Source organism: Citrobacter youngae (assembly GCF_003818115.1).
Taxonomy (GTDB): domain Bacteria; phylum Pseudomonadota; class Gammaproteobacteria; order Enterobacterales; family Enterobacteriaceae; genus Citrobacter; species Citrobacter youngae.
Map to the genome: position 1 here is coordinate 1 of NZ_RPOI01000002.1, position 56,761 is coordinate 56,761.

The window sequence follows — 56,761 nt, forward strand, 5'->3', positions numbered from 1 at the left end:
CTGATGGCCTTGTGCTTATCAGGCAACGCTATTCTGTTGGCCGGATGCGGCGTTGCGCCGCCATCCGGCATCGGATGTTCATTACGCCGTCCGGCGTACAAACTCTTTCACTTTAAAGCCCAGCACGACGAGCGCAGCAAAGTAAGCTGCAATACCTACCACCACGACGGCCATCAGACGCAACAAACGCCATAACATCGTACCTTGAGACCAGTCCGGCATCATGTAAAGCATCCCTACCAGCGCGGCCGACATCACCAGCACAGAAATAACCAGTCGCATCAGGAACCAGGCCCAACCCGGTTGGGGAGTAAAGATTTTCTGCTTACGCAACTGCCAGTACAGCAATGACGCGTTCAGACACGCTGCCAGACCAATCGACAGCGACAGCCCGGCATGCTTCAGCGGCCCGATAAACGCCAGGTTCATTACCTGGGTCATAATCAGCGTTACAATGGCAATCTTTACCGGCGTTTTAATATCCTGGCGCGAATAGAAACCTGGAGCCAACACTTTCACCACGATCAAGCCAATCAAACCAACCGAGTACGCCACCAGCGCACGCTGGGTCATGGCAGCATCAAAGGCGGTAAATTTACCGTACTGGAACAGAGAAACCGTCAGCGGTTTAGCCAGAATACCCAACGCTACGGCGCTCGGTAATGCCAGCAGAAAACACAAACGCAGGCCCCAGTCCATCAAACGGCAATACTCGTCATGATTACCGCTGGAAAAGCTTTTGGACAGCGATGGCAGCAGGATAGTCCCCAATGCTACGCCGAGTACGCCAGACGGAAACTCCATCAGGCGGTCGGCATAGTACATCCATGAAACCGAGCCGGAAGCCAGAAACGAGGCGAAAATCGTATTGATGATGAGAGAAATCTGGCTGACAGAGACCCCAAGGATCGCCGGGCCCATTTGCTTCACGACGCGCATCGCCCCGGCATCGTGGAAGTTCACGCGCGGCAGCACCAGCATGCCAATTTTCTTCAAATGTGGAAGCTGATAAACCAATTGCAGCACACCGCCCACGGTGACAGCCCACGCCAGCGCCAGCACCGGCGGATGGAAATAAGGCGCGGCAAACAACGCGAAGCCGATCATACTGATATTCAGAAACGTGGGCGCAAACGCCGGAATGGAAAAGCGGTTCCAGGTGTTCAGGATTGCCCCCACCAGCGAAGCCAATGAGATCAGCAGAATATAAGGAAAGGTAATTCGCAGCAGTTGGGTGGTCAGTGTGAACTTATCTGCAGTATCGGCAAACCCTGGCGCGGTGACCATTATCACCCACGGCGCAGCAAGCATCCCGGCCACCGTGACGACGGCCAGCGCCAGCGTCAACAGCCCGGAAACATAGGCGACAAACACGCGGGTGGCGTCTTCGCCCTGCTTACTTTTGTATTCGGCAAGAATCGGTACAAACGCCTGAGAGAACGCTCCCTCAGCAAAAATGCGGCGCAGCAGGTTAGGAAGTTTGAATGCCACAAAAAAGGCATCTGTCGCCATCCCTGCGCCAAAGATTCTGGCGACAATCGCATCACGCGCAAAACCCAGCACACGTGAGAACATCGTCATCGAGCTGACGGCTGCCAGCGATTTTAATAAATTCATCTATGTTGTATTCCAGACTCTGAGGCAGAACCCCGCATAATCAGCCCATTTACCGGATAAGACATAAGCGCCGATATCCGATAATTTCGCAGTGCCTGCTGGCAACGCCTTTGCGTCTTATCAAGCCAACAAACCAGTCAAGGGCTGAAAAGAGGTGTTATTTTTGAGTTGGCATATAGTACCTGGATTACATTGAATTACTACCGCCAGATGTTACAGGGGGTTATTCTGCCATCGCCTCCCGCCACAGCATTTCGACAACGCGCTGGGCCTGTAGCGCCTGTTCGCCTGCCGTCTGCGGAACCGTCTGATTTTGCACGCACTCAATAAAATGGCGTGCGCATCCGGCAAAACCACGCTGTTCTAGGGTGGTTTGCCAGCCTGCTACCGGCTTGTGCACTACGCCTTGCCCACGTTCCTCGCGCCATTCACGCATATCCGTAACGTCAATCAGGCCACCGTCCGTCACCGCCTGCACGCTCTCGCGTTGGCTACCAGCACGGCGGTGCATACTGGTGGTTATCTGTAGCTGATCGGCAGAAAAATGATGTTCAGCATAAAGCATTTCACCGATGTCATTTGTTAACAGCGTGCCACCATTAAGTTGAACCTTTCCTCCTGCCAGCCACAGCGCGGTGTCTATCACGTGCAGATAATCATCCAGCAGCGTAAAACGCAGATCGTGCGGCCCGACGCTGTTCGTACGGTGCTTGTCCATACGGACTGACGCCGCATTGCCCAACTGCACCTGTAGATCCTGATACAGCGGCGCAAAGCGACGATTAAATCCAACCATTAGCGTCAGTTTTTTCCGCGCCGCCAGCTCCACCAGTTGTTCAGCTTCGCGCAGATTTTCTGCCAGCGGCTTGTCCACACAAACATGAACGCCGGCATTCAGCAACTCACTCACTACGGCGTAGTGAGTGGCGGTACTGGAATGAACGAAAACGGCATCGCAGGTTGCCGCTAAATTCTGTACGGAATCAACGTATGGCATTCGCCAGGTCTCACAAATACGTTGCGCTTTTTCCCGCGAGGGAGACCATGCGCCCTGCAGCGTCCAGTCCGCAGATGCGCCCAACACTGGCAACCATGCCTTTTGCGCGATGCCCCCTAACCCGACCACGCCAATACGCAATTTTCCCACGTTAGTCTCCCAGGTGTGCCAATAACGAATCGAGCCGCTGTTTCAACTCTGCCACTTCGGTTTCCAGCGCTTCAACACGCGCCTGCAAATCTCCAGACGCCGCCTGCGGTTCATCTGCCGCAGCGAGTGACTCATCAACCTCGCCACAAAACAGGTGCATATAACGACTTTCTCGTTTCCCAGGTTCACGCGCCAGGCGGACCACATAAGGGCCATCTTCCCGGGTAGCCAGTTTCTCCAGCGTCGACTCCACTTCCGCCATATCGCTGAACTCATACATGCGGGATGCGCGGCTACGTAATTCACCCGGTGTTTGAGCGCCACGGAGTAACAGCGTGGTGATCAATGCCACTTCACCCGCGCTAAGCTTAAGATTGCCAAACTCTGAATTACAGAACCGCTGTTCGTATTTGGTCACGCGATTACCAAAGCCGCTAACCGTACGCAGAAAATGCCTTTTTACCAGGTTATCAAGCTGATCCTGCACGTCGGCTTCCGATAGATTCATCACCGGTTCACGGTTGGTTTTTTGATTACACGCGGTCACCACACCATTCACGGAAAGGGGATATTGTTCCGGTGTAGTAACCTGTTTTTCTAATAAGCAGCCAATCACACGGGCTTCGGTGGCGGTTAATTCGTATTTCATCGTCTTCTCCATTATTCAGGCCGTGCGCCTGAAACTTAGCGACCGGGGGTCCATTCTGATGTTGTCAACGCCGTCAGCACATGATCGCGCCACTGTCCATCAATCAGCAGATAGTCTTTTGCATACCCTTCTTTCTCAAAGCCGAGTCGCGCCAGCAAATCGCCGCTACGCTTATTGTGTGGCATGTAATTCGCCATAATGCGGTGAATATGTTGCGTCCGCTGCACATAACGAATAGCGGCGGTCAGGGCTTCGTACATCAGCCCCTGCCCTTGCCACTTCTGCGCAATGGAATAACCGAGATAACAGGCGTGGAAAGATCCACGCACCACGTTCGAGAAGTTCGCAACGCCGATAATTTCTTTTTCGTCAGGATCGAGCAACGCGAAATACCAGGCTGTGCCTTGTTTATGGAATTCAGAGATCATGCTCAGACGCGCCTGCCAGCCAGAGGGGTAGCAGTGGCTTTCATCGCGGATAGGTTCCCAGGGCTTTAAGAAATGACGATTCTCTGCGTAATAATCTGCCAGACGCCAGGCATCACGCTCATGCACCAAACGCACGACCAGGCGGTCCGTGGTTAAGCGCACTTTTGGCACGTTACTGCGATAGCCAAACATTCTATACCTACTCCTTCCCGTAACGTCTTCAATACGCAATTCGCATTACTATACCTGTGCAAATACACCGTGTGAAAAGAGCAAAATGCCATTTTTTGAATTATTCACACATTTTGATGAAAACTATCTATCAAGACTGACTTTTGATAAAAAAATATTGTCCCGCCAAGGGTGGGAAAAGCACAAACGACACCGCAGAATAGAAGGTGCTTATCTTTTAAACTCTCCACCGAGTGACGAGTTTTTTCCCTGGAGGGGAAATGTCGCAAGTCTCGCAGGCAAGGAACCTGGGTAAATATTTCCTGCTCATCGATAATATGCTGGTCGTGCTGGGTTTCTTTGTCGTTTTCCCACTGATCTCTATCCGTTTCGTCGACCAAATGGGCTGGGCCGCCGTGATGGTCGGTATCGCACTTGGATTGCGCCAATTTATCCAGCAAGGTCTGGGGATTTTTGGCGGCGCAATTGCTGACCGCTTTGGTGCCAAACCGATGATTGTGACCGGTATGCTGATGCGTGCCGCCGGGTTCGCCACGATGGGGATTGCACACGAACCCTGGCTATTGTGGTTCTCCTGTTTCCTCTCCGGTTTAGGTGGTACGTTATTCGACCCGCCCCGCTCGGCGCTGGTGGTCAAACTGATCCGCCCAGAAAAGCGCGGGCGTTTTTTTTCTATTCTGATGATGCAGGACAGTGCCGGTGCCGTGGTCGGCGCATTGCTCGGCAGTTGGCTGTTACAGTACGATTTCCGTCTGGTTTGCGCCGTAGGCGCGATTTTGTTCGTTCTGTGCGCCGCGTTTAACGCCTGGCTACTTCCGGCATGGAAGCTATCTACCGTGAAGATTCCCGTGCGCGAAGGCATGAGCCATGTGATGCATGACAAACGCTTTGTCACCTATGTCCTGACGCTGGCGGGGTATTACATGCTGGCGGTACAGGTTATGTTGATGCTGCCGATTATGGTTAATGATATCGCCGGTTCGCCGGCCGCCGTGAAGTGGATGTATGCCATCGAAGCGTGTCTCTCTTTAACGCTGCTCTACCCTATCGCCCGCTGGAGTGAAAAACGTTTTCGTCTTGAACATCGGCTGATGGCAGGCCTGCTGATCATGTCTCTTAGCATGATGCCCATCGGTCTGGTCGGGAATTTACAGCAGCTTTTCACCCTGATTTGCACCTTCTATATCGGTTCTATCATCGCCGAACCGGCGCGCGAGACGTTGAGCGCGTCGTTGGCAAATGCGCGCGCACGGGGCAGTTACATGGGCTTTAGCCGCCTCGGATTAGCCATCGGCGGTGCCATCGGTTATATCGGTGGCGGCTGGCTGTTTGACATGGGTAAAGCACTGTCACAGCCAGAACTCCCGTGGATGATGCTCGGCATTATCGGCTTTATCACCTTCCTCGCGCTGGGTTGGCAGTTTAGCCATAAACGCCCGTCACGCGGCATGCTGGAACCTGATGCCTGATAGCTGACCAGACGTCCCGGACTCAATTTCAGTTTTTTCTGCTGGTGCCCGGGCCGCTGGTGCTGGATGCTGCTTTGTGTCACGATTACGCCACAAGTATCATGTTGAGGAACCCCATGAAAAAGATTTTTTTTGCTGCTGCACTGATTGTCAGCGGCCTGTTGGTTGGTTGTAATCAACTCACACAATACACGGTTAGCGAGCAAGAGATTAATCAGGCACTGGCTAAGCATAACGACTTCTCGAAAGATATTGGTCTGCCTGGCGTTGCTGAAGCCCACATCGTACTGACCAATCTCGCCAGCCAGATTGGTCGCGAAGAACCGAATAAAGTGACTCTGACAGGCGACGCCAATCTGGATATGAATTCCCTTTTTGGTAGCCAGAAAGCGACCATGAAGTTGAAGTTAAAAGCATTGCCAGTCTTCAATAAAGAAAAAGGCGCGATTTATCTGCAAGAAATGGAAGTGGTCGATGCGACCGTCACACCAGAGAAAATGCAATCTGTACTGCAAACTCTGATGCCCTACTTAAATCAGTCGCTGCGGAATTACTTTAACCAGCAACCGGCCTACATTCTGCGTGAAGACAGCAGCAAAGGCGAAGCATTGGCGAAAAAACTGGCGAAAGGGATTGAGGTTAAACCGGGTGAAATCATTATCCCGTTCACCGATTAATAAACAACAGGGCGCTAATGCGCCCTTTTTTTTCGTGCAAACGAAAACGTTTCCGCTTATCCTTTGTTTCCGGCAAAAAAGACTATCCTCAGCCGGAGCATATTAATGACTGCACCATCCCAGGTTTTAAAGATCCGCCGCCCAGACGACTGGCACCTTCACCTTCGCGATGGCGACATGTTGAAAACTGTCGTGCCTTATACCAGTGAAACTTATGGTCGCGCGATCGTTATGCCAAACCTCGCTCCGCCGGTCACGACAGTTGATGCGGCCATTGCGTACCGTCAGCGCATTCTGGACGCTGTACCCGCCGGACATAGCTTTACTCCGTTAATGACCTGCTACTTAACGGACACGCTGGATCCTAATGAACTTGAGCGTGGATTCAATGAAGGCGTCTTCACCGCCGCGAAACTTTATCCCGCTAATGCAACAACCAACTCGACACAGGGTGTAACCTCGGTCGATGCCATTATGCCGGTACTGGAGCGCATGGAAAAATTGGGGATGCCACTGTTGGTGCACGGTGAAGTGACGCACGCTGATATCGACATTTTCGATCGCGAAGCACGTTTCATCGAAACGGTGATGGATCCCTTACGTCAGCGTTTAACCGCGCTAAAAGTGGTGTTTGAACATATCACGACCAAAGATGCCGCCGAATACGTGCGCGATGGCAACGAGCTTCTTGCAGCAACCATCACACCGCAGCATTTAATGTTTAACCGCAACCATATGCTGGTCGGTGGAATTCGTCCGCATCTGTACTGCCTGCCAATACTCAAACGTAACGTTCACCAGCAGGCGCTGCGTGAACTGGTTGCCAGCGGATTCAATCGCGCATTCCTGGGTACCGACTCCGCACCGCATGCGCGTCATCGTAAAGAGTCCAGTTGCGGCTGTGCGGGCTGCTTTAATGCGCCAACCGCGCTGGGCAGCTATGCCACTGTGTTCGAAGAGATGAACGCCCTGGACCATTTCGAAGCCTTCTGCTCACTCAATGGCCCACAGTTCTATGGTTTGCCGGTGAATGAGACCTTTATTGAGCTGGAACGCGTGGAGCACCTGGTCCCGGAGAACATTGCGTTGGAAAACGATACGTTGGTGCCTTTCCTTGGCGGTGAAACGGTACGCTGGTCAGTAAAACGCTAAAAAAGTGTAGCCTCCTGTTGTCAACTGGCGCAGTTAACTGTATAAATAACCAGTATAAACAACAGGGGGCTATTATGCGTATTGAAGTCACTATTGCCAAAACTTCACCTTTACCAGCCGGTGCTATCGACGCGCTGGCAGATGAACTCTCCCGCCGTATTCATCATCATTTTCCGGATAACGAAGGTAACGTTACCGTTCGTTATGCCGGTACCAACAACTTGTCGGTTATTGGCGCAACAAAAGAGGACAAAGAACGCATCAGCGAAATCCTACAGGAAACCTGGGAAAGCGCGGATGACTGGTTCATCAACGAATAAAAAATGATATGCAGTGATGTTTGTTTGCCGGGTCGCCCCGGCTTTTTTATGCGTGCATCCTTTAAATCAATCTTGCATTCACCACGCTAGCAGATAATTTATATTAAACACATTGATTATCTTTTAATCAAAACACCAAAATAATTGCACAACATGCTAAAAAAAAATGAATGACATGTTGTTTTATTAATCATATAACACTGAAAACAAAAAATTTATGCGCCGCCCTCTTTAAATTTTCAATGAATACCCTTATTTATTGATATACTGAAGTTGCTTCAGAAAAAAACGCATTGAACCTCGAAAACCGTTGTCTAGTAACACGAATTAGGGGGCATGATGGAAAAGAATAATGAAGTCATTCAGACTCATCCGCTTGTAGGATGGGACATCAGCACTGTTGATAGCTACGATGCGCTGATGCTGCGTTTGCACTACCAGACCCCGAATCGTCCGGACCCGGATGGGACTGAGGTCGGTCAAACGCTCTGGTTAACCACTGATGTTGCCAGGCAATTTATTTCGATATTAGAAGCCGGAATCGCTAAAATTGAATCTGGCGATTACCAGGTAAATGAGTATCAGCGACATTAAACCTGATACATCACACCATCAAAAGGCACCTTCATGGTGCCTTTCTTATTTGCAGGTTGAATATTCCGGGTCAGTTATTTACTCTGCTATACCTGTCATACTTCAAGTTGCATATGCGTTGGCTTTATTACTCGGCCCATCCCTGGGATTCGCTGCGTCGCCGCGTGATTCGGCCTTACGGCCTCACCCCTTCGGGGGCGCTGTTCAAAACGGCCCGGGCGTTTGGTCCTGCAACTCGAATTATTTAAGGTATACTATCGCGATTGCAGAGAGAAGCGGATGAAATACGACTTAATCATTATTGGCAGCGGTTCCGTGGGCGCCGCAGCCGGATACTACGCCACTCGCGCCGGTCTCAACGTTCTGATGATCGATGCGCATATGCCACCGCATCAACAGGGCAGCCACCACGGCGATACACGATTAATTCGTCATGCGTATGGCGAAGGTGAAAAATACGTTCCGCTGGTGCTACGTGCGCAAACATTGTGGGATGAACTTTCCGCACAAAATGAAGAGCCTGTTTTTGTTCGCTCTGGCGTTATCAACCTGGGTCCTGCAGATTCGACCTTTTTAGCGACCGTGGCGCAAAGTGCCAAACAGTGGCAACTCAATGTCGAACAGCTGGATGCAGCAGCCATCATGACTCGCTGGCCAGAAATTCGCGTGCCTGAAAACTATATCGGGCTGTTTGAAGCCGAATCCGGTTTTTTGCGCAGTGAGCTAGCCATTAAAACCTGGATTCGCCTGGCTGAAGAGGCAGGTTGTGCGCAGTTGTTTAAATGCCCCGTCACGGCAATTCATCACCACGATGATGGCGTAACGGTTGCAACAGCCGATGGTGACTACCACGCGAAAAAAGTTGTCGTCAGCGCCGGCACCTGGGTCAAGGCATTATTGCCTGAACTGCCGATACAGCCGGTGCGTAAGGTATTCGCATGGTATCAGGCTGACGGGCGCTACAGTGTCAAAAACAAATTCCCGGCATTTACCGGCGAACTGCCTAATGGCGATCAATACTACGGTTTTCCGGCTGAAAATGACGAGTTAAAAATTGGCAGGCATAACGGCGGACAGGTCATTCATTCACCTGAAGAACGTAAACCGTTTGCCGCTGTCGCCAGCGATGGTTCGGAAGCCTTCCCATTCCTGCGCGCTATTTTGCCTGGCATCGGCTGTTGTCTGCATGGTGCATCCTGTACTTACGATAACTCGCCAGATGAAGACTTCATTATCGATACGCTGCCAGACCATGACAACACGCTGGTGATTACCGGACTCAGCGGACACGGTTTTAAGTTTGCTTCCGTACTGGGCGAAATTGCGGCTGAGTTTGCCCAGGGTAAACCGTCAGCCTTTGACCTGACGCCATTCAGGCTGTCCCGTTTTAAGCGATAATTGATCAATGGCCTCGTTGGTGAGGCCATTTTAAATGACAGGAATAACATTGATGCGCCGCATCTTTAACTATCTGGTTAATAATATTCGCGAGCATTTCATGCTCTACATTATTTTATGGTCGCTGCTGGCGATTATGGACGTCATATATATTATGTTCTTCTAATCTATATGCGCTGACATTAATTGACAAAAACTGATAATTTCTTAATTTCATTGCAATAAACTGAATAACATAATTTTCATCCTTCCTTGTTTTCAAGCCCTTCTCAATGGCCACTCACACTAACGATTTGATGATTGCGCCTTTAATCAATCAATTTTATTGAAATAAAAACAAATATCATCACCATTGTTATTTATTAGTTGCATTAATGTCTTTTACGCGCCATTTTCATTCACTTCTGAAATATCTAACGGTGTATTTATGCAATTCAATAATAGTCCACAGCGCTATGGCGTGGTGTCTGCCGCATTACACTGGCTGGTCGCTATTGCCGTCTATGGCATGTTTGCTCTGGGTTTATGGATGGTAACACTCAGTTATTACGATGGTTGGTATCACCAGGCGCCTGAACTGCATAAAAGTATCGGTGTGTTGCTGATGATGGGACTGGTTGTCCGCATTGTCTGGCGGGTTGTTTCCCCTCCCCCTGCCGCACTGAAAAGCTATTCCCGTTTAACCCGTATTGCGGCGGCATTGGGCCACCTCACGCTGTATACCCTGCTTTTTTCTATTGGCATCAGCGGCTATCTGATCTCTACCGCAGACGGTAAAGCAATAAGCGTATTTGGTTGGTTCGATGTTCCCGCCACGTTTGCCAACGCAGGCGTGCAAGCTGACATCGCCGGTAGCGTGCACCTGTGGCTCGCGTGGGCCGTGGTGGTTTTATCACTTCTGCATGGGTTAATGGCCCTGAAACATCACTTTATCGATAACGACGATACCCTTAATCGCATGTTGGGAAAATCGTCATCTGACTATGGAGCTTAAAATGAAAAAAAACCTGCTGGGACTCACACTCGCCTCTTTATTATTCACGACCGGCTCTGCTATCGCAGCGGATTACAAAATTGACAAAGAGGGACAGCATGCCTTTGTTAATTTCCGCATTCAGCATCTGGGATACAGCTGGCTGTACGGCACATTTAAAGACTTCGACGGCACATTTACCTTTGACGAGAAAAATCCGGCTGCCGATAAAGTCAATGTCACCATCAACACCAACAGCGTTGATACCAATCATGCCGAACGTGACAAACACCTGCGTAGTGCAGAATTCCTCAATGTGAGCAAGTTCCCGCAGGCCACCTTTACGTCCACCAGCGTGAAGAAAGAGGGCAACGATTTAGATATCACCGGTAACCTGACCCTGAACGGCGTCACCAAACCGGTAACACTGGATGCAAAGTTGATGGGTCAAGGGGGCGATCCATGGGGTGGCACACGCGCCGGTTTTGAAGCTCAAGGGAAAATAAAGCTGAAGGATTTCAACATTACCACCGATCTCGGTCCCGCTTCGCAGGAAGTCGAATTAATTATCTCGGTGGAAGGCGTACAGCAGAAATAACATCCTATTGATGCCGGATGAGGCTTTTGCCGCCATCCGGCATCGTGTTATTGCGCAGGATCGGGAATACCGAGCTTAGTATTTAAACGACCACGCGATTTATTAAAGATCTTATTGCCATTCTCACGCCCCGCGCGACGGCGGCGCTGCTCTTCTTCCGGCAGTTCGCTCTCTTCACAACACAGTTCACTACAGCAGCCTTTATACTTTTGCGCACAGGCTGGACACTGTATAAACAGCAGATGGCAGCCATCGTTTTTGCAATTGGTATGGCTGTCACATGCGGTACCGCACTGATGACAATGCGAAATCACATCGTCAGAGATCCTCTCTCCCATGCGTTCATCGAAAACAAAATTTTTGCCGATAAAACGCACAGGCAGCCCCTGCTCACGCGCTTTGCGGGCATACTCAATAATGCCGCCCTCAATGTGCCAGACTTTGCTAAACCCGTTATGTTTCATCCAGGCACTGGCTTTCTCACAACGAATCCCCCCGGTACAATACATAACGATTTTTTTATCCTTATGCTCCTGCATCATTTCTACCGCTTTCGGCAGCTGATCGCGGAAGGTGTCTGCCGGGATCTCCAGCGCGTTTTCGAAGTGACCCACTTCATATTCATAGTGGTTGCGCATATCAATAAACACCGCATCCGGATCGTCCAGCATGGCATTCACTTCAGCTGCCTTCAGATAATCACCCACGTTGCTGGCGTCAAAATCAGGATCATCAATGCCATCCGCAACAATTCGCTCACGGACCTTCATGCGCAGAACCCAGAAAGATTTGCCGTCATCATCTAATGCAATATTGAGACGCAACCCGGATAATGCAGGATCAAATGCGTATAACTGTTGGCGAAACGCATCAACGTTACTTTGCGGTACACTGATTTGTGCGTTAATGCCTTCCCGTGCAAGATATACGCGGCCAAACACATTCAGTGTAGTGAACAGTTGATACAGTGCATCACGCGTTTGCTGAGGATCAGCGATGGTGAAATATTTATAGAATGAAATCGTCGTGCGCGGCTCAGATTCCGCCAGCATTTTAGCTTTGAGCGCGTCATTCGAAATGCGGTTGTGTAACACTGGCATGGTGTACGTATCCTGCAATCAGTAAAAATGAAAATCGGCCGGCATGATAAAGCAAACTTCGCCAATTTACATCCACACATTTTACGCTACATTTCATACTTCACGATAAAAACGCAACAACAATTGATGGTTTAATCACCACTCTCCCGTCGTAAATTTTAGATACGCGCAAAAAAATGCGACAATACAGGGAATTGGTCGTTAGAAGACAGGATAGACATGACGAATTTACCCAAGTTTTCGGCTGCGCTACTGCATCCGCGTTATTGGTTAACCTGGCTGGGTATTGGCATCCTTTGGTTAATCGTACAGTTACCCTACCCAGTGCTCTATAAATTGGGATGCGCATTAGGCCGTCTGGCATTACGCTTGATGAAACGTCGGGCAAAGATTGTTTCCCGCAATCTGGAACTGTGCTTCCCGCAAATGAGCGAGCAGGAACGCCAGCAGATGATGGTAAAAAACTTTGAGTCTGTCGGTATGGGCGTAATGGAAACCGGCATGGCCTGGTTTTGGTCCGACAGGCGAATATCACGCTGGACTGAAGTTATCGGAATGGAGCATATCCGGGACGTTCAGGCACAAAAGCGTGGGATCCTGTTAGTTGGTCTGCACTTTTTGACCCTCGAGTTGGGTGCACGCCAGTTTGGCTTACAAGAGCCGGGAATTGGTGTGTATCGTCCTAACGACAATCCTCTGCTCGACTGGCTACAAACCTGGGGGCGTATGCGCTCCAATAAATCAATGCTCGATCGTAAAGACCTGAAAGGGATGATTAAAGCGTTGAAGAAAGGTGAAGTGGTCTGGTACGCGCCGGATCACGACTATGGCCCTCGCGCCAGTGTATTTGTGCCTTTGTTCGCCGTTGAACAGGCTGCGACGACGTCCGGAACCTGGATGCTGTCCCGAATGTCGAATGCCTGCCTGGTGCCATTTGTTCCCCGTCGCAAACCTGACGGCAAGGGGTATCAATTGATCATGCTGCCACCGGAGTGTTCACCACCGCTGGACAATGCTGAAACAACGGCGGCCTGGATGAATAAAATCGTTGAAAAATGCATTATGATGGCCCCCGAGCAATACATGTGGTTACATCGCCGCTTCAAGACACGCCCTGAAGGTTCCCCGTCTCTGTACTGAGTCTTTGTTGCAGTCCTGTGGCTGCAACACCTTCTCTCCCCTTTTAGGTTTAACTGCTATCCGCATTGCAGCAACTATCAACCAGGCGCATAATTAGCCTGCTTATTTATATTTACTCGATAGCGCAAACAGCGCATCACACTGCGGATCGCTATGTCACCCTCTGATGTCCCCATAAACTGGAAACGCAACCTTACCGTTGCCTGGCTGGGCTGTTTTTTAACCGGCGCAGCATTTAGCCTGGTCATGCCATTTTTACCCCTTTACGTCGAGAGTCTTGGCGTGACGGATCACAGTGCCCTGAATATGTGGTCAGGGCTGGTATTCAGTATCACCTTCCTGTTTTCAGCGATTGCCTCACCTTTCTGGGGCGGACTGGCCGATCGTAAAGGCCGGAAAATCATGCTCTTACGCTCAGCACTGGGCATGTCCATCGTCATGCTGCTGATGGGGCTGGCGCAAAATATCTGGCAATTCTTGATCCTGCGCGCCCTGCTGGGTTTGCTCGGTGGATTTATTCCTAATGCCAACGCACTGATCGCAACCCAGGTGCCACGCAATAAAAGCGGCTGGGCGTTGGGGACACTTTCCACCGGCGGCGTCAGCGGTGCTTTACTTGGGCCACTGGCGGGCGGGTTACTCGCCGATCAGTATGGTCTGCGCCCTGTATTTTTCATCACAGCCCTGGTGCTGTTGATCTGTTTTATTCTGACACTCTTTTTTATCCGTGAACGCTTCCAGCCAGTGAGCAAGAAAGAGATGCTGCACGTTCGCGAAGTCGTGACGTCGTTAAAGAATCCAAAGCTGGTGCTGAGCTTGTTTGTCACTACCCTGATAATTCAGGTTGCAACCGGCTCCATTGCGCCAATCCTGACGCTGTATGTACGGGAGCTTGCAGGTAATGTCAGCAATATCGCGTTTATCAGTGGGATGATTGCCTCTGTACCCGGTGTTGCGGCCTTAATCAGTGCACCAAAGCTCGGCAAATTGGGTGACAGGATTGGTCCGGAGAAGATCCTGATCGTTGCATTGGTTATCTCCGTACTGCTGCTGATCCCAATGTCATTCGTCCAGACGCCCTGGCAGCTGGGCGTGCTGCGCTTTTTACTGGGTGCCGCTGATGGCGCATTGCTGCCTGCCGTACAGACCTTGCTGGTGTATAACTCAACCAACCAAATCGCCGGGCGTATCTTTAGCTACAACCAGTCGTTTCGTGATATAGGCAACGTTACTGGGCCGTTAATGGGAGCTGCTATATCGGCAAATTATGGCTTCCGTGCCGTCTTCTGCGTCACCGCTGGTGTTGTGTTATTCAACGCAATCTACTCATGGAACAGTCTGCGCCGCCGCCGGGGATCTCAGGTCCTGGGATGATTTTGTGTATTCATTCTCAACGGTCCCCCTAACATATCAATTGGTTTAATATGGGGGATACGCAGAGTGAACTCAATAACGCTTAATATTATTCTAGCTGTTATAGTAAACCACTTTATTTCTCCCTGAGTTTTTCGCATCATACAGCGCAGCATCGGCATATGATACGACTTTGTCAGCAGAATAATCATCAGATTTACTACAATATACACCGATGCTGATTGTCATTTTCTCTTTCAGGCCATATATATTGGGCTCCGCTGTTTCAGTCTCAACATTTTTTCTTATTCTTTCCGCAACAAACATTGCTTCAGCTTTATCTTTACACTTAATCAGGAGCCCAAACTCTTCCCCACCAATTCTCGCAAAAATGTCTGAGTCCCTGATCGATTTATTGACAATATCAACAATGCTCTTTATAACGTGATCGCCTTCCTGATGGCCATAAGAATCATTGATGCGTTTGAATTTATCTATATCCAGTATCATTATACAAATAGCACCTTTTACTAAAGATGATTTTAGTGCCTTATAGAATAATTTTCGGTTATATATCTTAGTCATCGCATCTTTTATTGCTGAATCCGCCTCTCTCTTAAGAATAATGAACGTGTTGTACATTAATATAGATATGATACTTAAGGTGCTGATAACTTCGATTCCCCTACTGACATACCAAATATACATACTATATTCATCCAGACTCAACAGCAGAACATTCGTCAGGATTGCAGAGCAACACAGTAACGCGATGCTTTTCCATAAGATACCATGCATTTTTGTTTTCACTGACAGATACAACAAAACCATTCCCCATGAAATAATCAGTGAATATATGTAGCCAATATGCCAGTGCACCGTTTTATTGTCAGTTTTGTGACTGGTAATTTCAATCGTAACATCAGCGTTATAACTTGATAAGTTATGCGAAAGGAATGCAATTGCCAGCATAATCAACAATGCTATAATTATGTAGCATGGTTCTCTTTCTTTAGTCTCAATAACTGTGGAAGCCGCTTTATAAGCTTTCAATGATACAAAAAGTAATGCGATAAAACTAACTTGCCTAAAATAATAGAAGATAGCGATATCATTTGTGCGTTTTTCTATCAAAACGCTATCATTAATTAAATTCTGAACGATATATATAGTTTCTATAAGATAGATATTATTACTAAGGAATGCCATTCCTAATATCATTAGGTATGTTAGATCTTTCCTGCAAAGGTATTGAAAAAGCATAAAAAGAAAAACAATGCCGTACAGAAAAAATAACCCAACGATGATTATTAAATATGTTGTTTGAGGTACACTCTGCACTTCTAACTGATACTGAGAAAGACACACACCAGCAATAAAATAGCTGACTAAGCAAGTAATGTAAAAGTTCATCAACCTGCTATTGTTTGAATTACTATTATCCATAACAGCCCTGGCAAGAATCCTATTTTGCATTTTATATATTAAGCCATTATCTTTTGCAAATTAATAATTTATAATTCTTTCAATAATGACAATCTTATTTATAACGCATGTTATTATTCATTGAATGTTATGGATGTTTTCTTATACTTTGTTATACATTAACATATTTATCACATATATAATGATTAACAATATCATTTATGGATATCTAACTTAAACAAATATCGATACTTTAAGACGTAATACTCACGCGCGTCACTTTTTGCCTTACTCTTTAATTTCAATTAGTTATAATAAAAACCTTATATAAATTATATTGTTTCATCCGCTATAAAGTATGGCTTGCAGTCTATTCAATCACCCCCTTTAAACTATGACATCCTCACTCATGGTGCTCCTGCATAACCACTTGAGTTTAATACACTCCAACCGATTCTTAAAAACTTAAGGTTTGCTGTTCATGAAACGTATTGGCGGTAGGGTTCCCCCGTGTTTTTGTTGTTCCAGGAAGCACCACAACCGAGTGGTTATGGTAAGAAACACTCGATGCTTCAAGCCGTTGCATACCTGAAACTTCGCGATAAACGAATGCTTTGACAGTTCTCACCACACCACCTATATCTTTTTATTAAGCCAATCACCCATGCGATCAGGATGCGAATATGAATGCCTTGTACCCCACCCTTGAAGAAGCCATTGATGCAGCACGTGAAGAGTTTCTGGCTGATAATCCAGGTCTTGAATCTGACGAAGCCAGCGTCCAGCAGCTGAACGTACAAAAGTACGTGCTACAGGATGGCGATATCATGTGGCAAGCTGAGTTTTTTGCCGACGAAGATGATGGCGAAGGCGAATGTTTACCCATGCTGAGCGGTGAAGCGGCACAAAGCGTTTTTGATGGTGACTATGATGAGATTGATATTCGCCAGGAGTGGCAGGAGGAAAATACGCTCCACGAATGGGATGAGGGTGAATTTCAACTGGAGCCTCCCCTTGACACAGAGGAAGGCCAGACCGCAGCCGATGAATGGGATGAACGATAGTTACTCGTAAGGCCCATGGTGTATATCGAGCGGTAATAGCAACGTATCAAACACCAGCGAAAACGGCAGATCCAGGATGGTGACGTAACGCCACGCAGAGTCCCGGACATCCCATTGCACGCCTGGATAGTATTGATTTCCGTGTCCTTGTCCGGGGATCGTCCGGCTAATAATGCTGCCGCATCCGCTCAGAAGAAAGACCATCATTCCCACAGCCAGTATTCGCACTGGATACCTCATGACTTTTTATTCAGTATAAAAAAATACCGGCTCCAGGCCGGTATTTTTACGTTTCACACGCTTATTTTTTCCTGAGTGCCAGTGGGTTCAGGGAGATCCCCTGATAATAATTAACCCATGAAGAATACTTATCTGGTGAATTCCAGACGCGATAATGTAAACGCGCCATGGTCACCGGATCGCTCAACAGAACCAGGCGACGATCGCGATTCAGTTTCTCCGGCGTTTCATTCAGCGCCTGCTCGACATGGCGATCACGTGCGATTTCAAGCACGTTACTCGCACGATGGCGCGCGGTAGCCATTGCCGTTGCCAGCGCGTTAAACGACGGGTTAAACACAGCGTGCATGAAACCATCATCCAGCGAACGATTACGGTTCAACTCCAGATAGTTATCCGTGTCCACCAGCACCTTCGGCGGAGAATACTCTTCCGGGATCAGGAACAGTTTCCAGCGTTTGGTACGTAACCCAACCGTTGAACGACTGGAAATGACAGAAACAAACGGCGACAGGATTAGTGAAAAGACAATCGGAGCCAGCCAGAACAGGAAACGCAGATCCAGCCAGGCCATCCCTACTGCCCACACCAGGCCCAACAACAGCTGAGATCCGTGACGCATAAACGCCTCGCCCCACGGAGTGGAGTCGTCATCGCGTTGCGGCGAATTCCACACCACTTCCCATCCGAGGAAGGCACTCACCACGAAAACGGTATGGAACAGCATACGCACCGGCGCCAGCAGCACGGAGAACAGAACCTCCAGCAGCAGCGACAACGTGACGCGAATAAATCCACCGTACTCTTTCGTGCCTTTGCACCAGATAAGCAAAATACTCAGCAGCTTCGGCAGGAACAACAGCACCATCGTTGAGGCAAACAACGCGATAGCCAGCTCAGGGCGCCACTGCGGCCAGACCGGGAACAGCTGACGTGGTTGCAGGAAGTACTGCGGTTCCGTCAACGCATGGACCACCTGTAATGCGGTCGACAACGCGAGGAACATGAACCACAACGGTGCTGACAGATAGGACATCACACCGGTCAGGAACACCGCGCGATGAACCGGGTGCATCCCTTTAACCAGGAACAGACGGAAGTTCATCAGGTTACCGTGGCACCAGCGACGGTCACGCTTGAGCTCATCCAGCAGGTTCGGTGGCAGCTCTTCATATGAACCCGGTAGATCGTAGGCAATCCACACGCCCCAGCCCGCACGACGCATCAATGCCGCTTCCACGAAGTCATGGGAGAGGATCGATCCCGCAAACGAGCCTTCGCCCGGCAGCGGTGCAAGCGCACAGTGTTCAATGAACGGTTTCACACGAATAATCGCGTTATGACCCCAGTAGTGCGACTCACCCAACTGCCAGAAGTGAAGTCCGGCGGTAAACAGCGGGCCATAAACGCGGGTAGCAAACTGCTGGCAGCGCGCGTACAGGGTGTCCATACCAGACGCTTTCGGCGAAGACTGGATAATCCCGGCATTCGGGTTCGCTTCCATCAGGCGTACCAGACCGGTCAGACAGTCTCCGCTCATCACGGAATCAGCGTCCAGCACCACCATATAGCTGTACTGGTTGCCCCAGCGACGGCAGAAGTCATCAATGTTACCGCTTTTACGCTTCACACGACGACGACGACGACGGTAGAAAATCTGTCCTTCACCCTGCACTTCGGCAATCAGCTCCATCCACGCCTTTTGTTCCGCAACGCAGATATCAGGATTGTAGCTGTCACTCAGAATGTAAACATCGAAATGCTCCGCATTCCCCGTGGCTTTAACTGACTCCCACGTAGCGCGCAGGCCCGCGAATACGCGGTCAACGTCCTCGTTACAGATAGGCATGATTAGCGCAGTGCGGTGCTCGGGATTCAGCGGCTCATCCCCTACCGTTGAGGCAGAGATACTGTACTTGTCACGCCCAATCAGCAACTGCAGGAAGCCCATCAGCGCGGTCCAGAAACCGGCTGATACCCAACAAAAAAGCACGGCAAACAGAATGAGGATACCGGTCTGCAGCACATAAGGCAGCAACTGCATAAAGGAAACCCACAGGTTCTGCCCCATCATATCTGCTGGATTAATGAACGCCCATCCCTGATAAGGAAGGATCGTCTTCATATACCAGGTTGCTACGACCGTTTGCGCCAGCGTTAAGATCAACAGCGTATAACGGCGGATCGTGCCGACGGTACGCCATTTCTGCTCATTTTCTTGTTCTTCTTTCGTCAAACGAGAAAGATAACGCGGTGTGACATCGCGCCCGCGCAGGCGATCCCAAAAACGGCCAACCGGGTTAGTACGCCAGGGATCGGGAAACATTGAAGTACGTGTCGCTTTCGGCATTGCCTGCAGTTGGTCACGCCCTTCATCATCCTTTATCAACTGATCTTTGGCCAGAGAGTCTGGCCAGGCTTGCTCAAGGCGAGCTTTTACAGAACCCTGCGGTGAATCATCTTCGCGCGAGTAAGTACGGTGCTCGGCATCCAGCGCCTGATGAACGGCGCGGATGTCAGTTTTCGGCAGTGCCGCTTTTTCGATATCCGAAAGCGGCATTGCGTCAATATACTCAGTTGTCTTATTCATTGGCAGGTAACTGGTAGCTCCAGGTTTCACTCAACGGCTGATCGGCATTGGCCAACGCAGCACGCATTTCAGTGGTTTTCTTCGCATCTTTCACTTTCACGCGCAGCATCAAGCGCCACCCTTTCGTAACCGGGTTGTAACGCACGGTACTTTCCACGATTTCACCGTTGTCGCCAATACTGGTTTGCGCGGTAATCGGGGTGTCCTGCGGCAGCTTTTTCATCTCGGTGCCGGTGAAATCCACCACAAACGCGATAGTGCCGTCAGGCTGACGAATGAGATTAGATTGTTTGACATCCCCTGTGGAACGGCGAGTCTGCTGCACCCAGGCATTTTCTGGCGCATGAAGCTTATCTTCATCGCGCGTAAACGTCAGGGTGTACTTAAAGTTCATCTCTTTACCTGCTTCCGGCAGTTGATCCGGTGTCCAGTAGGCAACGATGTTATCGTTTGTTTCGTCGTTAGTGGGGATCTCAACTAATTCAATTTTGCCTTTACCCCAGTCGCCTTTTGGCGTGATCCAGGCACTTGGGCGCAGGTCATAACGGTCGTCGATATCTTCGAAACGGGAGAACTGACGTCCACGTTGCAACAGGCCGAATCCTTGCGGGTTTTCCATCGCAAAGCTGCTCACCGCGAGATGTTTCGGGTTATTCAGCGGACGCCAAATCCACTCGCCGTTACCAGCATGGATAGACAATCCGTTTGAGTCGTGCAGTTCCGGACGATAATTTGTCGTCGGAGATGGCTGGTTCGGTCCGAACAGGAACATACTGGTTAACGGAGCTACGCCCAGCTTGCCCACTTTATCGCGCAGATAGACTTTGGACTGAACATCCACAACCGTGTCACGGCCTGGAATAATCACAAAGCGATACGCCCCGGTTGCACGCGGGGAGTCCAGCAGGGCATAAATGGTTAAACGTTTGTCAGTCGGTTTTGGACGTTCGATCCAAAACTCACGGAAGCGGGGAAACTCTTCACCAGAAGGCAGTGCGGTATCTATCGCGAGACCGCGCGCAGACAGACCATAGACCTGGCCTGCGCCAAGTACGCGGAAATAGCTGGCGCCGAGCATGCTGACGATTTCATCGTTTTTGTCTTTGCTGTTGAGCGGATACAGTACCTTAAACCCGGCGAAACCGAGATCTTTTACCGTGTCTTTATCGTGCTGCACATCGCCAAAATTAAAATAATCCGGGCTGTATTTGATTTTTTTCACCGCAGTTGCGGTAACTTCGTTGATCTTGACCGGCGTGTCGAAGTACATACCCTGGTGGTAGAATTCGAGCTTAAATGGGGTCTTAAGATTGCTCCAGTATGCTTTGTCGCGATTAAACTGGATCTGCTGATAATCCGCATATTTCATGTCGCGGAAAACGGAGGGCAAGTTACTTTTTGGCGCCTCGTAGCCTTTATCGGCTAAGGATTGAGCTTGCTTTGCAACATCATCAATACTGAACGCCCAGCTCGATGATGTATACAGCGTTAACATTACTGCTGCACCCAACCAACGCATTTTCATCATTTGTAGTTTATGTTTCATAATTAGTAAGCACTTCCCCCTTTGTGTGCTTATATTGATCCGATCCATTTTAATGGATAATCGGGTATTCCGACAACTGAATCCCTGTATTGTTCGCGTGCTGGCTCATGGTTTAAGCAGGTTCGCCTGCCTGTTTTCACTTTGAGTGCTTATCCTGGAGACAGGTTGTTGGACTTCGTGTAGGGTTGCCTTCGAATGTAACCATAATTCGTCTTAGGGATAAGACGAAAAGTCTGAGAATACGTAACTGTCTATGAGCTCTGTATCTCCACCACGTGAATATTTTCTGGATTCCATCCGTGCCTGGCTGATGTTGTTGGGGATTCCCTTCCATATCTCGCTGATCTACTCCACACATACCTGGCATGTGAACAGCGCAGAACCGTCATGGATATTGACCCTCTTTAACGATTTCATACATGCATTTCGCATGCAGGTCTTCTTTGTTATTTCGGGTTACTTTTCATACATGCTGTTTTTGCGCTACCCCTTAAAGCGGTGGTGGAAAGTGCGTGTTGAACGCGTGGGGATCCCTATGCTGACCGCCATCCCGCTACTCACACTGCCGCAATTTATCATGCTGCAATATGTGAAAGGCAAAGCCGACAGTTGGCATACTCTCAGTGGGTACGATAAATACAACGCACTGGCATGGGAGCTGATTTCTCATCTGTGGTTTTTACTCGTCCTTGTCGTTTTAACAACCGTGAGTATGTGGGTGTTTAGCCAAATGAAACACTGGTTGACGAGCCCCGATGGCGTCAGCACGTCCACGATATCGATGACAAAACTGACGTTGATCTTTTTGTTGCTTGGCGTCGGATACGCCGCCGTCAGAAGAACAATTTTTATCGTCTACCCGTCTATTCTCAGCGATGGCATGTTTAATTTTATCGTCATGCAAACGCTGTTCTATGTGCCGTTCTTTATGCTCGGCGCGCTGGCGTTTATCAATCCGCAGTTGAAAGCACTGTTCACAACGCCCTCGCGCAGCTGCACGTTAGGCGCGGCATGCGCTTTTATGGCTTATCTGCTCAATCAACGCTATGGAAACGGCGATGCCTGGATGTATGAAACCGAATACGTGATAACAATGGTGATGGGACTGTGGATGGTTAACGTCGTTTTCTCGCTCGGCCACCGTTTATTGAATTTCCAGTCAGCCCGTGTCACCTACTTTGTCAATGCATCACTGTTTATCTATCTGGTGCATCATCCGTTAACGCTGTTTTTCGGCGCCTATATCACACCGCACATTACATCAAACCTGCTGGGTTTTCTCTGTGGGCTGCTATTTGTTGTCGGGATTGCGGTAATATTGTACGAAATCCACTTGCGGATACCGGTGCTGAAGTTCCTCTTTTCAGGGAAACCCATCGTTAAGCAGGATAAAAGCAAGGCCATTGCCGGATAGCAGGCCTGTCATTGCATGGTTCAGAGCAACCATTCAATCGGTAATACAGAGGCCAGCCTCACCAGAACCCGCTTCCAGAATCCTGTGGCGGGTTCTTTTTTCACTACCCGCTCACTGCCGCCAGGACAATCTACCCAGTTTATCCGACCCCAGCGGTCCAGGCGCAATTGCCAGGCCACATCACGCTGGCTTTGCATAAAGCGTTTATGAATCAATGACGCCAGCACTTCACTCTCAATCACAAATCCCATTTCCGTATTGAGCAACGTTGAGCGCGGATCAAAATTAAGCGAGCCGATGAAGACTTTGCGGCCATCAATGCTGAAGGTTTTCGCATGCAGACTAGAGCCTGAATTGCCGGTCAACCCGCGATCGTGTACCACCGTACCGCGATCGCGGGTTGGTTTTAGCTCATACAGTTCTACACCATAGCGCAGCAATTTTTTCCGCCAGCGCGCATATCCTGCATGCACAATTGCCACATCATTCGCGGCCAGCGAGTTAGTTAAAATAGCAATCTTTACCCCTTTTCGGACCAGGCGCAGGAGTTGTGCGACTCCGGCACGTGTCGGCACAAAGTAAGCGGAAATAATATCAATACGCTCAGTGGGTGAGCCCATGACGTCAAACAAACGCTGCGGTAATAGCGAGTGACGCGGCGCTTTCCCCTCTCCTTTTGCCGGATCGTCACTGAGCAGGCGCGTTTTAGCCCAAATCAGCGACAGTGAACCCTGGTCAAGATGCGTCATAAACTGGCTGGTCTCCAGTTTGTGCAAATAGCGTCGGGTAATATCGTCGTTATACCAGGATTCAGGTAGTTCAATACGTTGAGTCGTTTCTGGTTCAGACAACTCCAGGACTCTTTGTAACGTTGAAACTGACTGACATTGCCAGTATCGCTCAAAATCATCCGCGACCTCTTTCACCACTGGACCGATGGCCATCACGTCAAGATCGGAAAACAACGGTTCTTCACCCGCACCAAAATAGGCATCTCCGATATTACGCCCGCCGACCAGCGTCACTACACCGTCCGCGGTATAACTTTTATTGTGCATGCGGCGATTGAGCCGGGCGAAATCGGTTAAATACCCCAATGCGCGAAGGATGCGAAATGAAAAGGGATTAAACAGGCGGACTTCAATATTTGGATGGTTATCCAACAGACGCAGCGTGTCATCAAGGCCCGGAGTGTTGTTATCATCCAACAGCAAACGAACCCGTACCCCGCGTTTCGCCGCGGCCAGCAGAACAGAAAACAGCAGCAGCCCGGACATGTCGTTCTCCCAGATGTAATACTGCACATCCAGCGTTCGTTCCGCCATTTCTGTCAGCCGATAACGGGCTGCGAAAGCATCCAGACTGTCATCCAGTGCCAGAATGCCGCACTGGTCCGGATGGCTTGCGCACAATGGGGTAATGGCACGCTCAAGTCGCGTCATATCAGGCCGTGTTATCATCGCCTTGTTGGGTGAGTAATCTCTTGTATAACCTGGCATTTTCCTCATCAAAACACACGAAGTAGATTTGATCAGGTAGCGCACGGCGGGTGATAAATTTTTGCACCGTATTCACCGCAATCTCCGCCGCCGCTGCACGTGGATATCCGTAGGCTCCGGTGCTGATAGCCGGGAACGCAATGGATTGATAGCCATTGGCCAGTGCCAGTTGTAATGAATTGAGATAGGCCTCTTCAAGGCGTTCTGCTTCATGATGATCGCCGCCCTGCCAGACGGGCCCAACAGTGTGGATCACCGCTTTGGCGGGAAGATTTCCCGCCAGGGTGATAACCGCATGGCCGGTTGGGCATTCGCCCTGTTGCTGTAATACCTGTTTGCAGGCCTCCAACAGTGCAGGTCCAGCAACGCGATGAATCGCTCCATCAACGCCACCGCCGCCCAGCAACGAGGAGTTGGCCGCATTGACAATCACATCAACGGCGATTGTCGTAATGTCGCCCTGTAAAACATGAACACGCGATTGCATAAGTTCCCCCTGACAAAACACTCTCCGTTAAGTGTACAGCAGGGTTTTCTATGAAATCTCACTTTTTAACTATACAGGTGCATATCTACGCCAGAACGATTCATTTATATTCAATATTAAGAATTGCCAGATTTTTCTGTTCATTAAGGTACTGCATTCTCATACTGGCAATTTGCTGGAGGCTTTCAGGGGCCATCGTTATCTGTTGTGTGTTATAGCGACTACTCCGTAACTTGCCATCACGTATACATGACACTTCAATCTGCTGTTGTTGCGAGCTCACATCACAAGGCGATTCAACTATTGCGCCACGAAAATGGATAATCCCGCCAGGTGTGATTTGCTGCGCCGTTGCGGGGAAGATAAAAAAAGAAGTAACACATAAACTGGTACTTAAAATACGTTTTAATAAGGTGCTCATAAGGGTTCCTCAATGATAAACCATCCTTGAGGGATCGAAGTGATCCTTCACCGCTGCGATTAACGACCAAATAAAAACGTTTTCACGTCTCTATATTCATAGAACAGCACCGCTTTCCCAGCCACACCTTTAAAGCAAATACAGCAAAAAATCATGAGCGATTGCTTGAATCAGGCCACTGCTGGGACAGATGCAATGACTGCCCATCCGAAACGGTAACGACAATGTTGACCGTATCTTCAGGTGAAATATTAAAGCTCAGTTTTGTTAATTCAATCGGCCGATTAGCAGGGATCGACAGGCTTGTTTTCTGTTGCGTTTGGCTTTGCCCCCCCGACCCTTTACGTATGGCAAGAACTTGTACCTCGCACACGCAGGGTTGCGATAATGTCACCTGCGGAATAATGGTATACATCTCACCTTGCTGGGTTGTATTAAAGGTTATTTGATTTGAAAGCGCGGCAATGAGTAATAGCGTATGCATAATATGCTCCCGAAAAAAAACAGGGCTTTCGCCCTGTTTATTATCAGTTATAAAACTGAATTAGTGCTGGTTAGCTGTCGCATTGTTGCCATAACCAACCTGCTGAATCAGAACATTCGAGTCAGATGCAGTCTGATTAACCACCGCACCGTTACGACCACCGAACTGAGTTACACTGATGTCAGCATTTTTTGCATTCCACTGATTGATATCAGCGCTGTTCTGGAAGCCAGTCTGTTTCAGGCTAATGGTACTGTCATCAGCACCTTGCCCGACGGTAGCACCGTTACCATGTCCGTGTTGTGTGATGGTCACGTCTGATTTACGTGCATCACTTTGCAGCGCATTCGCAACGTTACTTGACCCATATTGGTAAATACTCAATGAAGAGTCCGGGCCATAATTACTACCGCCACCATGATGATTGCCGCCCCATTGCGGAACAACACCTGCCAGAGCACTGCCAGAAACTACGATTGCTGCGAATGCTGCCACTTTTAAAAGTTTCATGGTAAACCCCCATCGGATTGATTTAAACGTCGTTTACGGATTAGCGTTGAGTAACGCGAATTGCCATTTGCGACTGTCTCTGCACCACAACTGCTGTTTTTTGTGTACCGTACTGGGTAATATTTGCTTTATTACCAGAACCTTTCTGGATAATCATCGCTGTATTACCGTAAGAACTTTGTTTAATACTCGCATCATTGGAGCTGCCCGTTTGATCAATATATGCAAAATTATATGATCCTGTCTGATCTGTTCTCGCCCGGTTACCTGAACCTTCTTGCGAAATGACCGACAATAACTTGCTGCCCTCCTGGCGAGTATTTGCACTGTTAGCAGTGCCAACCTGACCAATAATGGCTGCCTGATTAAATGAAGACTTACTTAATTCATTTACCGCAAAGTTATATTCTGAATTAGCTAAATCATAACTGGTTGCGGATGCAATCCCAGGCACACCCAGTATTGTAAACATCATAAATAACAACTTGTTTTTCATGCTGTCACCCTGGACCTGGTCGTACATGAAGTTAAATTAATTACCACTCAAATTGTTGTTAACATGACTTACATTTGTTAACGCCACGTTACGATGAAGAGTATGTCCGTTGAAACATTTTAAATAACTCACCCGCGAGTGGTATTTTGATATCCAGATTCACCCCAAAGTACTAATTAACAGTGAATAACACCGCTACAGGTATAGGTTTTATTTTTATTTCTCAATCAGAAATGAATTTCTATGCAGTCACTGAAAAAGTGCATTTTCCGCGATTTCAGGGCTTCGCAGCACCGTGTCGTGATAGTCATCGATGCAAGTCGTGACAAAGGTCAGTTTTTTCCTCTTAAAATTGTCCAACGTAAAGTGGGACAAAGAATTTAGAATTCATTAGAAATCTAAAACTCGCTAATCATTAATTAAAACCTTATAAATCAATAAATTATTATAATTTGTATGATTTTTTAAATCTATGCAGTAACGGTAAAATGTACAACTTTCCTATCAAATCTAAACTCCAATAAAACCTAAAAATCACATTTTAATATATAATTTTACATCCTGTTACATGTTTAACACTTGCTTTAAGATTTGTAATAGCTAGATTGAAATCAGTTGAAGTCCATTTGTTTTAATATTTTCACCCCTTTGGGTCGATATTTTATTTCTACACAGCAGTGCAGCATCTGTCAGTACTTCTGGTGCCTCTATTTTAGTAGAGACAGCTGTCAGGTGTGCGACTAAAAAGTGGAGTTTCATCATGTTTAATGAAGTCCATAGCATTCATGGTCATACATTATTGTTGATCACGAAACCTTCTTTGCAGGCAACTGCATTATTACAACATTTAAAACAATCACTGGCGCTAACCGGAAAACTACATAATATTCAACGTTCTCTGGATGATATTTCCTCCAGCTGCATTGTTTTACTGGATATGATGGAGGCAGATAAAAAACTGATCCATTACTGGCAAGATAATTTGAGCAGAAAAAACAACAATATAAAGACGTTATTGTTGAATACCCCTGATGACTACCCTTATCGGGATATCGAAAACTGGCCACATATCAATGGCGTGTTTTACGCAACTGAAGACGAACAGCGTGTTGTTAGCGGCTTGCAGGGTGTCTTACGCGGTGAATGTTACTTCACGCAAAAGCTTGCCAGTTATCTGATCACGCATTCTGGAAATTATCGTTATAACAGCACGGAATCAGCGCTGCTGACACACCGTGAAAAAGAGATACTTAATAAATTGCGTATCGGCGCCTCAAATATTGAAATCGCTCGCTCACTATTTATCAGTGAAAATACGGTAAAAACACATCTTTATAATCTTTTCAAAAAGATAGCTGTCAAAAATCGTACGCAGGCGGTCTCATGGGCCAATGATAACCTCAGGCGATAAAGCCATGAAACGCTATTTGACCTGGATTGTGGCAGCAAATTTATTCTTTGCTGCCGGGAATTTGCACGCGGCTACAAGCGTAGAAGTGGAGGTTCCCGGACTGTTAACTGACCACACTGTCTCTTCAATCGGGCATGATTTTTATCGTGCATTTAGTGACAAGTGGGAAAGTGAGTACACAGGAAATTTAACTATCAATGAAAGACCCAGTGCGCGTTGGGGAAGTTGGATCACCATAACGGTCAATCAGGACGTTATCTTCCAGACTTTTTTATTCCCCACGAAAAGAGACTTCGACAAAATTGTCGTCTTCGCATTGGCACAAACTGAGGAAGCATTAAATCGCCGGCAAATAGATCAAACACTATTAAGCACGAGCGATTTAGCGCGCGATGAATTCTAAAACATGATTTTGTCCGGAGGCTTTCATGCGTGTCAAACATGCAGTGGTTTTGCTCATGCTAATTTCACCATTAAGTTGGGCCGGAAACATGACGTTCCAGTTCCGAAATCCAAACTTTGGTGGCAACCCGAATAACGGCGCTTTTTTGTTGAACAGCGCTCAGGCGCAGAACTCCTATAAAGATCCGAGCTATAGCGATTACGGAATTGAAACACCGTCAGCGCTGGATAACTTTACTCAGGCGATTCAGTCACAAATTCTCGGCGGCCTGCTCACCAACATTAATACCGGTAAGCCGGGAAGAATGGTGACCAATGATTTTATCATTGATATCGCTAACCGGGACGGGCAGCTGCAATTGAATGTTACCGACAGGAAATCGGGAAAAACATCAACGATCGAAGTGTCGGGTTTACAAACACAGTCAACCGATTTCTAAGCCATAGCCACGAAAGGAAAAAATCATGCAGCGCTTACTTATAATGGTTGCAGTATTTTTACTCAGCGGATGCTTAACGTCCCCACCGCAAGAAGCCGCTAAACCGACATTAATGCCTCGCGCCCAAAGTTACAAAGACTTGACGCATCTCCCGATGCCTACGGGTAAAATCTTTGTATCGGTTTACAATATCCAGGATGAAACTGGTCAGTTTAAACCTTATCCGGCAAGTAACTTCTCCACTGCCGTACCGCAAAGTGCCACGGCAATGCTGGTTACCGCACTGAAAGATTCGCGTTGGTTCGTCCCGCTGGAGCGTCAGGGATTACAGAACTTACTGAACGAACGAAAAATCATCCGTGCGGCACAGGAAAACGGCACGGTTGCCATTAACAACCGAATTCCGCTGCAATCATTAACCGCAGCTAACGTGATGGTGGAAGGTTCAATCATCGGCTATGAAAGCAACGTTAAATCAGGTGGTGTCGGCGCGCGTTATTTCGGTATTGGTGCCGATACGCAATATCAACTCGACCAGATAGCGGTAAACCTGCGCGTAGTTAACGTCAGTACCGGTGAGATCCTTTCTTCGGTCAATACCAGTAAAACCATCCTGTCTTATGAAGTGCAGGCAGGGGTATTCCGTTTCATTGACTACCAACGGCTTCTGGAAGGGGAAATTGGTTATACCTCTAACGAACCGGTCATGCTTTGCCTGATGTCAGCCATTGAAACTGGCGTTATCTTCCTGATAAATGACGGTATCGATCGCGGCTTGTGGGATTTGCAGGATAAGAAACAAGTTGATAACGACATTCTGGTCAAATACCGCCATATGTCGGTACCTCCAGAGTCCTGATACTAAAAAGAGAATAAAAAGCGTGAGAGGGCCCTCACGCTTTTTTTATTTACTGGTCAGCGTGGATGAAGCCGGGTTTTCGCGACGTGATGCCAGCCACAATCCGCTGTTTTTCATCGCATAGCCGAATACCAGACCTAGCGCCAGAGACGGCACAACCAGTTGCCAATCCCCTTGCCCTGCAAACGTTGCGCATGCGCCAATAAACGTGCCTGGCACAAATGAAAGCAGCCATTGCTTTGCCTGGATACACATCATAAATGCGACAATTCCCGTCATGACATAGCCAAGGATGTCCATATGTGGGGCAAGTGCACTACCATTAATAATCACCAACGCCCACACCACACCGCTTAGCAGCGTACACGCCGAGATCCACAGCCCTTTCAGTCCACCTTGTGGGCAGGCAAAATAGGCTGTACAGCCCAGGAAGCCAGCCCAACTGAGTAAACCAAGAGAAACGGCCACCCATCCCCAGAGTCCGGAGAGAATGCCCGTTGTGATTGCAATAGAGAGAAGTATGTTCATGCCGCGCATCTTAGCAGAAAAACGGCATGGTAATGAGATCGTGCACACAATTCATGCAATATGATGAATTGCGTTGCAGTATATAGTGACTTAAATCACATTTATTCGTCTGTATCTTCCTGTAATTCATCCCACATTGCACTAATTGCATCGCGCGTCAGTGGCGCCATAGTTCGCCAGAAAGCGGTATTCGCATGCGCCTCAACTTTACCAAGGAACGTGTCGCACCAGGGAAGCAGGTAGTCAACAAACAAGGTTTCCAGTGCTTCACTCTCATCTTCTGCGGACTGGTCTTCAAGCCAGGATGCCGCCAGCAACAAGGTACCAATATGATCGGCAGGTGTATCCGCCAGCGGCATTCCACGCGCAGACAGGAATGCACGAACATCCGCTTCCTTCGCCCCTTCTACCCAGGCGCTACGATAAGGCGGCACTGAACACTCTTTCCCGACAAACAGCGCGTTGTAATCTGCAGCAAGCTGGGGCATATCACAGCTTTTCTGCAAACGGGCCAACAGCTCATCCTGTTCCAGTGGCCAGTTAGCAGACAGTTTACCTTCGCTAATCAAGGTAAACAGGGGAACCAGTAAAGGGTCCTGCGGTTGGCGGTAAAACAGCGAGCCCAGTACACGGCACAGGATAGAAAACTCGTTCATTGATATATTCCAGTTAGTAACAATTAAAGTTCAGCAAATTCCGCGATAGGCTCCATGCCCCGCGATTCCAGAAACGACAGCAAGCGTTTTGGTGAAACGTTCAGAATTCGGTCTTCCGGGAAGCCCACATCATCCAGAATCTTACGGCATTCACCGAACTCTCCCAACGTGAATGCGGTATGGGAATCTGAACCCAGGGCCACCCAGCCACCTGCATCACGTACTGCCGCAGCCACAGCGCGACAGTTATCTTCACTGCCCTTACGCGAATGCAAAAACGAGGAATTATTGATTTCCAGCGCGACCTGATATTTTGCCGCCGCCTGTGCAATTGCGGTGATATCAACGGGATACTTTGGATTTCCTGGATGGCTGATAATATGCACATTGCCGCTCGCCATCGTGGCGATCATCGCCTGGGTATTCGTGTCTTTATCGTGAGGTGCAAAAACCGGCTCATGGAAGCCTGCAATAATCAGATCGAGTGAGTCAAACATCGGCCCTGAGCAGTCAATTTCACCTTCAATATTCTTAATATTCGCCTCAATGCCGCGCAGGATCCCTACGCCATCTACAACACGCGGCCAAATACGCATGTTAATAAAATGCCAGTGATGAGGCGCATCCGCCATGTCCGGTCCATGATCGGTAATGGCAAATAGCTTGATGCCTTTGCGATGAGCTTCAGCGATGTAATCACTTAAGGTGCTGTAGGCATGGGTGCTGGCAACGGTATGCATATGCAGGTCAACGGGATACATAACTCTCTCCTGTAGTCGTTTTCCGTCAAGGATAGCAGGTATCGCCGCCATTAATACCCTAAATAATTCGGGTTGTATTTAGTCGAAACCCGGCGCTGGCCGGGTTGACATTGATATCAGTAACCCCGAACGCGATCGACCTGACCGGTAACCGCTTTTCCACTTTCCAGGCTCAGGATTGTACGAGAAATATAATCCACCGCTTCCGCTGGGCGCGTTACCGCAGCAATGTGCGGCGTCATCGCCACACGCGGGTGTTTCCACAATGGGTTGTCTTCCGGTAGCGGTTCTCGGCTATAGACATCCAGCATCGCACCTTTCAGTTTTCCGCTATCCAACGATGCCAGAAGATCGTCTTCATTGAGATGAACACCACGCGCCAGGTTCAACACATAGGCTCCATCCTGTAATTGATTCAACAGTCCGGCATTAATAATGCCTACCGTTTCTGCCGTATTGGGCAGAAGATTAATCAGCACACGCGTCTGGCTTAAAAATGCACTCAATTCTTCGGTGCCCGCAAAACTTTCCACACCAGGCCAGGATTTACGGGTACGGCTCCAACAACGCAGTGGGAACCCCCATGCCTGCAGGCTCTCTGCCACTTTAGCCCCTAATACACCGGCCCCCATGATGCTGATGGTAAATTCATCACGGGTATACTCTTGCAACGGCTGCCACTTCGCCTGGGATTTTAATGCCTGATAGTCATCAAAGCGGCGGAACCAGTGCAACACCTGACTCACCGCATACTCCTGCATTTGCAGACCCATACCGGTATCTTCCAGACGGAAAAGTGGAATCGAGGTATCCAGCATCTCCGGGTGTGCTTTAAGCTTACTGAGGATGGAGTCCACTCCGGCTCCCAATGCAAAGACAGCTTTTAACTTTCGCCCTGCCAGCATTTCAACCGGAGGATGCCAGACCAGCGCATAGTCGGCATGGGCATTATCACCCGCTTTCCACTCGCGAACGTTAGCGCCAGGGATGGCTTTCGTCAGCGCCTTTACCCACCAGGCCGTATCAAATGTAGGGTGATAGAAAATTATTTCCATATTGTCTCCTGAACATTGTTATGCGGAACATTCTCGCACTTATTATCATCATTTTCCGAGGGAACATCAGATTAGCAAATTTCAGAGTGCTGGCAAAAAAAACAATTCCCGCTCATTTAAGCCCCATGTTGCTTGAAGTTTGTGTAAATGCACGTTTTTTTGAAAAAGTAGATTGACGCCGGGGCGGTATTTCCCCTACATTAGCGCCCGTTCCAGCAGTACAGGAACAACAATATGGTGAGGTGTCCGAGTGGCTGAAGGAGCACGCCTGGAAAGTGTGTATACGGCAACGTATCCGGGGTTCGAATCCCCGCCTCACCGCCATATTCGAGAAAGAGCTCGTACGCATGTACGGGCTTTTTTTCGCCTCTGTCCCATACAGACTATCAACCGCCCTCAGAACCCGTCGATGGATCTTCGCTTTCAGTCAGTTCCTACGCCATATATGCATTCCTGACATACACTAGTTAAAACGATAAAAGTGAGGCAACAGGATGATAGCATTCCCGGCCAGCTTACTGATCCTGAATGGAAAAAGTGCTGATAACCTTCCCCTGCGTGACGCTATCGCTCAACTGCGCAATGAGAGTGTCGAAATCCATGTTCGCGTGACCTGGGAAAAAGGCGATGCACAACGTTACGTTGATGAAGCGCTCCGGTTGGGCGTAGCAACGGTGATTGCCGGCGGTGGTGACGGTACCATCAACGAAGTATCCACTGCGCTGATCCACTGTCAGGGGGAGAATGTTCCGGCGCTCGGGATTTTGCCATTGGGAACGGCAAATGATTTTGCTACCAGCGTTGGCATTCCTGAAGCGCTGGACAAGGCATTAAAGCTGGCCATTGCCGGGAATTCGGTAGAGATTGATATGGTGCAGGTCAACGATAAAACCTGCTTTATCAATATGGCGACAGGAGGGTTCGGTACTCGGATCACTACCGAAACACCGGAGAAACTCAAAGCCGCCCTTGGCGGTGTGTCGTACTTTATTCACGGGTTAATGCGCATGGATACGCTGAAGCCAGACAGTTGCGAAATTCGCGGCGAAAACTTTCACTGGCAGGGGGACGCGCTGGTGATTGGTATTGGCAATGGGCGTCAGGCCGGTGGTGGACAGCAACTTTGCCCGACAGCGCTCATTAATGACGGCCTGCTGCAACTGCGAATCTTTACCGGTGAGGAGCTGATTCCGGCACTGCTATCGGCGATAACTCAGTCCGAAGACAATCCGAATATCATTGATGGCACATCATCATGGTTTGATATCCGTGCGCCACATGAAATTACCTTCAATCTGGATGGAGAACCGCTCAGCGGGCAAGAGTTTCATGTTGAAATCCTGCCTGCAGCCCTGCGCTGCAGGCTACCGCCGGGTTGCCCATTATTGCGCTAATCCGACGGCACTCTACTGACATCAGGCAATCGTGACTTTGTTATCCAGATAAACATCCTGGACGGCATTAATCAGCTTCACGCCGTCAGCCATGGTTTTCTTGAACGCTTTACGTCCAAGAATTAACCCCATGCCACCGGCACGCTTGTTAATCACCGCGGTACGTACCGCATCGCTGAGATCGGTTTCTCCGCCGGCCGCACCACCGGAGTTAATGAGTCCGGCGCGTCCCATATAGCAGTTCGCCAGTTGATAACGCACCAGGTCAATCGGGTTATCACTGGTCAGCTTGCTATAGACACGATCGTCGGTATAGCCGAAGTTAACCGCTTTATACCCGCCGTTATTCTCCGCCATTTTCTGTTTAACGATATCCGCGCCGATAGTTGCCGCCAGATGGTTTGCCTGCCCGGTCAAATCAGCCGAAACATGATAATCCACACCGTCTTTCTTAAACGCAGAGTTGCGCAAATAGGCCCACAGTACCGTCACCATGCCCAGCTCATGGGCGCGCTCAAAGGCTGCAGAGATCTCTTCAATCTGGCGGCGCGACTCCTCTGAACCAAAATAAATGGTTGCCCCCACCGCGACCGCGCCCATATTGAACGCTTGCTCCACGCTGGCATACAGCGTCTGGTCAAAGGTATTCGGGTAGCTAAGCGTTTCGTTATGGTTAATTTTCACCAGGAATGGAATGCGATGCGCATAACGGCGGGAAACAGACGCCAGCACGCCATAGGTTGACGCGACGCAGTTGCAGCCCGCTTCAATCGCCAGCTCAACAATATTTTTCGGATCAAAATACAGCGGGTTTGCGGCAAACGATGCCCCAGCAGAATGTTCCACACCCTGGTCTACAGGCAGAATCGACAAATAACCGGTCCCGGCGAGCCGTCCGGTGTTGTACAGCGTCTGCATATTACGCAGCACGGCGGGGGGACGGTTATTGTCAACCATCACGCGGTCGACGTAATCATGTCCTGGCAGGTAAAGTTGGTCAGAAGGAATGGTCATACAACGATGCTGTAAAAGGTTGTCGGCATCTTTGCCAAGCAACTGCGCAATATCAGTCATAGCTATGCTCCCGTAAGTTCCGATTTGATCTCGGAAGTGGATTGTCCTGACCCGCCTGATGGCGGGCAGCAATAAGCCTGGTACTGACTGCGCATTTTTTCCATCTTTAGCGCACTTTTCAGCGATTTCCGCTGGCTCGATTCAGGCATCAAAAAATGATACAACGGTCAAATTTAGACCATAAAGGTATTTAAAAGGTATTATTAAGTGGTACTATCCAGACGTACCTTACCTGTCATGAAGGATTTAAAGATGAAAACTACAGTTAAGCTGTCGTTCATGATGTTTGTGGAGTGGTTTATCTGGGGCGCCTGGTTTGTGCCGCTTTGGCTCTGGCTGAGTAAAAGCGGCTTTACTGCTGGTGAAATTGGCTGGTCTTATGCCTGTACCGCCATTGCCGCGATCCTCTCACCGATCTTCGTCGGTTCGATCACTGACCGCTTTTTCTCTGCGCAAAAAGTACTGGCAGTGCTGATGTTTGTCGGCGCGATTTTGATGTATTTTGCAGCGCAGCAGACGACGTTCGGCGGATTCTTTCCGCTATTGCTGGCGTATTCACTCACCTATATGCCGACGATTGCACTAACCAACAGTATCGCCTTCGCCAACGTCCCGGATGTAGAACGTGATTTTCCGCGCATTCGCGTAATGGGCACGATCGGCTGGATTGCTTCCGGCCTGGCTTGCGGGTTCTTACCGCAAATGCTCGGCTATAACGACATTTCACCGACCAACATTCCGCTGCTCATTACGGCCGCGAGTTCCGCGTTACTGGGTATCTTCGCTTTCTTTTTACCGGATACACCACCGAAAAGTACCGGCAAGATGGATTTCAAAGTCATGCTGGGTCTGGATGCGCTGATCCTGCTGCGTGATAAGAACTTCCTGGTCTTTTTCTTCTGCTCTTTTCTGTTTGCCATGCCGCTGGCGTTTTACTACATCTTCGCCAACGGCTACCTGACAGACGTTGGGATGAAAAATGCGACCGGCTGGATGACGCTGGGCCAGTTCTCTGAAATTTTCTTCATGCTGGCACTGCCGTTCTTCACCAAACGCTTTGGCATTAAAAAGGTACTGTTGCTTGGTCTTATCACTGCCGCGATCCGCTACGGATTTTTTGTTTACGGCGGCGCGGAAGAATATTTCACCTACGCCCTGCTATTTCTCGGCATTCTGCTACATGGCGTTAGCTACGACTTCTACTACGTTACGGCCTACATCTATGTCGATAAAAAAGCGCCAGTGCACATGCGTACCGCTGCGCAGGGGTTAATCACTCTCTGCTGTCAGGGATTCGGCAGCCTGCTCGGCTACCGCCTGGGTGGGGTGATGATGGAAAAAATGTTTGCTTATAAAGAGCCGGTGAATGGCCTCACCTTTAACTGGGCTGGCATGTGGGGATTTGGCGCGATCATGATCGCCGTTATCGCCGTGCTGTTTATGATTTTCTTTCGCGAGTCAGACAAAGAAATCACCGCCATTAAGGTGGACGACCGCGATATCGTATTGCAACAAGGGGAAATTAAATGAAAGCAGAACGTATTCTCGGTGCTCTTTATGGGCAGGCGTTAGGGGATGCGATGGGTATGCCGTCGGAACTGTGGCCACGAACCCGGGTAAAAGCTCACTTCGGTTGGATCGACCGTTTTTTGCCCGGTCCGGCGGAGAATAATGCCGCCTGCTATTTCAGCCAGGCGGAGTTCACTGATGACACCTCCATGGCGCTGTGTCTGGCAGATGCCCTGCTCGAGTGCGACGGAGAAATTGTACCCGACGTTATTGGTCGCAATATTCTGGCCTGGGCAGAGCGCTTTGATGCCTTTAATAAAAACGTGCTGGGTCCGACCTCAAAAATTGCGCTAAACGCCATTCGCGACGGCAAACCCGTCGCCGAACTGGAAAACAACGGTGTCACCAATGGGGCGGCTATGCGCGTGTCGCCGTTGGGATGTCTGCTGCCCGCGCGCGATCTCGATGCCTTTATCGACGACGTAGCATTAGCTTCCAGTCCAACGCATAAATCGGATCTGGCTATTGCTGGCGCAGTTGTGGTCGCGTGGGCGGTATCACGCGCCATTGATGGCGGTAAATGGTCGGAGATTGTCGACGCACTGCCCGCCATTGCCCGGCATGCCCAGCAAAAGCGGATTACCACCTTCAGCGCGTCTCTCTGTGCACGCCTTGAACTGGCGCTGAAAATCGTCCGTAATGCCGACGGCTTTGAGTCTGCCAGTGAGCAGCTGTATCAGGTGGTGGGGGCTGGAACCAGTACGATTGAATCCGTACCTTGCGCCATCGCGATGGTCGAACTGGCGCAGACCGATCCCAACCGCTGCGCCATTCTGTGCGCGAACCTCGGCGGCGATACCGACACCATCGGGGCGATGGCAACCGCCATTTGTGGCGCGCTGCACGGCGTAAGTGCGATTAATCCGGCATTGAAACATGAGCTTGATGCGGTAAATCAGCTGGACTTTATCCGCTACGCCAGTGGATTAATGCAGCTGCGTGAGCAACGGGAGGCGCAATGAGTGCTACTCGTCTGCAAACGCTTCTCCCACAGTTGCACAGCCAGCGACCGGTAACGGTAGTCGGCGCGGCGGTTATTGATGTGATTGCCGATGCGTATGCTCTTCCCTGGCGCGGCTGTGACATTGAGCTTAAGCAGCAAGGGGTGAACGTTGGCGGCTGCGCGCTCAATATTGCCGTGGCGCTTAAACGTTTAGGTATCGAGGCCAGCAATGCGTTACCGCTGGGTCAGGGCGTGTGGGCCGATATTATCCGCAACCGTATGGCGAAAGAAGGATTGCACAGCCTGATCGATAATGCCGAAGGTGATAACGGCTGGTGTCTGGCATTGGTAGAGCCAGACGGTGAACGCACATTTATGTCCTTTAGCGGCGTTGAGAATCAGTGGAATGCCGCCTGGCTGGCACAGCTGGATATCCCGCGTCATAGCCTGGTGTATCTCTCGGGTTATCAGCTAGCATCCCCGTGCGGTGAATTGCTGGTGCAGTGGCTGGAAGGTCTGGAAGAGGTGACGCCGTTTATCGATTTTGGCCCGCGCATCGGCGACATTCCCGAGCCCTTACTGGTACGAATTATGGCCTGCCGTCCGCTGGTGTCACTTAATCGTCAGGAGGCGGAAATTGCTGCCGAGCGATTTGCATTGAGTCAGGATGTGGAAGGTTTTGGCGCAGAATGGGTGCAGCGTTTCACCGCACCGGTGGTCGTGCGTCACGATAAAGACGGCGCATGGTATTTCAGCGCACAGACATCTGGGTGCGTACCGGCATTTGCAACGGCGGTCGTTGACACCATTGGCGCAGGTGACAGCCACGCCGGCGGCATGCTGGCTGGGCTGGCATCAGGCTGGTCGCTGGGCGATGCCGTCCTGCTTGGCAATGCAGTAGCATCCTGGGTGGTGGGTCACCGCGGTGGTGACTGCGCCCCCTCACGCGAGGCGTTACTCCTCGCACACAAAGACGTATAGGTCGCTTCGACAGTAACTGATACTGTATTCAATAGGCCGTTGCTGCTGATCAAGCGCTACCTGCTTGATCACCAGTACCGGCACTTTGCTGTCCATCTGGATATGTGACTGAAACTCGGCGTCCGGCATCCGCGCGCTAACGCGTGAGCGTGTGCGCTGTGGAAAGATATGCTGGCTGCGGAAATAGTCGTACAGTGAAACGCCAATGGCATCCACGTCATGGATAAGATGGGCGGGTACCCATGATTCTTCAATAGACACAGCATCTTCATCAACATAGCGAATGCGCTTGAGCAAGAAGACCTCACTGCCGACAGCAATGGCCAACTGCTGAGCCACCTCTTCCGGGCAGGGCACCACGCGTTTATTCACCCACAGCGTATCCGGCTTTTTACCGCGCAACACCACCTGTTGTGAAAAACCGCGCGCTTCTTTGAGCGAATACTCGAAGATGTTATTGATTTGCGTCCCGTAGCCACGCGCACGCGTCACCACCCCCTCTTCTTCCAGCGCCTGCATCGCTTTGCGCACCGTAATGCGTGAAACGCCGGTCAACTGGCTGAGGTCGCGCTCGCCAGGCAGGATATTGCCATGCTCCAGGATCCCACTGCGCACGGCGTTCTTAACCGTTTGAGCGAATTTCATATACAGCGGCGTGTTGTCCGCCGCTGAAATACGTTCATTCAGTTGCGCGATAAGCTGGGTATGCGCTTGTTCCATTTATCTTTTTCCTGGCAGCCGTTTCTGCAGCCAGTATACCATTTCTGCTCATCACCACCACGCGTGGAAATGATGCACCGGACCAATCCCCTCGCCCACTTCCAGCGTATCCGCCTGCGCCAGCGCCGCAGAGAGCCACAACTTAGCCTCCTGTACCGTATCAGCCCAGTTAACATGGCGTGGACGCAGTGCCGCCAGCGCTGCTGACAACGTGCACCCTGTTCCGTGCGTATTTTTTGTCACCACCCTTGGCGCGGTGAAACGCTGTTCGCCATCGCGGGTAAACAGCCAGTCAGGGCTTTGCTCATCATCAAGATGACCCCCTTTCATTAATACCGCCTCACAGCCCAGCGCCCGCAACGCGCGCCCCTGCTCTAACATTTCCTGCTCCGTTCGGGCATGCGATGCCCCGAGCAACGCCGCCGCCTCCGGCAGATTAGGGGTAATAATCGACACTTGCGGTAACAGACGGGTACGCAGCGTTTCAACCGCAGAGGAAGACAACAGCGGATCGCCGCTTTTTGCCAACATTACCGTATCCAGTACGACGTTTTGTACCCGATGACGCTGTAAACGTTCGGCAACGGCTTCGACAATATCGGTTTCTGCCAGCATGCCGATTTTGGTGGTATCGATGCGCACATCGCTGAACACCGAGTCCAGCTGTGCAGCAACAAAGTCAGGTTCAATGCGATACACCGACTGCACCCCGCGCGTATTTTGCGCCACCAGTGCCGTGATTACTGAGCAGCCATAAGCGCCGAGTGCCGAAAAAGTTTTTAAGTCGGCCTGGATCCCCGCGCCACCGCTTGGATCGGTTCCGGCGATCGTTAATGCGTTAATCCGTTTCATGCTTGCTCCTGGGCGTTCAGGTTATAGAGAGCGTCGAGAAATGCCGGAACAAAACTTCCCGGTCCCGTCGATTGTTCAGTGGCGCGTTGTCCGGCTTGCTTCATCCAGCTACAGGCAGAAGCAACATTATTCAACCGGTCGCCCTCCAGGGCGCAACTGGCTGCGACTACCGCTGACAATGCACAGCCGGTGCCCACTACGCGCGTCATCAACGGGTCACCGCCGTTCACGCAGACGGTACGCTGACCATCGGTAACATAGTCAACTTCGCCGGTCACCACGACAATGGTTCCAACCTGGCGTGCCAGTGTTTGTGCTGCCGGAAGGGCTACCGCTGGCGTATCCGTCGTGTCTACACCGCGCCCCACTCCGTTCATCCCCGCCAGCGCAAGGATTTCTGAGGCGTTACCGCGAATAGCCGCTGGCTGTAGCGCCAGTAAATCCAGACAGAAGCGACGACGAAACGCCAGTGCGCCCACGGCAACGGGATCGAGCGTCCAGGGGGTTTTCGCCTGCTGCGCCTGTTCAACGGCGGCACGCATTGCCGTTGCCCGCGCCTGAGTCAGTGTCCCAACATTAATGAGCAGCGCCTGGGCAATAGCAGCAAACTGGCTGGCTTCCTCAGGTTCGATCACCATCGCGGGCGATGCGCCAAGTGCCAGTAACGTATTGGCAGTGAAGCTTTGCACAACCTCGTTGGTCATACAGTGAGTGAGGGGGGAAAGCGTTCTAAATTGGTGTAAGGTGTGGGCCGCAAGTGCGCGGCTGTGCAGGTCAGGCTGCATGGTTCAGCTCCTGCCCGCGTGAAAGAAGGGACACGAGCAGTGTCAGACTTCCCTACGCTGGCATTATCCAGATCAGGTGGTACGGGTATTTCTCAGCCTTCACGCGGAAGGGCACCCCGAGTCGTTGAAACACAAATATGATATTCAGGTTTCAGCAACAGGATACTGTCTGCACGCCATGTTGTAAATTGCAGGCCAACATTGCCTACATATCTGCACTTCATTTACACTTTTTACGAAATAACTGGGGTACACACAAAATAGTGCTTGTCAGATATCCTGTAAGCCAGAAATGATACACGACTGATTTTGATGACCCGAAGAGGTAGAAAGGATGGGTATGAAAAATAAAATGTTGCTGGGCGCACTTCTGCTTGCGAGCAGCGTCGTCTGGGCCGCGCCAGCCGCAACAGCAGCCCCCACCGGTATCGATAAGTATGAGCTGAGCAGCTTTATTGCTGACTTCACCCATTTCAAACCCGGTGACAAGGTTCCACCACTGTATCTCACCGAAGAATACACCATTAAGCAGTGGAATCTGCGCAACCTGCCCGCACCGACGCCAGGCACCCACTGGACCTATATGGGCGGCGCGTATGTGCTGGTCAATGATGCCGACGGTAAAATCATTAAAGCCTACGACGGCGAGATTTTTTATCACCGGTAAAAAAACACGCACCCTATATAAAGGGTGCGTCAATTAAATATCACTCGTATTCCGTAACAACTTTAACTCTACTTTGTACTTTACCTGGTCGAATATTTTGTCCATATACAACATATCTCCCATATAGATTTAAGTTAACGCGTTGTTCTTCTGGAGTTACATCTTTAAAATTCAAAAGATCATAGCTGGAACTATTCCCTGCACTAAAATTAATTGCTTGACTTCCATTTAGTGAGATTTCAAACCCAACATCCCCAGCACCTCCATATTCATTTTCATATTCATTCTTGAGGATATTACCTTGAATACTCTCCGACTCAAAATGATACTTAAAAGAATAAGAGGACAATCCTTTATTGCAAATAAAAGATACGTTACCTGATGTAGGTTCAAGCTTTAGATACCTGGAAGCATTATTATTCAGATCTGATATCGTAACTGCTGGGGCAGTAAGTACACCATCATTAAATCTACAAGTTTTTGTCATTTGCGTGATTTGTGGGATATAAGTTACACGATAATAATGATTCGTATTATCATGCCCGAACAAACATCCTGTTGAAAAGCATTTCTCAGGAATAAAATCTATCTGGATGCCTTCATTTATATTTTTTGCATTTTGACTTACCCCAGTAGCTTTTGAAACAACATCAAAAGTTAAGGTAATTTCTGCCTTGTTTATTTTTCCTATATCCATCTCTGTAAAAGAGTTTTTTTTATCATACAAGATATGTGCAGGGTCAGAAGAAAATGTAGCCCTCAAATATATGTCACCAGCATCAGCATGGTATACATAATAGGTTTCCCTAGGAAATTCTATACTAAATACAGTTTCCCCCCCCATGTCAAATAAATTTCTACATATAGGCTTATGCGTAAATTTAAAATTGGATATATTGACAACATTGCCTTTCATATTATTAAGCTTTAATTCATCGCCAGACACATAGGTTTCAGCCCCATTAGAAATATAACAATGACTACTTGCACCAAAACTAATTAATGCAATTAAAAAAAACAAATATTTCATATCCGCCTCTCACCGACAAATATAAACTTTACTTTCATCAATCGTTTTGCCGAAAGTGATTGAGCATGAAAGTCCCTGTTGTTTATCGACCGCCACTTTTATCACCGATGGCACTTCATTGGTGCGAATAAAGAGCTGGCTTCCCTGGCCTACCACGCCGATATTGTGTCCATGTATATCCTCTACTTCGTAACCAAACGTCAGCGGTAAACCATCAGGGCGCTGCGCCCGGATATACCACGGTTTACGCTGGTCAGTATCAAATGTTGTCAGCACTACCGCACCGCGATATGGCGCAACGTTGCGGCGGTTCCCCTGCAGATCGGTTTCACTATTGGTATTGGACACATCCAGCATCAGATGGTTTTCGCGATAAGGCGTTAAGCCGTCGTAAACCACCACGCCATTGTGGTCAGTGGTGCGATATTTCTGCCCGTTCACATACGCCCCTTCCAGACCAGGCGCATGCATGACGGCAAACGTTTCTGACAGTCTGTTGGCTAAATTCACGCCACCAGACCAGGCCACAAGGCCACCTGAAATACTGCCGCCAGTTTGTGTGTATTTAGACGACTGACTGTAGCTGCCGTTAAGCGTCGCAACGGGCGCATTCCATGTCAGATTGCCGCCTGCTGTTGTTTCGCTACCCTGCCGCTGATGGCTCAGATTCACCCCATAGTTAAACTGATCGCGACTGCCTGCGGTGCCCGAAAGTCCGGTATTATTTGACGCAAAGCCATCATCATCAAAGGTCGTGGAATTAGACACATATAAATGCCTGCGCGGAGCGCTAATATCATCTCCCCAATCGAAAGGTATAGAGATAAAGACGTTAAAACGTTTATCTTCATGATGATCGTCATCGTAAGTCTGGCTGGCGGAAAAGGTATAGCTAATCCGTTGCCAGCTATTGGAATAACTCACCTGATAATCTTTACTGTTACCGCTCCGTCCCCAGTAATCGCGCCACAGCGTACTGAGCGAAAACGAGCCCCAACCTTGCGGCAAAGACTGGCTGACGTTAGCCGAAAAGCTGTTTTTACGACCAAAATCATTCTGGTAATAATCCGCGATGTCGTACACATCATTTTCATCGCGATGGTAGTTGTTCTTATTGTTTGCCCAGACATGATCGTTAAATGTCCGATAATCCCGTGATGAGTAGCGATAAGCTGCCAGGCCAAAACGGGTGGCGGTTTGCGTCAAATATTTGTTATAGGCAATCTGGTAGCTCTGCCCGTCAAACACATCACCATTATCCTGTTTGCTGTGCGATTGTGTCGCATCGACGGAAATCGCGCCGATACGTGTATTCCAGCCGGTTCCAAGCGTAAACGCATTGTAGTTATCTGCCAGCATGGTGCCGCCATACAGCGTTAACAGATTATTCAGCCCGTATTGGTAGCTCATCTGCGCAAAATCGGTCTGGTTGCTGGCGCCTTCGATATGGCTACGTCCAGCGGCAAAATCATATTTTGAGACCCCCGGCTGCAGCATATTGGGCACCGCAGCGTACGGTACCAGATAGGTTGTTACCGAGCCGTCAGCCTCTTTGATACTGACGTCAAGATCCGCTCCCCCTCCAGCCAGCTGCAAATCAGCAATGGAGAACGGGCCAGGCGGAACCTCTTTCTGGTAAACCACAAAACCGTTTTGTTCGATGGTAACCAGCGCGTTGCTTTGCGCAATCCCCTGAACCAGCGGCGTAAAATTCTGCTTTGAGTTTGGCAGCATCTGCATATCGCGATACAGCCGCACGCCCCGAAAACGTACCGCGTCAAAAATATCTGATGAGGTATACATATCCCCGGCACGCAGAGTGCCCAGAATTTGCGGGATGCCACGTTCCAGATACAGGGTATTACTTTTCCACTCCCCGTTGCTGTCATCGGTTTTGTTATAGCTGGCATCGGAATGCAACTGCCAGCCCAGCAGATTTAACCCACTGGTAAAGCGTGCATAGGTACTTTTACTGTTACCAGAATCCTTATAGTCGCTGTAATACTGGCTGGCATAGTACGAGGTATAGAAGGCATTGATGCCACGATCCCAGTTTTCCGGAGGAACATAGCCATTCTCAAGCTCATCGACATACGCCTGCGGTACGCTGAGATCAAGACGAAACGTGCCGATATTCCAGGCGTAACTGCCTCCCTGTACCGCCTGCTTTAGGGTTGGGCATTCATACTGCTGGTCCAATGCTTGTGTATTTATCCCCAGACGCGTGAATGCGTCACGGGATAAACAGGTGTCATCCGGATTATCCTTAACGGTTATTTCATACTTACCACGCCACTGCTTATTGACGTAGATATCAATATCATATTGGCCTGGCAGTGGTTGGTTATCATCGAGGCGAAAATTTGAGACTTTTTCGCCTTTCATACCGCCCATCATAAAGTGGGTGTCAAACGTATCTTCTGCGGCCTGGGCGTCAATGCCAACCAACAACAGCAGTATTGCCGAAGCAAGCGGAGTCATCCTTAACATAACCAGCTCCTGTTATTTTAGGCTGACGTTATCACTAATATAATTGCCGTGATCGTCAATAATGGTCATTTTATACTGATTGGCATTAGTATTTTTCAATGCCACATTCGCACTGGAGAGCGGAGCAAGCATAATACTTTCATTGTTGATTTTGACATTATTAGCTTTAACTTCTGTCACCGTAACCCAGTTAGCAGCATCATTTCTGATAGAATAACTATTACCACTGCGTGTTAACGCCAGTTTATGGAAAGTATTTTTATTAACGGCGGCAATACCTTTTGGCCGATAAAAAAGTTTAATTCGATTCTGCATGGCGAATTTGAGTACATTTTTTCCGGCGCTATCAGGATTATTCGGTGGAATATCCAGTACATTAAGAAAAAATAAACTCTCTTTATCGTTAGGCAGCGTATTCGGCATTTTTTTAATTTTCAACTGCTGGCCTGAATCGCCTGCAACCTTTACCACTGGCGGGGTCAATAAAAATGGCACCTGGATTTTTTCTGGTGGTAACAATGTGTCACCGTCATCAATCCATGATTGCACCAGTGAAGACCGTTCTCCCTGATTCATCAGTTGCACCAGGACTTCATTTTTTTCCGCCGGGTAGATAATACGAGTACCATAAATCACAATACCAGCATGGACGGATTGCGTAGATGCGATCAAAAAAGCAATTAGAATCCATTTCATTTCGCGTTCGTCCTTCTAAAGGTATCGCCGGTGAATCCACCGGCATGAAAGGTTAGTCAGCAGAAACAGAAATAGTTAAAACTGATGATAAATCCCCTGCAGTTACCGGAACACCAGTATCAAGGCGAGCATATTTAGCGCCAAAATCTAAAGTATACTCAACTCCATCACTTGTTGTTTTTGGAGTCAGTTCTCCTGAAAGGTCGCTTTCCTCAACGTCAGTAATCTGCTTACTGCCTAGCGTTAAGTTAAAACCGACTCCTTCAGCATCACCCGAGGTTTTATTAAGTACACCAGAGGTAAAATTTGCACCAGTAATTCTGACTGTTTTTAAAGTTGTATTAGCTGGACAGACAATAATCATCGGCGTTGAGCTATCATGTTTTACATCACCAACTGTATCCCCAGTACTCAAATTAGCAAAGCGGGAAGCATCAATAGTGGGTAACTCAATTATGCTATTATTATTTTTATCTTTAAAATAGCAAGAGCTATTATCCACATGACCATTAATAGTTAATGTACCTACTTCATCAGCAGCAAAAACCCCAGCGCTCATAAATACAGCAGACAAGACAGCAGCAGAAATAATTGAACGTTTCATAATATCTTCCTTAATGAATTAATTTCGATTTGTTAAGAGGGGTTATCTCTTGAAATTAAATTCTCACAGGTGAAACGTTGCCGCAATGTAAACACGTTGTTTTATTGATTTAAAACAAGTTACAAATCGCAATATACATGCAACAAATAAATCAGGATTTGTATTATTTTCAGAATTAATAAATTTATGCGATTAACTGCCTGGAGAAATTTATTTTATGCATAGAAAACCATATATCATTCATTAAAATGATATATGGTTAATAAAGGCGTTCTTTTTAATCGTAGCGATTGAGTACGATCTGTCGCGTGGTATCGCCAGGGACTGTAACCATTTCCGTCACCACCCCACGTGCAGGTGAAGAAGCGACATTGTTAACAGTTGAAAAATGGAACGTCTTACCACACCGCTGTTGCACGTCGTTATTCACAACATCGGTACTACAGGTTGGTTCGGTTACTCGTCCACTGATTGTTAAGGTCGCGGTATCGGATGCAAACGCAGATGCACTTATTCCATAAGTCAGAATTATAGTTCCCATCAGCGAGCTAATTTTCATTTTTATCGTCACCTCTGTGGTTAACATCAAATAACATGCAGATGGCCTGTCAGCGTAATACGGGTGAAACGCGCTGTTCAATCCAATGGAAATTATAGATTAATGAGATCAATTTGATCAATTACAATGATGCATTGAGGACGTTCATTCAGAAAAAGACATGGTTTATTAAGGCAGGATGAAATATATCGTGGACTTTTTAGCTCAATATATTCACCACATCAATATATTATTGATGTGGTGAATATTTGTAACACTGTTAATTACACGGCGCGGAAGGCGATCTCACCAGGGATAACTTCTCCCTGCCAGTAAAGCTGGGCAGCAACACGCCCTGCCAGGCTGCGGTAAATCGCGGTGAATTCACTGTCGGGACGACTGATAACCGTCGGCATACCGCGGTCGAGATCTTCACGCAAGGAAATATGCAGCGGCATTTGTCCCAGCAGTTGGGTATGATACTGCTCGGCCAGTTTCTGCGCGCCACCCGTGCCGAAAATCGGTTCATGATGACCGCAGTTGCTGCAAATATGCATGCTCATATTTTCAACAATACCCAGCACTGGTACTTCCACCTTTTCGAACATCACGATGCCTTTTTTCGCATCGATCAGCGCAATGTCCTGCGGCGTAGTTACCACAACAGCACCCGTTACCGGAATGTTCTGCGCCAGCGTCAACTGGATGTCACCCGTACCCGGCGGCATATCCAGTACCAGGTAATCCAGATCTGGCCATAAGGTTTCCTGCAGCATCTGCAGCAGCGCTTTACTGGCCATCGGGCCGCGCCACACCATCGCGTTATCGTCAGTGACCAGATAACCAATGGAGTTCGTCGCCAGACCGTGAGACATGATCGGCGCCATATGAGTGCCGTCTGGCGAGGTTGGACGCTGGTTTTCCGCGCCGAGCATTGTCGGGATAGACGGGCCATAAATATCGGCGTCCAGAATACCTACCTTCGCTCCTTCCGCAGCCAGCGCCAGCGCCAGGTTCACGGCGGTAGAGGATTTACCCACACCGCCTTTACCCGAACTGACGGCGATGATGTTTTTTACACCATTTATGCCCGGCTGGTTTTTCACACGCTTCAGCGTCGCGATGTTATGCGACAGCTTCCAGTCAATGGCTTTCGCACCGGTAATGCGCAGCAGATCGGCGCTACATTGCTCTTTTAAGTCCTCAAACGCGCTATGCCAGACAAACGGCATGACCAGCTCAACGTGCAACGTGTCATCCATCCAGGCGACGTGATGCAACGCTTTAAGCGTCGTCAGATTATGCTTCAGGGTTGAATGCTGAAAATTCGCCAGCGTCCCGGCAACCATCGCGCGCAGGGTCTCTGGTGATTTGGCCTGGGATTGTGCGTTCATCCCGACTCCTTTTTGTTGTTCTGAATATACAATAGTCACCAGGTAGTTTACTCCAACCGCAACAATTATTCATTTACGGATAAATGCCCTTATCGCTTGGCGCAGTAATTACCATTTTGGTACTATCAAAGCCCTTTTCACTACAAAAGAAGTAATTGCCCACTATGACTCAAGTCGCGAAGAAAATTCTGGTAACGTGCGCGCTGCCGTACGCCAACGGCTCAATCCACCTCGGCCATATGCTGGAGCACATCCAGGCTGATGTCTGGGTCCGTTACCAGCGAATGCGCGGCCACCAGGTTAACTTCATCTGCGCGGACGACGCACACGGTACGCCAATCATGCTGAAAGCACAGCAGCTTGGGATCACGCCAGAGCAGATGATCGGTGAAATGAGTCAGGAGCATCAGACTGATTTTGCAGGTTTTGACATTAGCTATGACAACTACCACTCAACGCACAGCGAAGAGAACCGTGAGCTGTCTGAGCTGATTTACACACGCCTGAAGGAGAACGGTTTTATTAAGAACCGTACGATTTCCCAGCTTTACGACCCGGAAAAAGGTATGTTCCTGCCGGATCGTTTCGTTAAAGGCACCTGCCCGAAATGTAAGTCTCCGGATCAGTACGGCGATAACTGTGAAGTCTGCGGCGCAACCTACAGCCCGACTGAACTTATCGAGCCGAAATCCGTTGTGTCTGGCGCGACGCCGGTAATGCGTGACTCCGAGCACTTTTTCTTTGACCTGCCGTCGTTCAGCGAAATGTTGCAGGCGTGGACGCGCAGCGGCGCGTTGCAGGAGCAAGTGGCGAACAAAATGCAGGAGTGGTTTGAATCCGGCCTGCAGCAGTGGGATATTTCCCGCGATTCACCGTACTTCGGTTTTGAAATCCCGAACGCACCGGGCAAGTATTTCTACGTCTGGCTGGATGCGCCAATTGGCTACATGGGCTCGTTCAAAAACCTGTGCGACAAGCGCGGCGACACAACCAGCTTTGATGAGTACTGGAAGAAAGATTCCGACGCCGAGCTGTATCACTTCATCGGTAAGGATATCGTCTACTTCCACAGCCTGTTCTGGCCTGCCATGCTGGAAGGCAGTAATTTCCGTAAGCCGACTAACCTGTTCGTTCACGGGTATGTGACGGTAAACGGCGCGAAGATGTCCAAGTCTCGCGGTACCTTCATTAAAGCCAGCACCTGGCTGAAACACTTTGATGCCGACAGTTTGCGTTACTACTACACCGCGAAACTCTCTTCGCGCATTGATGATATCGACCTGAACCTGGAAGATTTTGTTCAGCGCGTTAACGCCGATATCGTCAACAAAGTAGTGAACCTGGCGTCGCGTAACGCGGGCTTTATTGCTAAGCGTTTTGACGGCATTCTGGCTGCTGAACTGGCCGATCCGGCACTGTACAAAACCTTTACCGACGCCGCAGCGGTAATTGGCGAAGCGTGGGAAAGCCGTGAATTCGGGAAAGCAATCCGCGAAATCATGGCGCTGGCCGACGTGGCGAACCGCTACGTTGACGAACAGGCACCGTGGGTCGTGGCTAAACAGGAAGGCCGTGACGCCGACCTGCAGGCAATTTGCTCCATGGGTATTAACCTGTTCCGCGTTCTGATGACGTACCTGAAACCGGTACTGCCGACGCTTGCTGAACGTGTTGAGGCATTCCTGAACAGCGACCTGTCCTGGGATGCCATTGAGCAACCGCTGCTCGGTCACAAGGTCAACACCTTTAAGGCGCTCTACAACCGTATCGACATGAAACAGGTAGAAGCGCTGGTGGAAGCCTCCAAAGAAGAAGTGAAAGCCGCAGCCGCACCGGTGACCGGCCCGCTGGCGGATGACCCTATCCAGGACACTATCACCTTTGACGATTTCGCCAAAGTTGATCTGCGCGTGGCGCTGATTGAAAACGCCGAGTTCGTGGAAGGTTCCGACAAACTGCTGCGCCTGACGCTGGATCTTGGCGGTGAGAAGCGTAACGTCTTCTCCGGTATTCGCTCCGCCTACCCGGATCCGCAAGCCCTGATTGGTCGCCAGACTATTATGGTGGCGAACCTGGCGCCGCGTAAGATGCGCTTCGGTATCTCTGAAGGGATGGTGATGGCAGCAGGCCCTGGCGGAAAAGACATCTTCCTGTTAAGCCCGGATGACGGTGCGAAACCTGGTCAGCAGGTGAAATAACAAAAAAGCCGGAGATTATCTCCGGCTTTTTTTTGTTTTTTTCCGGCTGTCGGCTTCGCCTTACCCGGTCTACAAATCCCGTAGGTCCTGCAAGCACCGCGCCGCTGGCCAAAAATCACGACCTCGCGTTATGTACTCGCGCAGTTAAACCGCGCAAGAAATAGCGCAAGAATTGATCGCCACATTCGCGATAATTTTTATGGTCCGGTGCACGCATCATCGCGGTGATTTCCGGCATCGATACGCGAAATTTCTGTTCGGTCATGATGGCCAGAATATCATCAGTTTTCAGTGAAAACGCGATACGCAGTTTTTTCAGCACCGTATTGTTGTTAACACGACGTTCAATCGCCAGTTCCGGCGCAGAATCATCTTTGCCACGGAGATGGTAGATAAGACCGTTCAGGAAACCGGAGAGAATGATATCCGGGCAGCGAACAAATCCATCCTCATCTTCTTTTGTCATCCAGGTGTCGAAACCTGCTGAGGTGGATTCCATCTCAGCAAGCGCAAGAATGCGCACCATATCGTTATTGTTCGCTTTCAGGGTGTAGCGCAGGCTACGAAGAATATCGTTACTTAGCATAGAGCCTTCAACTGTCGGTGATGCAATAGCGCGCAGTGTACCAGTTTTACAGGCCAATCGCCTCTTTTAGACTTTTGAGGTACCGACGGCTCACCGGGACAGTCAGTCCGTTACGTAAAATCAGCTCAGCCTGACCGTTATCTTCCAGACGGATCTCCTGCAAATGGGCCATGTTGACCAGGTATTGTCGGTGGCAGCGCAGCAGCGGAGTACGGCTCTCCAGCGTTCTGAGCGTCAGCTCGGTGAATCCTTCTTTGCCATCGCTACTGGTCACATAAACGCCGCTCATCCGACTGCTGACAAACGCCACATCATCCATTTGCAGCAGATAGATTCGGCTATGACCGCTACATGGAATGAACTTAAGCGCCTGCTGATGTTCCGGCAGTAACGACACATCCTGCTTCGTGCGCTCCTGACGTAAACGGATCAGCGTTTTCTCCAACCGCGTTTCTTCAATCGGCTTAAGCAGATAATCAAAGGCATGTTCTTCAAAGGCTTTCACTGCATATTCGTCAAAAGCGGTGAGAAAAACGATATACGGGCGATGCTCGGGATCCAGCATACCCACCATTTCCAGCCCGCTGATACGCGGCATCTGGATATCGAGGAACAGCACATCCGGACGCAGCTTATGTACTGCACCAATGGCCTCTACCGCATTCGAACACTCTCCGACTATCTCGATGTCGCTTTGCTCCTGTAACAGGATCCGCAGGTTCTCCCGCGCTAACGGTTCATCATCGACAATCAGCACTTTGATCATGCCAGTTCCTCCAGGGGAAGTCGTAAAGTAATTCGGGTAAAGAGGTCAGGCTCACAGGCTACGCTGATGCCAAAATCATCGCCAAACCGTTCCCGCAGGCGTTTGTCCACCAGACTCATTCCAAGCCCGCTGGACTCAGTCGTGGGCTGATACAGTCCGGCATTATCTTCAATATCCAGCATCAGATACTGCCCTTCCTGACGAGCCGTGATAGAGACTTCTCCGGTATCAAGTAGCTGGGAAGTGCCATGCTTAATCGCATTCTCGACTATCGGTTGCAGAGTAAACGCAGGCAATTGCTGATACGCAAGCGCTTCCGGGACCGTTAAGGTCACCTGCAGACGGGACTGGAATCGTGCCTTTTCAATTTGCAGATAGGCATTTACGTGTTCAATTTCATCAGCCAGCGTCACAATTTCCGACGGTCGTTTTAAATTCTTACGAAAGAAAGTCGAGAGATATTGCACCAGTTGGCTGGCCTGTTCGCTGTCACGACGGATCACGGCTTTAATCGTATTCAACGCGTTAAACAGAAAATGGGGATTAACCTGAGCGTGCAGAAGTTTGATTTCTGACTGCGTCAGCATCGCTTTTTGTCGCTCATATTGTCCGGCCAGGATTTGCGCGGAAAGCAACTGGGCGATCCCTTCCCCCAGCGTGCGGTTAATTGAGCTAAAGAGACGGTTTTTAGCTTCATACAGTTTAATCGTCCCCATCACCCGCTGGTTTTCACCACGCAACGGGATCACCAGCGTCGACCCTAATTTGCATTGCGGATGCAATGAACAGCGATAAGGCACTTCATTACCATCGGCATACACGACTTCTCCGGTTTCAATCGCCCGTTGAGTATATGAAGAGGATATGGGCTTGCCTGGCAGGTGATGGTCATCACCAATGCCGGTAAACGCCAGTAGCTTCTCGCGGTCAGTAATCGCCACCGCACCGATATCCAACTCTTCATACAGCACCTGAGCGACCTTCATGCTGTTAACCTCGTTAAATCCCTGTCGCAGAATCCCCTCCGTAGAGGCGGCAACTTTTAGCGCAGTGGCAGAAAACGCCGAGGTGTATTTTTCAAACATCGCGCGTTTGTCGAGCAGAATACGCATAAACAACGCAGCGCCAACGGTATTGGTCACCATCATCGGCGCGGCAATGTTACTGACCAGGTGCAAGGCATCCTCAAAGGGACGCGCAATCAGCAAAATGATCAGCATCTGCACCAGCTCGGCGACAAAGGTAATCGCGCCCGCAGTCAGTGGACTAAACACTTTATCAGTACGGCCACGTCGGGTAAGGACACTATGTACCAGTCCCCCAAGCAGGCCTTCCACGATGGTCGAAATCATGCAACTGAGCGCCGTCATGCCCCCCATCGAATAGCGATGAAGACCGCCGGTCAGGCCAACCAGTCCCCCAACAACAGGACCGCCAAGCAGACCGCCCATCACCGCGCCGATGGCGCGAGTATTCGCAATGGAGTCTTCAATATGCAGCCCAAAGTAGGTGCCCATGATGCAAAAGATGGAGAAGGTGACGTAACACAGAAGTTTGTGCGGCAGTCGTATAGTGACCTGCATCAGCGGGATAAACAGGCGCGTCTTGCTCATTAGCCACGCGATAACGAGAAACACGCACATCTGCTGAAGCAGCAGCAACACCAGATTAAACTCGTACATACCCGCCAACCACACATTTCTTAAAAGCGCGTAACATACATGGGCTGCGCGTAACTTTCTTTGAACTGTTGCAAAAAAACAGGAATTTGTGAGAACGATCACTCGAAAGCGCGAGTATGACGACAATCTCACCCTTCTTTTGATCAAAAACAGACAAAACTACCTGGTTCGCAAAAGAGCGTCTAAAGTAAAACTGGGACCTCGCGAGCAAGAGTGAGACAACGATGGCGCTTTACACGATAGGTGAAGTGGCTTTGCTTTGTGATATCAACCCTGTCACTTTACGTGCATGGCAGAGGCGTTACGGATTACTAAAACCTCAGCGTACAGACGGGGGGCATCGCCTGTTTAACGATGCGGACATTGACAGGATCCGTGAGATAAAACGCTGGATAAATAATGGCGTTCAGGTCAGTAAAGTTAAAATGTTACTCAGCAATGAGAACATTGATGTGCATAACGGTTGGCGTGAGCAACAAGAAACGCTATTGAGCTATTTGCAAAGTAACAATTTGCACAGCCTCAGGTTGTGGATCAAAGAGCGTGGTCAGGATTACCCTGCGCAAACGCTCAATACGCATTTGTTTATTCCCTTACGCCGACGTCTGCAATGCCAGCAGCCCATTCTTCAGGCGCTATTGGGGATCCTTGACGGTGTGCTCATCAATTATATTGCGATTTGCCTTGCCTCGGCGCGTAAAAAACAGGGTAAAGATGCCCTGGTAGTCGGCTGGAATATCCACGATACCACCCGCTTATGGCTGGAAGGCTGGGTTGCCAGCCAGCAAGGATGGCGTGTTGATGTACTGGCCCACTCGCTCAATCAGCTACGGCCCGAACTGTTTGAAGGACGCACCCTGCTCGTCTGGTGCGGAGAGAACCAAACCCCTGCACAACACCAACAACTGGATGAGTGGCGCGCGTTAGGTCACGATATTTATCCACTCGGTATTTAATATTTTATTAACAAACGTGTACAATCCTTGAATTCACATAAGGAGTACAAAATGAGCGCAGCTAAAATCGGTGTTATAACCCTCTTCCTGCTGATGGCCATCGGTGGTATCGGCGGCGTGATGCTGGCAGGTTATACCTTTATTTTACGTGCCGGGTAAGGTAGTACGCTAATCGCTCAAACCCGCGATCGACAATGACTGCGGCCAATGCGACCAGCAGCGCCCCCTGGATCACATAGGCGGTATTAAACCCGCTTAACCCGATAATAATCGGTGTTCCTAACGTATTCGCACCAACGGTAGAGGCAATCGTTGCGGTGCCAATATTAATAATCACTGACGTGCGAATCCCGGCCAGAATAACCGGTGCCGCGAGCGGAAGTTCGACTTTCCGTAGCCGCTGCCCCTGACTCATGCCCATCCCGCTGGCGATATCTATTACGCTGGCAGAGATCCCTCCCAGCCCTGCCAGCGTTGCCTGTAAGATCGGTAACACCCCATACAGGATCAGCGCGATAATCGCAGGCTCCGGGCCAAACCCCATCACCGGTACGGCGATCGCCAGCACCGCAACCGGCGGAAAAGTTTGCCCCACGGCGGCAATGGTTTCCACTATCGGCCTGAATTCCGCGCCCCAGGATCGGGTTACCGCTACACCTGCCCCAACGCCAATAATGACAGCAATCAGGCTTGAAATGCCCACCAGCGTGAAATGCGCCAGCGCCAGTGCCATAAAGCTCTCTTGCTGATAAACAGGACGCGGCAATTGGGGAAACAACGCGCTGAACAGTGTCTGGCTGTGGGGCAATCCCACCAGCAACACCAGGAACAGCGCAATGAGCCACAGCAGAGGATCAAACAGATGTTTCACTGTGCGGTGTCTCCGAAAGCAGATCGTGAAAATGCAACGTACCACGGGCCACGCCATGGGCATTAACCACCGGCAACACATCACAGCCACGGGCGACAAAAACAGATAACGCATCACGTAACGTCATCTCGTCCACCAACGGCTCACCGGCCAACTGTTCACCACGACGGGTAAAATCTCCCACCGTGCGCAATGACAGCAGTCTTACACCCAGTTCACTGTGGCCAAAAAAGGTCCGCACGAAATCATTCACCGGAGCCGTCAACATCGACAGCGGCGTGCCCTGCTGCACCACCTGGCCCGCATCCATTAACACCAGGTGCTCCGCCAGTCTCAGCGCTTCATCGATATCATGCGTCACCAACACGATGGTACGACCCAACAGACGGTGGATACGCGTCATCTCCTGCTGTAGCGCACTGCGTGTTACCGGATCCAGCGCGCCAAAAGGTTCGTCCATCAGCAGGACCTGAGGGTCAGCCGCCAGCGCGCGTGCCACACCGACCCGCTGCTGTTGGCCGCCGGAAAGCTGATGCGGATAGCGGTGACGCAAATCCGCTTCCAACCCCAGCAACGCCATCAGTTCTTCTGTTCGGTCATCAATACGTGCACGTGACCACTTCTGCAGCTGTGGTACGGTGGCAATGTTCTGGGCGACAGTCCAGTGTGGAAATAAGCCAATCGACTGGATGGCATAGCCCATACGTCGTCTTAATTCCAGCACCGGCAGGCTACGGATCTCTTCCCCGGCAAAACGGATCTGCCCACTGTCATGCTCGACCAGCCGGTTGATCATTTTCAACGTGGTGGATTTCCCCGAACCGGAGGTCCCAATTAATACCGAAAAGCTCCCTTCGCCTAAATGCAGAT

The 56,761-nt window shown here is 49.5% G+C and carries 59 protein-coding genes, 1 tRNA gene and 1 riboswitch (1 of these 61 cut by a window edge); of the genes, 26 read left to right on the top strand and 34 right to left on the bottom strand.

From position 1 onward, the window contains the following. Positions 1-81 precede the first annotated feature (81 nt). From murJ to rimJ, 4 genes are all read right to left on the bottom strand, one after another. Entirely contained in the window at positions 82-1,617 is a 1,536-nt protein-coding gene (gene murJ, locus EHN13_RS00465) for a murein biosynthesis integral membrane protein MurJ (RefSeq protein ID WP_124020708.1), read from the bottom strand. 223 nt (positions 1,618-1,840) lie between these two features. Continuing rightward, positions 1,841-2,764: a Gfo/Idh/MocA family protein gene (locus EHN13_RS00470; RefSeq protein WP_048211223.1), complete on the bottom strand. Its 924-nt coding sequence runs from the start codon at positions 2,762-2,764 to the stop codon at positions 1,841-1,843. Between the two features lies 1 nt (position 2,765). Then, on the bottom strand, positions 2,766-3,413 hold the full coding sequence (locus tag EHN13_RS00475) for a YceH family protein (protein WP_048211222.1): 648 nt from the start codon (positions 3,411-3,413) through the stop codon (positions 2,766-2,768). Positions 3,414-3,448: 35 nt separating this feature from the next. Beyond that, complete coding sequence (rimJ, locus tag EHN13_RS00480) at positions 3,449-4,033, bottom strand: ribosomal protein S5-alanine N-acetyltransferase (RefSeq protein ID WP_005129064.1); 585 nt, start codon at positions 4,031-4,033, stop codon at positions 3,449-3,451. Positions 4,034-4,293: 260 nt separating this feature from the next. Between rimJ and mdtH the strand changes: the two genes are divergently transcribed. The 9 genes from mdtH (at position 4,294) to EHN13_RS00525 (ending at position 11,214) form a co-directional block, all read left to right on the top strand. Continuing rightward, positions 4,294-5,502, top strand: coding sequence for a multidrug efflux MFS transporter MdtH (gene mdtH, locus EHN13_RS00485; protein WP_048211221.1), 1,209 nt, complete (start codon positions 4,294-4,296; stop codon positions 5,500-5,502). Positions 5,503-5,618: 116 nt separating this feature from the next. Further along, positions 5,619-6,179, top strand: coding sequence for a lipoprotein (locus EHN13_RS00490; RefSeq protein ID WP_061068127.1), 561 nt, complete (start codon positions 5,619-5,621; stop codon positions 6,177-6,179). Between the two features lie 105 nt (positions 6,180-6,284). Beyond that, positions 6,285-7,331 carry a dihydroorotase gene (pyrC, locus tag EHN13_RS00495; RefSeq protein ID WP_124020709.1) on the top strand — a complete coding sequence of 349 codons (1,047 nt, stop codon included), beginning with the start codon at positions 6,285-6,287 and terminating at the stop codon, positions 7,329-7,331. A 74-nt stretch (positions 7,332-7,405) separates the two neighbouring features. Then, positions 7,406-7,651, top strand: a complete 246-nt coding sequence (dinI, locus tag EHN13_RS00500; RefSeq protein WP_048211218.1) for a DNA damage-inducible protein I — start codon at positions 7,406-7,408, stop codon at positions 7,649-7,651. Between the two features lie 339 nt (positions 7,652-7,990). Next, complete coding sequence (bssS, locus tag EHN13_RS00505) at positions 7,991-8,245, top strand: biofilm formation regulator BssS (RefSeq protein WP_003036154.1); 255 nt, start codon at positions 7,991-7,993, stop codon at positions 8,243-8,245. A gap of 279 nt (positions 8,246-8,524) precedes the next feature. Next, positions 8,525-9,643 carry an N-methyl-L-tryptophan oxidase gene (solA, locus tag EHN13_RS00510; RefSeq protein ID WP_048211217.1) on the top strand — a complete coding sequence of 373 codons (1,119 nt, stop codon included), beginning with the start codon at positions 8,525-8,527 and terminating at the stop codon, positions 9,641-9,643. 52 nt (positions 9,644-9,695) lie between these two features. Further along, complete coding sequence (locus EHN13_RS00515) at positions 9,696-9,809, top strand: YceO family protein (protein WP_071887361.1); 114 nt, start codon at positions 9,696-9,698, stop codon at positions 9,807-9,809. Between the two features lie 261 nt (positions 9,810-10,070). Beyond that, the gene (locus EHN13_RS00520; RefSeq protein WP_005129081.1) at positions 10,071-10,637 is read left to right on the top strand and encodes a cytochrome b; all 567 of its coding nucleotides are present in this window, start codon (positions 10,071-10,073) and stop codon (positions 10,635-10,637) included. A 1-nt stretch (position 10,638) separates the two neighbouring features. Continuing rightward, positions 10,639-11,214: a YceI family protein gene (locus EHN13_RS00525; RefSeq protein WP_061068131.1), complete on the top strand. Its 576-nt coding sequence runs from the start codon at positions 10,639-10,641 to the stop codon at positions 11,212-11,214. A gap of 47 nt (positions 11,215-11,261) precedes the next feature. On the opposite strand, the gene trhO is transcribed toward EHN13_RS00525, so the two are convergent. Beyond that, the gene (gene trhO / locus EHN13_RS00530; RefSeq protein WP_040230660.1) at positions 11,262-12,314 is read right to left on the bottom strand and encodes an oxygen-dependent tRNA uridine(34) hydroxylase TrhO; all 1,053 of its coding nucleotides are present in this window, start codon (positions 12,312-12,314) and stop codon (positions 11,262-11,264) included. 219 nt (positions 12,315-12,533) lie between these two features. On the opposite strand from trhO, the gene EHN13_RS00535 reads away from it, so the two are divergent. Both EHN13_RS00535 and mdtG read left to right on the top strand, forming a co-directional pair. Beyond that, a complete protein-coding gene (locus tag EHN13_RS00535; protein ID WP_005129093.1) occupies positions 12,534-13,454 on the top strand; it encodes a Kdo(2)-lipid IV(A) acyltransferase in 921 nt (306 codons plus the stop codon). Positions 13,455-13,607: 153 nt separating this feature from the next. Beyond that, positions 13,608-14,828, top strand: a complete 1,221-nt coding sequence (gene mdtG, locus EHN13_RS00540) for a multidrug efflux MFS transporter MdtG (protein ID WP_124020710.1) — start codon at positions 13,608-13,610, stop codon at positions 14,826-14,828. Positions 14,829-14,921: 93 nt separating this feature from the next. On the opposite strand, the gene EHN13_RS00545 is transcribed toward mdtG, so the two are convergent. Continuing rightward, on the bottom strand, positions 14,922-16,253 hold the full coding sequence (locus EHN13_RS00545) for a sensor domain-containing diguanylate cyclase (protein WP_124020711.1): 1,332 nt from the start codon (positions 16,251-16,253) through the stop codon (positions 14,922-14,924). A gap of 662 nt (positions 16,254-16,915) precedes the next feature. On the opposite strand from EHN13_RS00545, the gene EHN13_RS00550 reads away from it, so the two are divergent. After that, positions 16,916-17,296, top strand: a complete 381-nt coding sequence (locus tag EHN13_RS00550) for a MysB family protein (RefSeq protein ID WP_061068133.1) — start codon at positions 16,916-16,918, stop codon at positions 17,294-17,296. On the opposite strand, the gene EHN13_RS00555 is transcribed toward EHN13_RS00550, so the two are convergent. From EHN13_RS00555 to mdoG, 3 genes are all read right to left on the bottom strand, one after another. Then, on the bottom strand, positions 17,297-17,536 hold the full coding sequence (locus tag EHN13_RS00555) for a YceK/YidQ family lipoprotein (RefSeq protein ID WP_202927478.1): 240 nt from the start codon (positions 17,534-17,536) through the stop codon (positions 17,297-17,299). A 61-nt stretch (positions 17,537-17,597) separates the two neighbouring features. Continuing rightward, positions 17,598-20,126 carry a glucans biosynthesis glucosyltransferase MdoH gene (mdoH, locus tag EHN13_RS00560; protein ID WP_124020712.1) on the bottom strand — a complete coding sequence of 843 codons (2,529 nt, stop codon included), beginning with the start codon at positions 20,124-20,126 and terminating at the stop codon, positions 17,598-17,600. Next, entirely contained in the window at positions 20,119-21,654 is a 1,536-nt protein-coding gene (gene mdoG, locus EHN13_RS00565) for a glucans biosynthesis protein MdoG (RefSeq protein WP_086523802.1), read from the bottom strand. The genes mdoH and mdoG overlap by 8 nt, the downstream gene beginning before the upstream one ends. A gap of 271 nt (positions 21,655-21,925) precedes the next feature. On the opposite strand from mdoG, the gene mdoC reads away from it, so the two are divergent. Next, entirely contained in the window at positions 21,926-23,086 is a 1,161-nt protein-coding gene (gene mdoC / locus EHN13_RS00575; RefSeq protein WP_124020713.1) for a glucans biosynthesis protein MdoC, read from the top strand. Between the two features lie 20 nt (positions 23,087-23,106). On the opposite strand, the gene EHN13_RS00580 is transcribed toward mdoC, so the two are convergent. The 6 genes from EHN13_RS00580 to csgB all read right to left on the bottom strand — a co-directional run bounded on the left by EHN13_RS00580 (position 23,107) and on the right by csgB (position 26,983). Further along, positions 23,107-24,594: a phospholipase D family protein gene (locus EHN13_RS00580; RefSeq protein WP_086523385.1), complete on the bottom strand. Its 1,488-nt coding sequence runs from the start codon at positions 24,592-24,594 to the stop codon at positions 23,107-23,109. After that, positions 24,530-25,072 (bottom strand): O-acetyl-ADP-ribose deacetylase, encoded by a 543-nt coding sequence (gene ymdB / locus EHN13_RS00585; RefSeq protein ID WP_048211210.1) that lies wholly within the window; start codon positions 25,070-25,072, stop codon positions 24,530-24,532. The genes EHN13_RS00580 and ymdB overlap by 65 nt, the downstream gene beginning before the upstream one ends. A 100-nt stretch (positions 25,073-25,172) precedes the next feature. Then, positions 25,173-25,493 (bottom strand): type 1 fimbrial protein, encoded by a 321-nt coding sequence (locus tag EHN13_RS00590; RefSeq protein WP_061068135.1) that lies wholly within the window; start codon positions 25,491-25,493, stop codon positions 25,173-25,175. Positions 25,494-25,644: 151 nt separating this feature from the next. Further along, the gene (gene csgC, locus EHN13_RS00595) at positions 25,645-25,977 is read right to left on the bottom strand and encodes a curli assembly chaperone CsgC (RefSeq protein ID WP_048211208.1); all 333 of its coding nucleotides are present in this window, start codon (positions 25,975-25,977) and stop codon (positions 25,645-25,647) included. 60 nt (positions 25,978-26,037) lie between these two features. Next, entirely contained in the window at positions 26,038-26,487 is a 450-nt protein-coding gene (csgA, locus tag EHN13_RS00600; RefSeq protein WP_048211207.1) for a curli major subunit CsgA, read from the bottom strand. 40 nt (positions 26,488-26,527) lie between these two features. Beyond that, positions 26,528-26,983 (bottom strand): curli minor subunit CsgB, encoded by a 456-nt coding sequence (csgB, locus tag EHN13_RS00605; protein WP_048211206.1) that lies wholly within the window; start codon positions 26,981-26,983, stop codon positions 26,528-26,530. 760 nt (positions 26,984-27,743) lie between these two features. On the opposite strand from csgB, the gene csgD reads away from it, so the two are divergent. The 4 genes from csgD to csgG are packed head-to-tail and all read left to right on the top strand — an operon-like array spanning position 27,744 to position 30,095. After that, positions 27,744-28,394 carry a biofilm master transcriptional regulator CsgD gene (gene csgD, locus EHN13_RS00610; RefSeq protein ID WP_005129125.1) on the top strand — a complete coding sequence of 217 codons (651 nt, stop codon included), beginning with the start codon at positions 27,744-27,746 and terminating at the stop codon, positions 28,392-28,394. A 4-nt stretch (positions 28,395-28,398) separates the two neighbouring features. Further along, positions 28,399-28,797: a curli production assembly/transport protein CsgE gene (csgE, locus tag EHN13_RS00615; protein ID WP_061068136.1), complete on the top strand. Its 399-nt coding sequence runs from the start codon at positions 28,399-28,401 to the stop codon at positions 28,795-28,797. A gap of 25 nt (positions 28,798-28,822) precedes the next feature. Beyond that, positions 28,823-29,236 carry a curli production assembly/transport protein CsgF gene (csgF, locus tag EHN13_RS00620; RefSeq protein ID WP_005129126.1) on the top strand — a complete coding sequence of 138 codons (414 nt, stop codon included), beginning with the start codon at positions 28,823-28,825 and terminating at the stop codon, positions 29,234-29,236. Positions 29,237-29,261: 25 nt separating this feature from the next. After that, positions 29,262-30,095, top strand: coding sequence for a curli production assembly/transport protein CsgG (gene csgG, locus EHN13_RS00625; protein WP_048211204.1), 834 nt, complete (start codon positions 29,262-29,264; stop codon positions 30,093-30,095). 45 nt (positions 30,096-30,140) lie between these two features. Here csgG and EHN13_RS00630 read toward each other — a convergent pair whose 3' ends face one another. From EHN13_RS00630 to ghrA, 4 genes are all read right to left on the bottom strand, one after another. Beyond that, positions 30,141-30,623 carry a DUF1097 domain-containing protein gene (locus EHN13_RS00630; protein ID WP_048211203.1) on the bottom strand — a complete coding sequence of 161 codons (483 nt, stop codon included), beginning with the start codon at positions 30,621-30,623 and terminating at the stop codon, positions 30,141-30,143. Positions 30,624-30,724: 101 nt separating this feature from the next. Next, the gene (locus tag EHN13_RS00635; protein WP_005129133.1) at positions 30,725-31,279 is read right to left on the bottom strand and encodes a TorD/DmsD family molecular chaperone; all 555 of its coding nucleotides are present in this window, start codon (positions 31,277-31,279) and stop codon (positions 30,725-30,727) included. A gap of 23 nt (positions 31,280-31,302) precedes the next feature. Continuing rightward, complete coding sequence (locus EHN13_RS00640; RefSeq protein ID WP_048211201.1) at positions 31,303-32,040, bottom strand: phosphatase; 738 nt, start codon at positions 32,038-32,040, stop codon at positions 31,303-31,305. Between the two features lie 116 nt (positions 32,041-32,156). Next, positions 32,157-33,095 carry a glyoxylate/hydroxypyruvate reductase GhrA gene (gene ghrA, locus EHN13_RS00645; RefSeq protein ID WP_124020714.1) on the bottom strand — a complete coding sequence of 313 codons (939 nt, stop codon included), beginning with the start codon at positions 33,093-33,095 and terminating at the stop codon, positions 32,157-32,159. A 236-nt stretch (positions 33,096-33,331) separates the two neighbouring features. On the opposite strand from ghrA, the gene EHN13_RS00650 reads away from it, so the two are divergent. Then, positions 33,332-33,419: transfer RNA gene (locus tag EHN13_RS00650), tRNA-Ser, on the top strand. A 170-nt stretch (positions 33,420-33,589) separates the two neighbouring features. Further along, entirely contained in the window at positions 33,590-34,489 is a 900-nt protein-coding gene (yegS, locus tag EHN13_RS00655; protein WP_124020715.1) for a lipid kinase YegS, read from the top strand. A 21-nt stretch (positions 34,490-34,510) separates the two neighbouring features. On the opposite strand, the gene fbaB is transcribed toward yegS, so the two are convergent. Further along, positions 34,511-35,563: a class I fructose-bisphosphate aldolase gene (gene fbaB, locus EHN13_RS00660; protein WP_005129139.1), complete on the bottom strand. Its 1,053-nt coding sequence runs from the start codon at positions 35,561-35,563 to the stop codon at positions 34,511-34,513. Between the two features lie 252 nt (positions 35,564-35,815). Between fbaB and EHN13_RS00665 the strand changes: the two genes are divergently transcribed. Genes EHN13_RS00665 through EHN13_RS00675 form a run of 3 tightly spaced genes read left to right on the top strand, consistent with a single transcriptional unit; the run spans position 35,816 to position 39,056 of the window. Further along, positions 35,816-37,093, top strand: a complete 1,278-nt coding sequence (locus EHN13_RS00665; protein WP_124020716.1) for a nucleoside permease — start codon at positions 35,816-35,818, stop codon at positions 37,091-37,093. Next, on the top strand, positions 37,090-38,094 hold the full coding sequence (locus tag EHN13_RS00670; RefSeq protein ID WP_124020717.1) for an ADP-ribosylglycohydrolase family protein: 1,005 nt from the start codon (positions 37,090-37,092) through the stop codon (positions 38,092-38,094). Before EHN13_RS00665 ends, EHN13_RS00670 begins: the two co-directional genes overlap by 4 nt. After that, on the top strand, positions 38,091-39,056 hold the full coding sequence (locus EHN13_RS00675; protein ID WP_115643177.1) for a PfkB family carbohydrate kinase: 966 nt from the start codon (positions 38,091-38,093) through the stop codon (positions 39,054-39,056). The genes EHN13_RS00670 and EHN13_RS00675 overlap by 4 nt, the downstream gene beginning before the upstream one ends. Here the strand turns inward: EHN13_RS00675 and EHN13_RS00680 are convergent. From EHN13_RS00680 to thiM, 3 genes are read right to left on the bottom strand one after another with little or no spacing between them, the layout of a single operon-like run. Beyond that, positions 39,030-39,776, bottom strand: coding sequence for a GntR family transcriptional regulator (locus EHN13_RS00680; protein ID WP_005129153.1), 747 nt, complete (start codon positions 39,774-39,776; stop codon positions 39,030-39,032). The two genes, EHN13_RS00675 and EHN13_RS00680, sit on opposite strands and share 27 nt — an antisense overlap. Before the next feature lie 51 nt (positions 39,777-39,827). Next, a complete protein-coding gene (gene thiD / locus EHN13_RS00685; RefSeq protein ID WP_048211195.1) occupies positions 39,828-40,628 on the bottom strand; it encodes a bifunctional hydroxymethylpyrimidine kinase/phosphomethylpyrimidine kinase in 801 nt (266 codons plus the stop codon). Further along, positions 40,625-41,413: a hydroxyethylthiazole kinase gene (gene thiM, locus EHN13_RS00690; RefSeq protein ID WP_101742044.1), complete on the bottom strand. Its 789-nt coding sequence runs from the start codon at positions 41,411-41,413 to the stop codon at positions 40,625-40,627. Before thiM ends, thiD begins: the two co-directional genes overlap by 4 nt. Before the next feature lie 32 nt (positions 41,414-41,445). Further along, positions 41,446-41,542, bottom strand: a riboswitch (TPP riboswitch). A gap of 205 nt (positions 41,543-41,747) precedes the next feature. On the opposite strand from thiM, the gene EHN13_RS00695 reads away from it, so the two are divergent. Beyond that, entirely contained in the window at positions 41,748-42,080 is a 333-nt protein-coding gene (locus EHN13_RS00695) for an RcnB family protein (protein ID WP_086523387.1), read from the top strand. Positions 42,081-42,120: 40 nt separating this feature from the next. Here EHN13_RS00695 and EHN13_RS00700 read toward each other — a convergent pair whose 3' ends face one another. The 6 genes from EHN13_RS00700 to apbC form a co-directional block, all read right to left on the bottom strand. Then, complete coding sequence (locus tag EHN13_RS00700) at positions 42,121-43,110, bottom strand: fimbrial protein (RefSeq protein ID WP_124020718.1); 990 nt, start codon at positions 43,108-43,110, stop codon at positions 42,121-42,123. Positions 43,111-43,119: 9 nt separating this feature from the next. Continuing rightward, positions 43,120-45,600, bottom strand: coding sequence for a fimbrial biogenesis outer membrane usher protein (locus EHN13_RS00705; protein ID WP_124020719.1), 2,481 nt, complete (start codon positions 45,598-45,600; stop codon positions 43,120-43,122). 12 nt (positions 45,601-45,612) lie between these two features. Continuing rightward, entirely contained in the window at positions 45,613-46,296 is a 684-nt protein-coding gene (locus EHN13_RS00710) for a fimbria/pilus periplasmic chaperone (RefSeq protein WP_124020720.1), read from the bottom strand. 52 nt (positions 46,297-46,348) lie between these two features. Then, positions 46,349-46,900 carry a fimbrial protein gene (locus tag EHN13_RS00715; RefSeq protein ID WP_115643174.1) on the bottom strand — a complete coding sequence of 184 codons (552 nt, stop codon included), beginning with the start codon at positions 46,898-46,900 and terminating at the stop codon, positions 46,349-46,351. 277 nt (positions 46,901-47,177) lie between these two features. Next, positions 47,178-47,459, bottom strand: coding sequence for a DUF2574 family protein (locus EHN13_RS00720; RefSeq protein WP_071887363.1), 282 nt, complete (start codon positions 47,457-47,459; stop codon positions 47,178-47,180). A 263-nt stretch (positions 47,460-47,722) separates the two neighbouring features. Then, positions 47,723-48,832, bottom strand: coding sequence for an iron-sulfur cluster carrier protein ApbC (gene apbC, locus EHN13_RS00725; RefSeq protein WP_048211189.1), 1,110 nt, complete (start codon positions 48,830-48,832; stop codon positions 47,723-47,725). A gap of 164 nt (positions 48,833-48,996) precedes the next feature. Between apbC and metG the strand changes: the two genes are divergently transcribed. Then, positions 48,997-51,030 (top strand): methionine--tRNA ligase, encoded by a 2,034-nt coding sequence (metG, locus tag EHN13_RS00730; protein WP_101741581.1) that lies wholly within the window; start codon positions 48,997-48,999, stop codon positions 51,028-51,030. 115 nt (positions 51,031-51,145) lie between these two features. On the opposite strand, the gene EHN13_RS00735 is transcribed toward metG, so the two are convergent. The 3 genes from EHN13_RS00735 to EHN13_RS00745 are packed head-to-tail and all read right to left on the bottom strand — an operon-like array spanning position 51,146 to position 54,064. Beyond that, complete coding sequence (locus EHN13_RS00735; protein WP_124020721.1) at positions 51,146-51,616, bottom strand: YehS family protein; 471 nt, start codon at positions 51,614-51,616, stop codon at positions 51,146-51,148. Positions 51,617-51,662: 46 nt separating this feature from the next. Then, positions 51,663-52,382 carry a two-component system response regulator BtsR gene (gene btsR / locus EHN13_RS00740; protein ID WP_005129174.1) on the bottom strand — a complete coding sequence of 240 codons (720 nt, stop codon included), beginning with the start codon at positions 52,380-52,382 and terminating at the stop codon, positions 51,663-51,665. Then, positions 52,379-54,064 carry a sensor histidine kinase gene (locus EHN13_RS00745; RefSeq protein WP_061068154.1) on the bottom strand — a complete coding sequence of 562 codons (1,686 nt, stop codon included), beginning with the start codon at positions 54,062-54,064 and terminating at the stop codon, positions 52,379-52,381. The genes btsR and EHN13_RS00745 overlap by 4 nt, the downstream gene beginning before the upstream one ends. A 224-nt stretch (positions 54,065-54,288) precedes the next feature. On the opposite strand from EHN13_RS00745, the gene mlrA reads away from it, so the two are divergent. Both mlrA and EHN13_RS00755 read left to right on the top strand, forming a co-directional pair. Further along, positions 54,289-55,020, top strand: coding sequence for an HTH-type transcriptional regulator MlrA (mlrA, locus tag EHN13_RS00750; protein ID WP_048211186.1), 732 nt, complete (start codon positions 54,289-54,291; stop codon positions 55,018-55,020). 51 nt (positions 55,021-55,071) lie between these two features. After that, positions 55,072-55,179 carry a protein YohO gene (locus EHN13_RS00755; RefSeq protein ID WP_003027354.1) on the top strand — a complete coding sequence of 36 codons (108 nt, stop codon included), beginning with the start codon at positions 55,072-55,074 and terminating at the stop codon, positions 55,177-55,179. Here the strand turns inward: EHN13_RS00755 and EHN13_RS00760 are convergent. Next, complete coding sequence (locus EHN13_RS00760) at positions 55,160-55,891, bottom strand: ABC transporter permease (protein WP_115643173.1); 732 nt, start codon at positions 55,889-55,891, stop codon at positions 55,160-55,162. The two genes, EHN13_RS00755 and EHN13_RS00760, sit on opposite strands and share 20 nt — an antisense overlap. Further along, positions 55,875-56,761, bottom strand: partial view of an ABC transporter ATP-binding protein gene (locus tag EHN13_RS00765; RefSeq protein WP_086523389.1) — the 3' portion only. The gene runs 61 nt beyond the window's last position; only the last 887 of its 948 coding nucleotides appear in the window; its start codon lies beyond the right edge, outside the window — the gene reads right to left on this strand; its stop codon occupies positions 55,875-55,877. The genes EHN13_RS00760 and EHN13_RS00765 overlap by 17 nt, the downstream gene beginning before the upstream one ends.

Bases quoted from the DNA above. Each gene is read 5' to 3' on its own strand.
- murJ (WP_124020708.1), bottom strand. From the start codon at position 1,617: ATGAATTTATTAAAATCGCTGGCAGCCGTCAGCTCGATGACGATGTTC.
- EHN13_RS00475 (WP_048211222.1), bottom strand. From the start codon at position 3,413: ATGAAATACGAATTAACCGCCACCGAAGCCCGTGTGATTGGCTGCTTA.
- rimJ (WP_005129064.1), bottom strand. From the start codon at position 4,033: ATGTTTGGCTATCGCAGTAACGTGCCAAAAGTGCGCTTAACCACGGAC.
- mdtH (WP_048211221.1), top strand. From the start codon at position 4,294: ATGTCGCAAGTCTCGCAGGCAAGGAACCTGGGTAAATATTTCCTGCTC.
- EHN13_RS00490 (WP_061068127.1), top strand. From the start codon at position 5,619: ATGAAAAAGATTTTTTTTGCTGCTGCACTGATTGTCAGCGGCCTGTTG.
- pyrC (WP_124020709.1), top strand. From the start codon at position 6,285: ATGACTGCACCATCCCAGGTTTTAAAGATCCGCCGCCCAGACGACTGG.
- dinI (WP_048211218.1), top strand. From the start codon at position 7,406: ATGCGTATTGAAGTCACTATTGCCAAAACTTCACCTTTACCAGCCGGT.
- bssS (WP_003036154.1), top strand. From the start codon at position 7,991: ATGGAAAAGAATAATGAAGTCATTCAGACTCATCCGCTTGTAGGATGG.
- solA (WP_048211217.1), top strand. From the start codon at position 8,525: ATGAAATACGACTTAATCATTATTGGCAGCGGTTCCGTGGGCGCCGCA.
- EHN13_RS00515 (WP_071887361.1), top strand. From the start codon at position 9,696: ATGCGCCGCATCTTTAACTATCTGGTTAATAATATTCGCGAGCATTTC.
- EHN13_RS00520 (WP_005129081.1), top strand. From the start codon at position 10,071: ATGCAATTCAATAATAGTCCACAGCGCTATGGCGTGGTGTCTGCCGCA.
- EHN13_RS00525 (WP_061068131.1), top strand. From the start codon at position 10,639: ATGAAAAAAAACCTGCTGGGACTCACACTCGCCTCTTTATTATTCACG.
- trhO (WP_040230660.1), bottom strand. From the start codon at position 12,314: ATGCCAGTGTTACACAACCGCATTTCGAATGACGCGCTCAAAGCTAAA.
- EHN13_RS00535 (WP_005129093.1), top strand. From the start codon at position 12,534: ATGACGAATTTACCCAAGTTTTCGGCTGCGCTACTGCATCCGCGTTAT.
- mdtG (WP_124020710.1), top strand. From the start codon at position 13,608: ATGTCACCCTCTGATGTCCCCATAAACTGGAAACGCAACCTTACCGTT.
- EHN13_RS00545 (WP_124020711.1), bottom strand. From the start codon at position 16,253: ATGGATAATAGTAATTCAAACAATAGCAGGTTGATGAACTTTTACATT.
- EHN13_RS00550 (WP_061068133.1), top strand. From the start codon at position 16,916: ATGAATGCCTTGTACCCCACCCTTGAAGAAGCCATTGATGCAGCACGT.
- EHN13_RS00555 (WP_202927478.1), bottom strand. From the start codon at position 17,536: ATGAGGTATCCAGTGCGAATACTGGCTGTGGGAATGATGGTCTTTCTT.
- mdoH (WP_124020712.1), bottom strand. From the start codon at position 20,126: ATGAATAAGACAACTGAGTATATTGACGCAATGCCGCTTTCGGATATC.
- mdoG (WP_086523802.1), bottom strand. From the start codon at position 21,654: ATGATGAAAATGCGTTGGTTGGGTGCAGCAGTAATGTTAACGCTGTAT.
- mdoC (WP_124020713.1), top strand. From the start codon at position 21,926: ATGAGCTCTGTATCTCCACCACGTGAATATTTTCTGGATTCCATCCGT.
- EHN13_RS00580 (WP_086523385.1), bottom strand. From the start codon at position 24,594: ATGAGGAAAATGCCAGGTTATACAAGAGATTACTCACCCAACAAGGCG.
- ymdB (WP_048211210.1), bottom strand. From the start codon at position 25,072: ATGCAATCGCGTGTTCATGTTTTACAGGGCGACATTACGACAATCGCC.
- EHN13_RS00590 (WP_061068135.1), bottom strand. From the start codon at position 25,493: ATGAGCACCTTATTAAAACGTATTTTAAGTACCAGTTTATGTGTTACT.
- csgC (WP_048211208.1), bottom strand. From the start codon at position 25,977: ATGCATACGCTATTACTCATTGCCGCGCTTTCAAATCAAATAACCTTT.
- csgA (WP_048211207.1), bottom strand. From the start codon at position 26,487: ATGAAACTTTTAAAAGTGGCAGCATTCGCAGCAATCGTAGTTTCTGGC.
- csgB (WP_048211206.1), bottom strand. From the start codon at position 26,983: ATGAAAAACAAGTTGTTATTTATGATGTTTACAATACTGGGTGTGCCT.
- csgD (WP_005129125.1), top strand. From the start codon at position 27,744: ATGTTTAATGAAGTCCATAGCATTCATGGTCATACATTATTGTTGATC.
- csgE (WP_061068136.1), top strand. From the start codon at position 28,399: ATGAAACGCTATTTGACCTGGATTGTGGCAGCAAATTTATTCTTTGCT.
- csgF (WP_005129126.1), top strand. From the start codon at position 28,823: ATGCGTGTCAAACATGCAGTGGTTTTGCTCATGCTAATTTCACCATTA.
- csgG (WP_048211204.1), top strand. From the start codon at position 29,262: ATGCAGCGCTTACTTATAATGGTTGCAGTATTTTTACTCAGCGGATGC.
- EHN13_RS00630 (WP_048211203.1), bottom strand. From the start codon at position 30,623: ATGAACATACTTCTCTCTATTGCAATCACAACGGGCATTCTCTCCGGA.
- EHN13_RS00635 (WP_005129133.1), bottom strand. From the start codon at position 31,279: ATGAACGAGTTTTCTATCCTGTGCCGTGTACTGGGCTCGCTGTTTTAC.
- EHN13_RS00640 (WP_048211201.1), bottom strand. From the start codon at position 32,040: ATGTATCCCGTTGACCTGCATATGCATACCGTTGCCAGCACCCATGCC.
- ghrA (WP_124020714.1), bottom strand. From the start codon at position 33,095: ATGGAAATAATTTTCTATCACCCTACATTTGATACGGCCTGGTGGGTA.
- yegS (WP_124020715.1), top strand. From the start codon at position 33,590: ATGATAGCATTCCCGGCCAGCTTACTGATCCTGAATGGAAAAAGTGCT.
- fbaB (WP_005129139.1), bottom strand. From the start codon at position 35,563: ATGACTGATATTGCGCAGTTGCTTGGCAAAGATGCCGACAACCTTTTA.
- EHN13_RS00665 (WP_124020716.1), top strand. From the start codon at position 35,816: ATGAAAACTACAGTTAAGCTGTCGTTCATGATGTTTGTGGAGTGGTTT.
- EHN13_RS00670 (WP_124020717.1), top strand. From the start codon at position 37,090: ATGAAAGCAGAACGTATTCTCGGTGCTCTTTATGGGCAGGCGTTAGGG.
- EHN13_RS00675 (WP_115643177.1), top strand. From the start codon at position 38,091: ATGAGTGCTACTCGTCTGCAAACGCTTCTCCCACAGTTGCACAGCCAG.
- EHN13_RS00680 (WP_005129153.1), bottom strand. From the start codon at position 39,776: ATGGAACAAGCGCATACCCAGCTTATCGCGCAACTGAATGAACGTATT.
- thiD (WP_048211195.1), bottom strand. From the start codon at position 40,628: ATGAAACGGATTAACGCATTAACGATCGCCGGAACCGATCCAAGCGGT.
- thiM (WP_101742044.1), bottom strand. From the start codon at position 41,413: ATGCAGCCTGACCTGCACAGCCGCGCACTTGCGGCCCACACCTTACAC.
- EHN13_RS00695 (WP_086523387.1), top strand. From the start codon at position 41,748: ATGGGTATGAAAAATAAAATGTTGCTGGGCGCACTTCTGCTTGCGAGC.
- EHN13_RS00700 (WP_124020718.1), bottom strand. From the start codon at position 43,110: ATGAAATATTTGTTTTTTTTAATTGCATTAATTAGTTTTGGTGCAAGT.
- EHN13_RS00705 (WP_124020719.1), bottom strand. From the start codon at position 45,600: ATGTTAAGGATGACTCCGCTTGCTTCGGCAATACTGCTGTTGTTGGTT.
- EHN13_RS00710 (WP_124020720.1), bottom strand. From the start codon at position 46,296: ATGAAATGGATTCTAATTGCTTTTTTGATCGCATCTACGCAATCCGTC.
- EHN13_RS00715 (WP_115643174.1), bottom strand. From the start codon at position 46,900: ATGAAACGTTCAATTATTTCTGCTGCTGTCTTGTCTGCTGTATTTATG.
- EHN13_RS00720 (WP_071887363.1), bottom strand. From the start codon at position 47,459: ATGAAAATTAGCTCGCTGATGGGAACTATAATTCTGACTTATGGAATA.
- apbC (WP_048211189.1), bottom strand. From the start codon at position 48,832: ATGAACGCACAATCCCAGGCCAAATCACCAGAGACCCTGCGCGCGATG.
- metG (WP_101741581.1), top strand. From the start codon at position 48,997: ATGACTCAAGTCGCGAAGAAAATTCTGGTAACGTGCGCGCTGCCGTAC.
- EHN13_RS00735 (WP_124020721.1), bottom strand. From the start codon at position 51,616: ATGCTAAGTAACGATATTCTTCGTAGCCTGCGCTACACCCTGAAAGCG.
- btsR (WP_005129174.1), bottom strand. From the start codon at position 52,382: ATGATCAAAGTGCTGATTGTCGATGATGAACCGTTAGCGCGGGAGAAC.
- EHN13_RS00745 (WP_061068154.1), bottom strand. From the start codon at position 54,064: ATGTACGAGTTTAATCTGGTGTTGCTGCTGCTTCAGCAGATGTGCGTG.
- mlrA (WP_048211186.1), top strand. From the start codon at position 54,289: ATGGCGCTTTACACGATAGGTGAAGTGGCTTTGCTTTGTGATATCAAC.
- EHN13_RS00755 (WP_003027354.1), top strand. From the start codon at position 55,072: ATGAGCGCAGCTAAAATCGGTGTTATAACCCTCTTCCTGCTGATGGCC.